This is a genomic window from Cellvibrio japonicus Ueda107 (assembly GCF_000019225.1).
In the GTDB taxonomy this organism is placed as follows: Bacteria; Pseudomonadota; Gammaproteobacteria; order Pseudomonadales; family Cellvibrionaceae; genus Cellvibrio; species Cellvibrio japonicus.
Map to the genome: position 1 here is coordinate 4,003,746 of NC_010995.1, position 57,671 is coordinate 4,061,416.

Sequence of the window (57,671 nt, forward strand, 5' to 3'; positions counted from 1 at the left end):
AACGCGAGCGGGATACAAATCAAAATCGAGGCGATAAAAAAGACCAGGTAGCGGGTATCTTTAAGCAGGGCCAGGGCATCCAGCCCGAGGATCGAACGCAGGCTGGCAGGTCCCTGGTTCGCCGCCGGTGGCGTGTGCGGTAAAAAGAAACTCAACACCCCTAAACCAAAAGAGGCGACAGCCGCCATCTGGAAGGTATAGTGCAAGGCGTTTTTCGATTCCCAGCCGAAATTGCCGATCACCACCCCCGCGACAATCCAGCCCACCGTACCCAGCACACGAATCTGCGCAAATTGGCTGGTTGGATCAGGCAGATGGCGGAATGCTACCGAGTTCACCAATGCCAGGGTCGGCATGTAGAGCAGCATATACAGCAGGATATAGGGATAAAAGCTATCAAAGTCCGCCGAACTGGCCGCAAACCACAGCAACACTCCACCGAGGATATGCAGTACAGCGAGGATTTTTTGCGCCGCAAAAAAACGGTCGGCAATCAAACCAATAATAAAAGGCGCCACTATCGCCCCTATGGCCTGGGTGTTATAGGCCATACCGGTTTGCACACCGGTCGCGCTGAATGCCTGTGCCAGGAATGTTCCCATAGTGACGAACCAGGCGCCCCAGATAAAAAATTCGAGGAACATCATGGTCGAGAGTTTGAGCCGAATTGCGAGGTTCATATTATTGTCCTGTTGTTATTGGTTTTTGCATGGGTGCCAGATGGTTTCCGCTGCTTCCATCAGGACACGCCGTAAATACATCCCTGTAGGCTCGACGTCGACATCCTGTCTCCGACGGTCCCGCTGGAAGCAGCGGAAACCATCACCAGAAATCTGGTGTAGCAAAACTACAATGTAGTCCAAACGCCATCCTGTTTTGACGAATCAAGAACGGCCTGGATAAAACGCATCCCCTCCACACCGGTCGTAATATCCGGTACCCAGTCTTGCAGGAAATGGCGCTCACCCTGCTGGCGCGCCAGCAGAATATCGGCAATATCCTTATACAAATTGGCAAAGCCTTCGAGGTAGCCCTCGGGATGCCCACCGGGAACCCGCATACCGCGCGCGACCATATCACTGCCCAGGTCGCCGCGGCGGGTAATGCGCTGGCGCGGTTTATTCAACTCGCCAAACCACAATTCGTTAGGTGACTCCTGTGCCCACTCAAGCCCGGCCTTATCGCCAAACAGGCGAATGCGCAAACCGTTTTCACAGCCGGGCGCAACCTGGCTGCTCCACAACATCCCCTTGGCTCCACCGTCAAAACGCAAGAGCGCATGGACGTTATCATCCACCGCGCGCCCCTCCACAAAACTGGCCAGGTCGGCGCTCACTGCACTGACGTTTTGCTGCGCAATAAATTGCGCAAGCTGGAACGCATGGGTGCCGATATCCCCCAGGCAACCCGCCGCGCCCGAGCGCGCCGGATCGGTGCGCCAGGCCGCCTGTTTATTGTCAGCGGCTGCCGCTTCGGTCAGCCACTCCTGCGGATATTCCACCTGCACCACACGCAACTTACCCAGCTTCCCCGCTGCCACTAACTCGCGCGCGTAACGCACCAGGGGATAAGCGGAATAATTGTGTGTCAGTGCGAAAAAACCGCCGGTGTCATTAACGATTTGCGCCAAGGCCAGCGCCTCCTCCAGCGTGCGCGTTACCGGTTTATCGCAGATAACCGCAACGCCCGCCTCCAGGCAGGCTTTGGCAACCGGGAAGTGCATATGGTTAGGCGTCACAATCACCACCGCCTGGATACCATCAGCGCGCGCTTTTTCGGCGCGCAGCATGTCATCGTAAGAGGTGTAGGCGCGCTCGGGGGCGATATGTAAATCCGCCGCCGACGCCCTGGCATTATCGGGATTCGAGGAGAGCGCACCGGCAACCAGTTCAAAGCGATCATCCATACGCGCGGCAATACGATGCACTGCACCGATAAATGCGCCGCGGCCACCACCGACCATGGCATAACGAATTTTTGCAGCACTCATGATCACAGCCCCAGAATCTTACGGTTTTTAGCGTCGTCGATACCGCTCTTGGCAAAGTCATCAAACGCGCGCTCCGTTACACGGATAATATGCTCGCGGATAAATAGCGCGCCCTCTTTGGCGCCCTCTTCAGGGTGCTTCAGGCAGCACTCCCACTCAAGCACCGCCCAACCGCTGTAATCGTAGGCCGCGAACTTGGAAAAAATTTGCTTAAAGTCCACCTGGCCATCGCCCAATGAGCGAAAACGCCCGGCGCGATCCACCCAATTCTCATAACCGCCATAGACGCCCTGTTGGGCACTGGGATTAAATTCCGCATCCTTCACATGGAACATTTTGATGCGCGCGTGATAGCGATCAATAAAGGCTACATAATCCAGTTGCTGCAATACAAAGTGCGAGGGGTCAAACAAAATGTTCGCGCGCGGGTGATGATTCACCGCCGCGAGAAAGCGCTCAAAGGTCGCGCCATCGTGCAGGTCTTCACCGGGGTGGATTTCATAGCAGACATCCACACCGGCAGCATCAAAGGCATCGAGAATCGGTAGCCAGCGCTTGGCCAATTCGGCGAAACCGCTTTCCACCAAACCCGCCGGGCGCTGTGGCCAGGGATAGAGATAGGGCCACAACAAGGCGCCGGAAAAGGTCGCATGGGCCTTGAGGCCAAGGTTTTTACTGGCCTTGGCCGCTAACAACAATTGCTCCACCGCCCAGGCTTGGCGCGCCTTGGGATTGGCACGCAGGGACTCGGGCGCAAAACCATCAAACATATCGTCATAGGCCGGGTGCACAGCTACCAACTGGCCTTGCAAATGGGTGGACAACTCTGTCACTTCCAGGCCGTGTTGCGCCAGGGTTGCCTGGAATTGCGCACAGTATTCCGGGCTGGTTGCCGCCTGCTCCAGGTCGAATACCCGCTTATCCCAGGTGGGAACCTGAACCCCCTTAAAACCCAAACCCGCCGCCCAGGCGGCAATCGAATCGAGGGTATTGAATGGCGCTTCATCGCCGAGGAATTGGGCTAAAAAAATGGCGGGCCCTTTCAGGGTTTTCATGGGGGGTTCTCCTGAACAGTTATTGTCATCACCGATGTTATTGCCGTCGGGGCAAGGTACCCCTTGTAACCGGTTTACTGGAGTTAATTTTTGTTAAACAGCCAAAGAATAGTAAAGCCTCAACGACCGCTTCTATGGGTTTAGCCCATCGCAGCCGGGATGCCAGTAAAACCGGAATGATCTAATTACCGGGATAGCTCAACAGGGAAAAGTGCAGCAGATTTACCGCGCAATGCACAGCGATGGGAAAAAAAACATTCTTACTCAGGGTATAACTCAATCCATACAGAAAACCCGCCAATCCATACACCCAGATAGCAGCCCCGGATAGGCCGGAATGAATCAGTACAAAAATAACCGTTACCAATAGCAGGGGCAGGGCCTCTTGCAACCATCGATGTTGCGTCCAGGCTTGCAATACCCGAATCATTGGCAGTTGTAACAGCAAACGTAAAAACGCTTCTTCCGCCACACACGTCAGCAACAAATTCGCCCAGGCAAAAATGGCAATCTGCTCAATCAGCTTTGGCTGCCATTGCAGCCCCAGTAAAGGCGCAGCAACACCCACAATCAATAGCGGTGAGGCCAATAGCACTAACCATCGTAGAGATACCGGCGCGCGAAAATCCACCTCACGGCGCGCCGGCCAAAGCAGGGCCAGCAAGAGTATTCCTACCAAACCCTTGGCCAGGTTGGCATACAACGAAAAAGTCACCGCGCCATCTGTATTGGTTAATTGCAACAACAGCGGATAGGAAAAATCCTCGGGTCGATGAGTCGCCGCCCAAAACGCCAAGGGTACCATTGCCAACCAGCACAGCACGCGCTGCCAGACAGGCATAGGCCTGTAGCGATAAACCGCCGCAACTAACAGCAGCATGATCAACGCCTTGGCATTTGGCGTGGGAATCCAGCTACCGGAAATTGCAACGAGGATAAGTAAGAAAACGAGGAAAAATCCGGGCATTGTTATATAAGGGTTAGCCCCCGATTCATGGTGTATAAGAAAGCGGGCCGATTTTTGCGAAGGCGTCCAATCGACCCGCTTTTATTGCTGCTACTCGTTAAAAAACTTCTTTACCCCATCAAACCAGGAATCCTTTTTCGGCGAGAACTTCCCGCCTTTCATGGTTGCCTGGAATTCCTTTAATAACTCTTTCTGCCTGGCAGTGAGGTTGACCGGGGTTTCCACGACGACACGACAGAGCAAGTCCCCAACCCCACCGCCACGCACCGGGGTTACCCCCTTGCCACGCAACTTGAAGAGCTTGCCGGTTTGGGTTTCGGGTGGCACCTTGAGTTTTACCCGGCCATCCAATGTGGGCACTTCCAATTCGCCACCGAGGGCGGCATCCACAAAATCGATAGGCACTTCGCAATAGAGGTCGGCGCCATCGCGCTGGAAGATCGGGTGTTTGCGCACATTCACCTGCACATACAAATCACCGCTTGGGCCGCCATCAGCACCGGCTTCTCCCTCGCCCGACAAGCGGATACGATCACCGGTATCCACACCCGCCGGGACTTTAACCTGCAGGGTTTTGGTTTCTTCCAGGCGCCCCTGGCCATGGCAGGACTTACAAGGGTCAGCAATGATAGTGCCACGCCCGCGACAGCTCGGACAGGTTTGCTGCACCGAGAAGAAGCCCTGTTGCATACGCACCTGGCCATGACCGCCACAGGTGGTACAGGTGACAGGTTTGCTGCCGGGTTTTGCACCTGAACCATCACAGGTTTTACAGCTCACCAGTGTCGGTACCTTGATTTGTACGCTGGTGCCTTTTACGGCTTCTTCCAGGCTTAATTCAAGGTTATAGCGCAGGTCGGAGCCGCGGCTGGGGCCGCCGCGGCCACCGCGTCCGCCACCAAAGATATCGCCGAAGACATCGCCAAAAATATCGCTGAAGCTACCAAAGCCAGCGCCACCGGTGCCTCCTCCCATGCCACCCTGACCATCCACACCGGCGTGGCCGAAGCGATCATAGGCCGCGCGCTTGTTTTCATCCGAGAGCACTTCGTAGGCTTCGTTGGCCTCTTTGAATTTTTCCTCTGCCGATGGATCATCCGGGTTGCGATCCGGGTGATATTTCATTGCCACGCGGCGGTAGGCTTTTTTCAAATCGGCGGCATCGACATCTTTTTCGACGCCGAGCACTTCGTAGTAATCACGCTTTGCCATGCTGGTACCAGTGATAAAAATTCAACTCTGCTTACATGACAAATGCGGGCAAGCCCGCATTTGTCGTTTTTACATCCCGTGCCCGGTGTTTGCGGCCAGGGTAGTCAATGATCGAAGACTTATTTGTTGTCTTCTTTCACTTCCTCGAACTCGGCATCCACGACACCATCATCCGCCGCTTTACCCGTGCCATCCGCTTGTTGCGCACCCGCACCTGCCGCTTGCTGTTCAGCGTAAAGCTTTTGTGCCAGAGAGCTGGAAGCTTCGGTGAGCTTGGTCGTGGCAGCTTCGATCCTGGCCAGATCATCGCCCTTCACCGCCTCTTCTGCTTCTTTGACCGCGGCATCAATAGCAGCCTTTTCATCAGCCGTGGCTTTATCACCGGCTTCTTTCACGGTTTTCTGGGTAGCGTGGATCAAACCTTCAAGGGTATTGCGCGCCCCCACCAGCTCGGCGAACTTGCGGTCAGCTTCGGCATTGGCCTCAGCGTCCTTCACCATTTTCTGGATTTCGTCATCGCTCAGGCCGGAAGAAGCCTTGATCACGATAGACTGCTCTTTACCCGTAGCCTTGTCTTTCGCACTCACGTTCAAAATACCGTTAGCGTCGATGTCGAAGGTCACTTCAATTTGCGGCATACCGCGCGGTGCAGGCGGAATGTCTGCCAGGTCAAAACGACCCAGTGACTTGTTCTGTGACGCCTGCTTGCGCTCACCCTGGACCACATGGATGGTTACCGCCGTTTGGTTGTCATCCGCCGTCGAGAAAACCTGCGATTTCTTGGTGGGAATCGTGGTGTTTTTCTCAATCAGCGGCGTCGCTACACCGCCCATGGTTTCGATACCCAGGGTGAGTGGGGTGACGTCCAGCAGCAACACGTCTTTCACATCGCCAGCCAATACCGCGCCCTGGATCGCCGCACCAATCGCTACAGCTTCGTCAGGGTTAACGTCTTTGCGTGGCTCTTTACCGAAATAATCGGCTACTGCTTTTTGCACCAGCGGCATACGGGTCTGGCCACCGACCAGAATCACATCGTCAATATCACTGATCGATTTGCCCGAATCCTTGATCGCCTGTTTTACCGGCTCCAGGGACTTGTTGACCAGATCTTCTACCAGCGACTCCAGTTTGGCGCGGGTAAGTTTGACCACCAGGTGCTTGGGACCTGTCGCATCGGCCGTGATGTAAGGCAGGTTCACTTCGGTTTGCTGGCTGGAAGACAATTCGATCTTGGCTTTTTCTGCCGCTTCTTTCAGGCGTTGCAATGCCAGCGGATCGTTGTGCAGATCTATACCGGTATCTTTCTTGAAGGAATCCGCCAGGAATTCGATCAAGCGCATATCGAAATCTTCACCGCCGAGGAAGGTGTCACCATTGGTGGACAAGACTTCAAACTGGTGCTCGCCATCAACATCGGCGATTTCGATAATGGAAATATCGAAGGTACCACCACCCAGGTCATACACAGCGATGGTGTGATCGCCCTTGCCTTTATCCAGGCCATAGGCCAGGGCCGCTGCGGTGGGCTCATTGATGATACGTTTTACATCGAGGCCGGCAATTTTACCGGCGTCCTTGGTGGCTTGACGCTGGGAGTCGTTGAAGTAAGCCGGTACGGTGATGACCGCTTCGGTCACTTTCTCACCGAGATAATCCTCGGCGGTTTTCTTCATTTTCTTCAGCACTTCGGCAGAAATTTGCGGTGGCGCTTTCTTCTCGCCTTTCACTTCCACCCAGGCATCGCCGTTGTCGGCCGCCACAATTTTGTAGGGCACCATGGAGATGTCTTTTTGCACCACATCGTCTTTAAATTTGCGGCCGATTAAGCGCTTAACCGCAAACAGGGTATTGTGCGGATTGGTGACAGCCTGGCGCTTGGCGGATTGGCCAACCAGGATTTCGCCATCGTTAGTGAACGCGATAATGGAGGGCGTGGTGCGATCACCTTCGGCGTTTTCGATGACCTTAGGTGCGCCGCCTTCCAAAATAGATACGCAAGAGTTGGTGGTACCCAAGTCGATACCGATAATTTTGCCCATGGCATTGCTCCTGAAATTCGCTGAATATCTTTACAAGTTGCTGCGCCTGACGCGCGGTAGTTAGTCGTTGAGCGCGCAGCGCGCGTTGTTCGACGGTTGGTTTCTATATTGGCACCGGGTTTGGGAATTCAAGGCCGATACCGAAAAAATCCTTGTATGTACACTGGTTTGCCGTCCTCACGGAGCCTTGGAGACCACCACCATCGCCGGGCGCACCAGGCGACCGTGCAGGGTATAACCGCGCTGGAAACAATTCAGTACGGTATTGGGTTCAACATCGGGATTGGGCACCGCGGAAACCGCTTGATGCAGATTGGGATCAAAGGGGGCCCCCACCGGATCGACGACCAACACTTGGTGACGGGCCAGTGCATCGACAAAGGTTTTGTGCGTGAGCTGAATACCCTCTGCCGCGGCCTTAAGTGCTTCATCGTTGGCATCGATGGATGCCAGGGCACGCTCCAGGTTGTCCACAACGGGCAGCAAATCGCTGACGATTCTTTCCAGGCCAAACTTGTGGGCTTTTTCCACATCCTGTTCCGCGCGACGGCGGATATTCTGGGCTTCGGCCTGGGTGCGCAGCGATTGGTCCTTGGCCGCTTCATAGGCAGCGGCCAGCGTAGCCAGCTGCGCCTGTAAACTTTCGATAGTCACTTCACCCTGGGCTTGTGGCTCGGCGCCTTCGGCAGCCTGCATAGCTTCCACATCGGGATCAGTGGCCTTCTGGGTATCGGTGTAGTCTTGGTGGGACACGGGTCTTCTCCTGCTGACTAGATAGTCGTACCGGCGCCATCGCCTCGGGTACAACGCCAAAAATGATGAGTCCACGAGCCTTACAGCCTGGCCCGAAAATCAGACTCCCCTATATGGGGTTGGGGCGACCGGATTCAAGCCTGCGCCAAGCACCGATTAGCACTCCCCCCCTTCTGGCAGGTTGGCATGAAACTTGGCACAAAAATCAACGCAATGGTGATTTAACCGCCAGTCCGGGTATGAGCGCCTATCGGACGCACCACAAGTGAGCATCTTGGTGATTTTTCTTGCATTTTTGGTGCAATTTAAGGGGATATCGCAAGGAATTATCTATTTTTTCGACGTCGCCAAATTAATTTGACAACGTTGTCTCAACAGTCTAATGTCTACTAACGTTGTCTATTTGTTAAACAACTTTCGCACGATAAAAAAATGGCGGAAGTGTTAGAGGGGGTTGTTGATGTCCTTGCGTATAAAAATCTGGATTCTGTCCAGCCTGATTCTTGTTGGCCTGCTGGGAATGATGTTGATAGGACTCCTGACCCTGCGTTACTCCAGCAACCTGGATAACCACGCTCGCGTAGAGCAGTTGTTGAATAGCACCTATGCCACCGTGGTAAAAATGGAGCAACTGGCTGCCACTAACGTTTTGGATGACGCGACTGCAAAACAGATAGCGACCGAGCTGTTGCGCAATAACGTCTACCACAAGTCCGAATATGTCTATGTGGCCGATGAGAAACTCAACTTTATCGCTACCCCCCTCGATCCCCAATTGCACGGCACCAGCTTCCACGAATTTAAGGATGGACAAGGCCGCAGTGTAGGCGACATCCTCCTGCGCGCCGTAGAAAAAGCCAAAGGCCAGCTAGCCAGTTATACCTGGACGCAAAGGCAGGCGGATGGCTCCATCGAAGACAAACTCTCTGTTGCCAAACTCTCCCCTCGCTGGAACTGGGTCGTGGGCACAGGTATCGGCTTTAACGAGGTAAACGCCCGCTTCTGGGATACGGCGCGCTGGCAAATGATGATCTGCCTGCTGGTGATGCTGGTCATTGTGATCCCCGTTGTGGTTTTCTCCCGTCGCCTGGAGCGCGGCCTGGGGGCGGAATTGCGCGATGTGCTGAGCCTGGTGCGCGCCGTGGCCAACGGCGACCTGACTGAGCGCCAGCAGCACTCTGTCGATGAAGAAAGTATCTTTGGGTCGGCCCTGCGCATGCGCTACGCCCTGCGCGGTATGATCGGCAGCATCTCCCAGGCCGTGGGCCAGTTGCACCGCATCAGCGACGATATAGTCCACAAGGCGGAAACCAGTAATGCCATGGCGGAAGACCAAAGCGAAAACACCATCAAGATCGCCTCGGCCGCTGAAGAATTTAACCTGCAAACCAAAGATGCCATGGTCCAGGCCAAAGCGGCCACCAGCCAGACTGATGCCGCTTCACGCACCGCCCTCCAGGGCCAGCAATTGATTTCCAGCGCGGTGAAGCGCTTCGAGGAAATTGACCAGAGCGTGGTGCAAACCCAGGGCAGTATCGATGATCTGGCACAGCGGATTAACAGTATTTCTGCCGTTATTTCGGTCATCAGCGAAGTTGCCAACCAAACCAACCTGCTCGCCCTCAACGCCGCCATTGAAGCCGCTCGCGCCGGAGACCAGGGGCGGGGCTTCGCGGTAGTCGCCGACGAGGTTCGCCAATTAGCCCTGCGCACCACCCAGGCCACCCAGGAAATCAGCGACACCATTACTGCGGTCCAGAGCTCCAGCCGGGTTGCCAAGCAAAATATGGATGACATGGTTGACCAATTGAAACAGGGCATCACCCAAACCCGCCAGGGTGGTGCTATCGTTGAAACCGTACGCCATGAAACCGAGGAGGTAGCTAAGATAGTTGCCCACATTGGCAATGCCCTGATCGAGCATGTCACCGCCTCCAGCCTGATCCTCGACTATGTCACCCACGTGGAGCGCTCCTCACTGGGCACCAAGGAAGCCGCCCATGGCACCCTGGTGGCATCCCAGCAAATACGTGCAGCCTCGGATTCGCTCAGTCATCAATTGGAAGGTTTCACCCTTTAGGCACACAGCCCCTAGCTCCGACATCACAAATACTGTATAAACAGACAGATCTTTTTCTTGTGATGCCGGAGCCATCGCCATGCTCACCCATCTGACCATCCACAATTTCACCCTGGTAGATCACCTGGAGCTGGAGCTCAAGCCGGGCATGACCGTGATTACCGGGGAGACCGGTGCGGGCAAGTCCATCCTGCTCGATGCCCTGGGGCAGACCCTGGGCGATCGCGCCGAGGCCGAACGGGTGCGCACCGGTGCCAGTAAAGCTGACATCAGCGCCAGTTTCGATATCCGCCAGATTCCCCCGGCGCGCGAATGGCTCGCCAGCCACGACCTGTTGCAGGAAGAGAATCCGCAGGAATGCCTGCTGCGGCGCGTTATAGGCGCCGACGGCAAATCCAAGGCCTATATCAACGGCCAGCCGGCCACCTTGCAGCAGTTGCGCACCCTGGGGGAAATATTGATCGACATCCACAGCCAGCACGAGCATCAATCACTGCTGGTTAAAGATACCCATCGCCGCCTGGTGGATGAATTCGCCGGACAGACAGAATTGGCCAGACAGGTACGCCAGGCCTGGCGCGAATGGCAAAGCCGTTTGGAACACTATCTCCACCTGCGCGATAACGCCGCCGAGGTCAGCGCGCGCTTCCAGTTACTCAGTTACCAGGCCAATGAACTGGAGCAACTCAACCTGCAACCGGGCGAACTGGCCAAGCTCGAAAGCGAACAGCGCAGCCTGGCCAATGCCGAGGACATACTGCGCGGCAGCCAGCAATTAGCCGCTTTTTGTGGCGATGAGGAACAGGGACTGAGCGTTAACCTGCACCGCGCCCTGCACATACTGCGCAACCTGCCGGAAAAATCCGCCGCGCTCAGCAGCGCCGAGGACTTACTGACCAGCGCACAAATCCAGGTGGAAGAGGCCCAACACGAGATTGAGCGCCATATCGACCAGTTCAACCTCGACCCCGAGCGCCTGGTCCAGGTGGAAGAGCGCTTGTCGGCTATTTACGACCTGGCGCGCAAGCATCGTATTCACGCCGAGGAACTGCCCGAATTTATCGCCAAACTCAATGCCGAGCTGGAGCAACTGGATAGCGGGGATGCCCGGCTGGATCAACTGGCACAGCAGGTGGAGCAGGCCGAGCGCAGCTATCGCCAGGTGGCGGAACAACTGTCCGCCAAGCGCAACAAGGCCGGAACCAGCCTGGCAAAACAGGTCAATGAACAGCTCAAAGCCCTGGCAATGGACAATGCCAAATTTAGTGTCAGCCTGATCCCCCTGGACAAACCCGGCGCCCCGGGACTGGAAGAGGTGGAATTCCTGATCAGTACCAACCCCGGACAGGCGCCGCGCGCACTGGCCAAGGTTGCCTCCGGTGGTGAGCTATCGCGCATCAGCCTGGCCATCCAGGTGGTTACTGCACAGACCTCGGCCATCCCGACCCTGGTATTCGACGAGGTGGATGTGGGTATCGGCGGTGCAACCGGAGAAGTGGTGGGGCGCCTGTTGCGCCAATTGGGGGACAAGGGGCAGGTTATCTGCGTCACACACCTGGCCCAGGTAGCCAGCCAGGGGCATCAACATTTACAGGTGATCAAAACCGCCAGCAAAAAAACCGCCGAATCCACCCTGGTGGAATTGGTCGGTGACGCCAAGGTGGAAGAAATTGCCCGCATGTTGGGCGGTATCAAGGTCACCGAGCAGTCCCTGGCCCATGCGCGCGAAATGCTCGGCAGCACTTGATCCCAAGCGCTGGCCTTAGCACAGGTAAAAAAAGCGGCCTTGAGCCGCTTTTTTTACCTCGCTGATCGGGCAGATCAATTGCGCTTCTTTTTCACATAAAGCACAAGGCTGTGGTCGGTGAGGTCATAGCCATATTCGGCGGCGATGCGCTTTTGCAAGGCTTCGATCTCTTCGTTATGGAACTCAATGATGCTGCCAGTATCTATATCGACCATGTGATCGTGGTGATCACCGCGCGATACTTCAAAGACCGAATGGCCACTATCAAAATTATGACGAACTACCAAACCAGCACTTTCAAATTGAGTCAGCACCCGATACACCGTTGCCAAGCCCACATCATCGCCTTGCTCCATCAGCGCCTTGTAAACATCTTCCGCACTCATGTGATGCTGTTCAGAGGACTCCAGCATCTGCAAAATTTTCACACGCGGCAGCGTTACTTTAAGTCCCGCCTTACGCAGTTCCTGGTTTTCATCAGCCATTATTTCCCCCAAAGTCTTCTCAGTGTTCCTGTGGTTCGGGTATTATCCGCGTTCATTTTCGCTAGTGGAAGCCCTCGTATGAAATTAGCAAGTCGCTCGCTCCTCGCTCTCATCCTTACCATGAGCCTGGCGGGCTGTTCGAACTTCCGCTTCCCCTGGGTGCACAAAATCAATGTCCAGCAAGGCCATATCGTTACCCAGGACATGGTCAGCCAGTTGAAAATCGGTATGACCAAACGCCAGGTGCGCTTTGTGTTAGGTAATAGCCTGCTGCCCGATACCTTCAATGATGATCGCTGGGATTACCCTTACAGCATCCGCAAGGGTTCCGATGGCGATATTACTTCCTACCTGTTTACGGTTTACTTTGAAAACGACAAGTTAGCGCGTTATGACGGCGATTACCTGCCGGGTAAAGCCCCCATGAGCGGTGAAAATTCTGACCGCTACCTTGAGGATACCAAGCGCGATATGCCTTTGCCTTCCAACGATGAAGACCTTCCGCCACCGGAAGTACCCGTAGAGTAAATACCTGCTACAACCACGAATAATGCCCGGTAATACCGGGCATTGTTGTTTTCAGGGGCACGTCGATCATATCTCAAGGTTGTTTTTGATAAATGCATACCCGGTCGCGCCCCTGATGCTTGGCTTCATAAAGGGCTTCATCGGCTGCTTGCAATAAAGTGTCGGCGGCCATAGCTCCCGATGCACCGCAAGAGGCAATACCTGCGCTGGTCGTGACCCGGAAATGACAGCCCTGGTGCTGGAAGGGAATTTCCTGGAAATGGCGGCGCACCTTATCTACCAATTTAAAGGCCTCGTCCGGGCCGCAGCGCGGCAGCACAATGAGGAATTCCTCGCCGCCGTATCGCCCCAGTGAATCCGTTTTGCGCAACCGCTGGCGCAACAAATGCGCCATGGCACGGATTACCTTGTCACCGGCACTGTGCCCATAAGAGTCATTGATGTGCTTGAAATGGTCCAAATCGAGCATAACCAGGCTGAGTGGCTCTCCGCTGCGCTGGGCGCGGCTCAGTTCCAGATCCACCAATTCCTTAATGCGTGAATGTTTCAACAGGCCCGTCAGGCTGTCGCGATCCAGGGCATCACTTAACTGGCGACAACGAGCAGCGCGTACAGAAACGGCCGATACCAGTTCGCGATCGGTTAATGGCTTGGTCAGGAAGTCATCCCCGGCCCGGCCCATGGCGAGGATACGCTTATCGACATCCAATTCAGAGGAAAGGTAGGTAATCGGAATCTTTAACCAATCGCTGTTGAGCCGAATGACCTGGGCCAGCTCCGGGCCAGTGCACCCGGGCATATTCAGGTCGAGTAACACCAGTTCCGGGTGGAACTCCTGCAACATGTCGAAAATACGCTCCGGGGTGTGCAGGACTTCGGCGCGGATACCGGCCGCATTGAGTACCAGTTTGTAGTGTTCGCTGAGCACCACATCATCATCGACAATCAAGACGCGATAAGGGCTACTGCGATTGCGATCCAGGTAGTATTCAAAGCAATCCACCAGGCGGATGATATCCAGCGGCTTAACGAAGTAGCCCACGGCACCCGCCCGCACCGCATCGAGGTAGGCCTGGAAGTCCTCGCGGGTGGACATGAAAATCACCGGGACAGGCAGGGAGAGTTGCTGCTGCAAGCGGGCAATAGCAGCCGGTGCTTCGCGTCCCTCTTCATCGAACATGATGTCGCAGATCATGAAATCCGGTGGCTGCGCAAGTATGGCCTGCTCGGCCCGTGCAAGGTTGTTGAAATGTCGCACTTCGTGGCCAAAGTGGCCCAGGGTAACGCAGATTTCTTCGGCCAATACCGGGTCGTCTTCCAATACATAAATCAGGTTGGGACTTTTGGCCTGGATACTGCGGTGTGCCATAGGGGCTGACAGGGGCCTGCCCGGATCAACCAATCCCTCAAGGGAGTTGATGGCAACAGCAAACAAGCGCAGCTTGCCCGTATCCAGTTGCCCGGCCTCGCTCCACTGCTGGGTTTGCAACTCCAGCTGCTTGGCCAACTTGCCCAGTTCCGCCAGCCCAAAGCTGCCCGCAGAACCGGCAAGTTTGTGCAGGCGCTGGTTGAGTTGCACCAGGGCCTGTTCCTGGCTGGCGGCATCCTGCAACTGGACACTGAGCACGTTAAGTTGTGCCAGGTCATCGGGTAGGCGGGCGAGATAGGCATCTTTGAGTGCCTGTAGGCGAACAGCTATTTCAGCATTTTTATTCATGAGGACGTTTTATTACCGGGGGCATTCGTCACAGCCTGATGACGAATTTGGCGCCTTGACACACATTCAGTCTCTACTAGTCTCTGAATCATAGGTGGCCGATGAGGATTTAGCCACTTCGGGCCGCGTTAGCAGGCAACCCGAACCATAACGAACAGGTATCGACCGCGCTATTAACCCTGGGCCACCGGCCACCTTATCCATGCGAATCATCGTCCAATACTGGCAAGCTTTCCTGCGCCGCCTTGATCAGCTGTTACAAATCTATACCCTGGACGAGACAGTCGGGGGGCGTTTCCGCTCGGAGCAAATCAGCGCCATTATCCGCCTGACGCCGCTGACCGTTATCGCCAACCTGATCAATGTCAGCATGATCGTCTATAGCTACCGCGATAGTGCTATCCACCCACTATTGGTGGTGTGGGGCTGTTTGTTACTGGGTTTAATCTTCCTCGGCGCCCGCCCCTGGCTCATCCTGATCCGCGGCCATTGGCGCAACCAGGTATCTGAACGCTCCCTGCGCCGGGCAGTGACCCACGCGGGCCTGCTGGGCTTCCTTTGGGGGATTGTGCCGCTGATATGCGCAATCCACAGCAATGCAGCCAATACCCTGATCATCAGCGTTGTCTGCGTGGGTATGCTCTGCGCGGGGGGATTTGCCCTGGCCACCGTCCCCAAAGCGGCGATCCTCTTTTGCTTACTGGTGGGAATAGGCAGCGAACTTTCGCTGTTATTCAATCCCCTGCTGCAGCGCTGGGACCTGGCGTTGTTGCTGCTCGTCTATTGCTCCACAGTGATCGCGGCGGTGATCACCAGTGCGCGCACCTTTGGTGCGCGTCTGATGGCTGAGGCGGAAGCGGCGCAGCAGCAGCAATTGGTCAGCCTGCTGCTGCATGACTTTGAAACCCACGCCAGCGATTGGCTGTGGGAACTGGATGCCAATGGCCAATTGCGCGATCCCTCGCCACGCCTCGCCAGCCTGTTGGGACGAAGCCTGGAGGAATTACATGAAATCCCCTTCACCACACTCTTCCAGATGCATCCCGAAGACGGGCTGGGCGGTGAAGCCCTGTCGCTATTGCGCGAACGCCTGCGCCAGGGCCAGGCTTTTCGCCATCTGGTCGTCCCGGTACAGGCTCATAACAAGGCTTGCTGGTGGCAGCTGAGTGCCAAGCCCCTGCTCGATCGCCGGGGCCATTTGATCGGTTGGCGCGGGGTTGGCTCGGATGTGACCGAGCAGCGCAATGCCCACCGCGAGATGAATCGCCTGGCCAACTTTGATGCCCTAACGGGATTGGCAAACCGCTACCAGTTCAATAACCGCTTGCAGCAGGCAAAAACCTCCCTGCGTGCAGAGGACAAGCTCTTCGCCCTGTTATTCCTCGACCTCGACAACTTCAAGACCGTCAATGATTCACTTGGCCACGGTGTGGGTGACAAGGTACTGCAGGCAGTCGCCAAACGCCTGCAAAAGGCGATACGCAAAGATGACCTGCTGGCGCGCCTGGGCGGCGATGAATTTGCCCTGATCAGTTGGGGTGAAGATGCGGTCAGCCAGGCCGGACAAATAGCCCAGCGCCTGCTCCGCTGTTTCCATGAACCCTGCCAGATCGATGGGCTTAACCTGCAAATCGGCTGCAGCATCGGCATTGTGCTGGCCCCCGAGCATGCCGACCAGCCCGAGACACTGCTGAAAAATGCCGATATGGCCCTGTACGCTGCCAAATCTGCCGGGCGCAATACCTTCCAGTTTTACGAAAGGGGCATGGGCGATTCCGCCCAGCGGCGCCTCAACCTGCTCAATGATATGCGCCGGGCGCTGGAATCTGTGCCCTGTATCAAACCGCTATGTACCTATGTGGATCCGCATTTTCGCTGGCAGGATCAACCACTCCTGCCGGAATTTGAATTGCACTACCAACCCCAGATCTCCCTGGCGGATGGCCGGATTACCGGCTTTGAGGTGCTGACCCGCTGGCATCACCCGGAGCGGGGCACTATCCCGCCCGTTGAATTTATCCCGCTGGCAGAAGAGTCCAACATGATTATTCCCCTGGGTATCTGGGTATTGGTCGAAGCCTGCCGCACCGCGTCACACTGGCCTGCCGGGTGGCGCCTGGCAGTAAATATTTCCGCCAGCCAGTTCAGCCACGGCAGCCTGGTGCCCGTGGTGAAACGCGCCTTGCAGTTAAGTGGCCTGGCGCCCACCCGACTGGAACTGGAAATCACCGAATCCCTCTTGATCCAGGATGCCCACTCCACCCGCCAGATCCTCGGTGAATTGCGCACCCTGGGTGTGCGCGTCGCCCTGGACGACTTTGGCACCGGCTATTGCTCGCTGGCCTACCTGCGCAGTTTTCCGCTCGACCAGCTCAAGATCGACCGCAGCTTTGTCACGGCCCTGCAACAGGATGCCAGCGCACGCGCTATCGTCTCGGGCATTATCCAACTTGCCAATGCCCTGGACCTGGAAACCGTTGCCGAAGGCATAGAGTCTCCACAGGAGGCAGCTATGTTGCGCGATACGGGCTGCCGCCTGGGACAGGGCTACCTCTACGCAGCACCGGTGCCCGGCCATGCGCTGGATGAGTTCTGTCGCCGCTACCAGCAGCAGCCATAGCCCACGCTCGAAAAGCCATGTACCGCCCCATATCCCACGCTAACGCTGGCTATACTCAACAAAGATTTCCATCGATCGCCATGCCAGCCAGAGGGCGGCACCTATATGCTTAAGCGAATTGCCGTCAAAGACGTAAAACTGGGTATGTTTATCTGCGAGTTCTGCGGTTCCTGGATGGAGCATCCCTTTTGGAAAACCAAATTCCTGCTCGACGATCCTCGCGACCTGCACAACATCCAATCCAGTGGCATCAAGGAACTGTGGATTGATGTTGGCCTGGGACTCGATGTCGATACGCCCGGGCAGGGAAAGTCGCGCGAAGAGGTAGAACAGGAGGCGGAAAACCTGTTGCTGCAAGCGGGGAAATCTCAGCTGCCGGAGCGGGTCGCGTTCGATGAGGAAATAAAAATTGCGGCAAAACTCTGCGCTAAAACCAAAACGGCGGTCATGGAGATGTTTAACGATGCACGCATGGGCAAAGCCATCGAAGTAGAACAGGCCCAGGCCATGGTGGAGGAAATTTCCCAATCGGTGATGCGCCATCCCCACGCCCTCATTAGCCTGGCGCGCCTGAAAAATGCCGATGAATATACCTATATGCATTCAGTTGCCGTGTGTGCATTGATGATCGCCCTCGCGCGCCAGCTCAAGCTGGAGGAGCCACTGGTACAGGAAGCGGGGCTCGCCGGTTTGCTGCACGACCTGGGGAAAATGGGCATACCGGCAAAAATCCTTAACAAGCCAGGCAAGCTCACCCTGGGAGAGTTCACGATTATCAAATCCCATCCGCAAATCGGAGCCGATATCCTGCTCAATAATCCACTGGTGAGTCCGCTGGTGCTGGATGTCATCCTGCACCACCACGAAAAAGTGGATGGCACCGGCTACCCGCACCAGCTCAAGGGCGACAACATTACCCTGTTCGCCAAAATGGGCGCGGTATGCGACGTCTACGATGCCATTACCTCCAACCGCCCGTACAAAAAAGGCTGGGCACCGGCGGAATCCATTCGCAAGATGGCCGAGTGGAGCAAGGGGCATTTCGATGAGCGGGTATTCCAGGCCTTTGTAAAAACTGTGGGAATTTATCCTACCGGCTCACTGGTGCGCCTGGAGAGCGACCGACTCGGCGTGGTGGTAGAGCAGAACGAAAAGTCCCTGTTACAGCCCAAAGTAAAAATTTTCTTCTCAGCCAAAACGCGCAGCCCGATTGTCCAGGAGACCATCGACCTGTCCCGCCTGGCAGGCAAGGATAAAATTACCGGCCGCGAGTCCCCGGACGATTGGGGCTTTAAAAACCTCGATAACCTCTGGTTGGACTACTGACGCGCATGGGCCCAGATGTCGATCAGTTGCTGGCTCAGGGTCATCGGATCAAAGGGTTTGGCAATGACACCCGAGGCGCCCAGGTTCAAATATTCCCGCACCTCCTGCGGCTGTACCTTGGCTGTCATAAACACCACCGGCACCGGTTGCAGCGAGGGAAACTGACGCAGGGCACGCAGGGTTTCAGGGCCGTCCATACCCGGCATCATCACATCCAGCAAAATCAAATCCGGGCCAAATGCCTCGGCCTTTTCCAGGGCTTCACTGCCCGATGAACAGGGCTCGACAGTAAAACCGCTGATGGAGTCCAACACCATTAACGCAATGGCCTGGATATCCGGATCATCTTCCACATACAAAATCCGCTCAAGGGGTTTGCTCATGAACCTTCTCCAACAGTGGATTGCATCCTGCCGTCCGTTAGCAGCGGAAAGCAGGCATAAAAGGTGGCACCTTCACCGGGTATAGAATCAAATCCGATATTACCTCCCATACGTTCCACCAGTTCCTTGCTGATGGCCAGCCCCAAACCGGTTCCTCCACGCTGGCGCGAAGAGGACGCATCAGCCTGGGAAAACTTTTGGAAAATGCGCGTGCGGAATTCGTCGCTAATACCCGGCCCCTGGTCGGTAACCGCGAGGCACAGTTCGCGCCCTTGCACCCTCATCCGCAGGATCACCCTGGAGCCTTCCGGCGAGAATTTCACCGCATTGGATAAAAAATTCGTCAGCACTTGCTGCAAGCGCTGGGCATCGATATTCACACTGGCATCGCCTGCAACCGCGTCAAACACCAGGCTGACACCGTAATTTTCCGCATAGCCGCGCATCGACTCGATCGATTGTTCCACAATCGGTAAAACGGCTTGCGGTTGCATGTAAAAATCCAGTTTACCTGCCGCCAGTTTTTCCATATCCAGCAAATCGTTGATCAGGTGCGCCAGGCGCAGGGCATTTTTGTGGGCGATAACCAGCATGTCGCGCGCGCGCACCGGTACCTCTCCCAGCATACCGTTGAGGATCAACCCCAGGGAACCGGAAATCGAGGTGAGTGGTGTGCGCAACTCATGGCTCACGGCTGACACAAACTCATTTTTCATCTGCTCAATGCGCTTGCGCTCGGTAATGTCCTGGATAATCGACCATATTTGTTTTTCCCTATGGGAGTTTTCGATCAACACGCCATTGAGTAATACCGGAATTTGATGCCCATCTTTATGTAGATAATGCTTTTCATAAGGTCCGTAGCGCCCGGTGATATGCAAAGATTCCAGCTGTTCCATTTCAGCGGCGGCATATTCTGTTGGCGTTATGTCCCAATAACTCAGCCCAGGAAATTCCTCGGCGGTATAGCCCAGCATGCGATAAAACTCGGGATTTCCTTCCACAAACGCACCATCCGCCAGGCGATGCAATGCAATTGCCACAGGAGACAGCTGGTAGAGACTGGAAAGCTTTTGCTCATTCAGCTGGATCGCATTGCGCGCTTCTTCGGCCTGGGTAATATCCCAGATAAAGCCATCGAGGAATTGCAATTGGCCCTGCTCATCATAAATACCCGTACCCACTTCCTGCACATAGCGCCAGCTGCCGTCGCGATGCAACAGGCGATACACCACATCGAAAGGTTCCCGGCGATTGACAGCCATTTGCACCCGATAGTAATGGCGTGCGATATCTTCAGGATGGGTAATCTGTGTCAGGCTGATGGCACCATCGCCCATAAACGATTCAGGCAAGTATCCACTGAGCCGTTCAATGGCCGGGCTGATGTAATGCATAGTCCAAAGCGGATTATTTTCGCAGCGGTAAACCGCACCGGGAAAATTGCGGATCATGCTTTGCAAGCGCTCCTCACTGGCCTGCAAACGCTCCTGGTACACCTGTAATTCGGTAATGTCGGCATGGGTGCCAAACATCCATAGCGGTTCGCCCTGGTCCGTGCGACTCAACACCCGCCCACGGGTATAGACCCAAACCCAAGTGCCATCCTTGTGGCACATGCGGAATTTACTATCGTAAAAATCCATTTCCTCCGCGAAGTGTTGCTCCAGTGACTGGCGTGCCGCAGGCAAATCGTCAGGATGAATCATGTGCTCCCAGGCCTGGATCGACATGGGCGACAACTCCGCCAGGGTAAAACCGAGGATCGAAGCCCAGCGCTCGTTCAGGATTACCTCACCGGTCTGCACATTCCATTGCCAGGTGCCCATGTTGGCACCGCGAATCACCAGATCCAGGTTTTTGCGCTCGCGCTCTAACTGGATACTTTGCTGCTTTACACGCTGATTGGACTCGTGCAATTGCAATAATTGTACGACCTGGTTTGCCAGCAACATCAACGCTTGTCGCTGGTGTGGCGTCAGCTGGCGCGGCACATAATCGATAATACACAGTGTCCCCAGTGCAATACCGGGTGTTATTTCCAAAGGCATACCTGCATAAAAACGCAGACGCGGTTCTCCCAACACGAAAGGGTGATCGGCAAAACGCGGATCGAGATGGGCATCCCGAACTTCCATCAGGGTGTCCGGCTGCAAAATTGCATGGGCACAGAATGCGAGGTCGCGCTCGGTTTCTTCGCCCCCCAGCCCGATACAGGATTTAAACCATTGTCGCTGGGCATCAATCAGGCTGATTACCGCAATCGGTGCTTCGCACACCATCATGGCCAGCTGTGCAATATTGTCGAACTTTTGCTCCCGCGGCGTATCCAGGATGGCCAGGTGATGCAACAGCATCAACCGCTCGGTTTCATTGGCGGGCTGGGGTGCACCTATCATGGGAGATTCCCTCCATTGTCGCTGCGAGTATCCGGTGCTGAGGTCCCTGTCGAGCCCGCGGGGAATAACAGTTCCCTGGCTGCCTCCAGCAGCGCCTGATTGCTCGCGGTTTTTTGCAACCAGCGCAAAGGCCTGTCCCGCCCCGCGCCGGGCAATTGCGTTTTATCGGTCGATGCTGTCACCACCAGGATCGGTAACGCCGGTAATTGTTCGCGTATTTCACGCTCATCCAGCCAGCGGATAACATCGGCGCCGTCCATATCCGGCAGTTTCAAATCCAGGATCAGCAGGTGGTAAGGATGTGCGGCCAGGTACTCCAGCGCGATAGCTCCACGGGTGGTGGAGTCGCACCAGCAATCAGCCTGGCTGAGCAGTGAGGCCCATACCTGGCATACCGAGGTGTCATCCTCCAGGATAAGCACCCGCGGGTGGGATTCAGCCCCCTGATGCTCAAGGGACTGCGCACTATCTTCACAGGGTAATTCAAAATAAAAACTCGCGCCCTGCCCTTCGGCAGAGTCAAATCCTACTTTGCCCCCCATGCGCTCAATCAATTCCTTGCAGATTGCCAACCCCAATCCGGTGCCACCTTTTTGTCGGCTATCGGATGAGTCTGCCTGGGAGAATTTGTGGAAAATACGCGCGCGAAACGCCTCCGGAATGCCGCGTCCATGATCGGTGACCGTAACGCGCACAGAGCCCATGCGCCGACGGATATTGACCCAGACTTGCCCATTCGGCGGTGAAAACTTGGCGGCATTGGACAGGTAATTGGCTAACACCTGCTCCAGGCGCAAACTATCCACCGACACCATGGCATCATCGCTGTCAGGATCCAACACATAATGCACATGGAATTGCGCGGCGTAACTGGCGTTGGTTTCCAGGCTCTGACGCACAATGGGCAACAGCGACTGCATGTGGATTTCAAATTGCATTTTGCCCGCAACCAGCTTTTCCATATCGAGTAAATCGTTGACCAAATGGATCAAGCGCAGGGCATTATTGTGTGCAATCTGCAACATACGTGTTGCCGCCTCGGGTAGCGTACCTGCGCCACCGGCGGTCAGGATTCCCAGGGCGCCGCTGATCGCGGTCAGGGGCGTGCGCAGCTCATGGCTGACCGTGGAAATAAATTCCGCTTTCATCTTATCGACACGCTTGGATTCGGAAATGTCCTGCGCAATCCCCAGGTAACCAAAAATATTGCCCTCAAGGTCACGCAGGGCCGAGATCGCCAGTAATACCGGGATGCGACTGCCATCATAGCGAATATAGGTCCACTCGCTTTCGTCATCCCAACCGGCCCGCGCACGTGCAACCAGTACCTCAAAACCCGCCTGGATATCCTGCCCCAGCTCGCGTTTAAGCTGCTGCGCACGCGCGGCCATTTCATCGGGGTCATGAATAATTTCCGGTGTTCTTTTGTCGATCATTTCTACCGCGTTATAGCCCAACAAAACTTCGGCACCGCGGTTAAACGTTTTGATCATGCCATTGACATCGGTAGCAATAATAGAAACCGTTGCCGCATCAAAAATGGCCTGGTTCAGTGCATTGGTCTGGGCCAATTCCAACTCAGTTTGCTTGAGTGGCGTAATGTCGGAGACATAGCCATTCCATAACACACTGCCATCGGGCAAACGCTCAGGTACGGACTGCACATGGGTCCAGATTAATCCCCGCTCGGGGTGATTCACCCGCACCGTGGCAACCCAGGGCGTCAGGTGAAGGGCAGACCAGCTGATACTTTCCCGAATCCAGTCCAGGTCCTCTGGATACAATACGTCAAGCATGCACGCGGCATCTTCACCCACATCCTGGGGATGGACGCCGTAAACAGCGTAAATACCGGGGCTGGCATAGGGGAAAAAGGTGCTTCCATCGGGGCGGAGTTGATATTGGTACAGGAATCCGGGCACACGCTGGCTGAGCTTCTGGAAGCGATCGAGAATGGTTTTTTTCTCCCGCTCCTGGTGCCAGCGCTCCACCACGGAGCTGACCCAACGCCCCAGCAAACGCACAAAATCCTTGTCCAGGCGATCGTACTCATGCTGGCGACTTTTGCGCGAGCTGAAACACAAGGTACCGTAGAGCTGGCCCTGCACCCACAGCGGCGCCCCGATATAGGACTCATCAGCGGAGTGGCGATAGGCGGGATGATCGGCCAAAACACTGCCGGGGATATCGTCTTCTGCCACCACATCCCGGGCGCTGATGACCAAGCCTGCATAGGTTTGTCCAAGTGGTAATTCTTTATCTGCCGGTAACCATTCATCGCGCATGGAAAAACAGATACGCACCTGGTACCGCCCGGCATTTACCTCACTGACAACCCCCGTGCCCACCCCCAGATAGCGCACAGCCAGGGACAGGGCCTGCGTTAATAATTCATCGCTTTCTGTCGCTGGCAGCGAGGCAATTTCGTTCAGTGCATGCAAAGCTGCCTGTTGGCGAATCGCAATCAGCTCCATATTTTTCCGCTGGGTAATATCGCTATAGACGCCCAGCATTAAACTCGCGCTGCCGTTTGCACTCCACTCCACTACCTTGCCGCGCGACAGTATCCATTTGTAACTGCCATCCGCTACACGCAGGCGGTATTCACTTTCATACATGGGCGTCTCGCCCTTGATGTGACGCAACATTTCACTGTAACTGGCGCGTTTGTCCGCCGGGTGCACACGCCCGAGCCATTCATCCAACTCGAAAGAGCCGGTTTCATCAGGAGGCAGGCCGCACAGCCTGCGCCATTCAGGCGAAAAGCTGGCGCGCTCATGCACTATGTCCCACTCCCAAAAACCGGAGTCACTGGAGCGCAATGCCAACGCCAGGTGCTGGCGCGATTGCTCACTGGCGGCAATCTCTTTTTGCAACTCTGCGCTGTGCTCAGCCATGAGTTGCCGCATCCGCTGCCGGTTTAATTGAATAAAGGTAATCAATAAGAGTTCTGCTGCCAGCAATGCCAACAACCACTTGGCCAAAATACGCCGACCATCGGCGAGATAATCGCTATAGGGCTGGGAAATATCTGTCCAGACCGCGGCGGCAATAACAGGCCCCGAGCCCTGTTCCCCCTGTAACAGGGGCCACCAGGACAACAGGAACATGCGCCCATCGCTAGCGGACAGGACACGCAGGTTGTACTGGATAGGTATGAGGCTCTGGTTCCACCACTCTATTACCATGGGTCGGCTATAGCTCTCCAGCCGCCAGTCATTCAGGGTGATATGGCTAAGGCTGTTCAATTTGCGCTGGGTCTCTGCCCACAGTAGTGGTTCAGTTGCTGATTTGCGCAGGAAGATCGCCATATTGAGCGAGTCGTCGCGGTAAAAATCCGGCAGGCTATCGAGGGTGACTTCCAATACGGCAATAACACTGCCTTGATGCTCCGTATCGGCAAAAATCGGCACCAGCGCACTGTAACCACTGCCCTCTCGGCTGAGGTCCATGCCCCACACAGGCATTCCGGTAGCAAACACCTGCGTTAACTGCGGGCGCAGCCCCGCCAGGCTATCGCCATAACGCTGCGGGCGCTGCATACGCAAAAAGCCCACCGCAGCGGGATTGAAAAACACGTTGAGCTGGATAACGCCATGCCCGCGCACGTTTTCCCAATAAGACGCCAGGTACCGCTCCAACCGCTGGCGCTGTTGTGCGGTGCGCTCAGCGGTACCCTGGGATAAGTCTTGTAAATAAATACCATGGGCTTCACGCACACGGTCGATAAACACCTGATCGCGCAAGATTACCTGCGCCAGCAACATGGATTGATGGGTTAAATCGCGACTGAGATTGGCCAGTTGCTGGCCCTGGTCGCGCTGCTGCCAATCCTGCCAGTCGTGCCAGTCATGCTGGTGCGAGCGCCAATCCATCATCAGTAGCCACAGGAAGCCCAATGCCAGGACAAGCGCTGCCAACCAGGACAGCCAGGAATACCAGCGTTTGACATTGACCGACATGCAGATTCTCGCAGGCAAGGGAAACCGGACAGGCAAAGACAAGAAACCCCGTCCACTGGGGCCGGGGCTTCTTGTCGTCGATTATCGCTAAATCCAGTGTAGTGCAAAAAACGGCAGCACGCCGGGACGGCGGATAGCGGGGTTAACCCTCGGCGGACTCCGACTTTTCCGCGCGTTTGCGGCGGGCATCCTTGGGGTCGGAGGTGAGCGGGCGATAGATTTCTACCCGATCGCCTTCGTGCAGGATGTATTTATCAGCAGGGTCCAACCCCTTGGTGCCCAGGGATTGGCCGAAAATCCCCATTTTGGCCGTTGCGACATCCAGGCCGGGAAAATGCTCGGTAATTTTCGAGCGGAGAACCGCATCCATGGCAGTAGTGCCAGGCTCCACCAACAAGGCAATAATTTTTTGCTTGTGCGGCAGGGCGTAAGCCACCTCCACGGTAATCAAATCAAAATCAGCCATTACGCATTACCTGTGTATCCAAAAACTCAACCATATACGTGCTTTGCACGCGCACAAAGTGCATCTACCTGCTGGTTGCCGATGGATTCAAATACCTTGCCCAAGGCCATACCCAACAGGCGATTTTGCAACTCGAATTCCAGCTCGAAACTCACCTTGCAGGCCAGCTCCCCCAACGGCGTAAAACGCCACACACCGCGCAGGTATTTAAACGGGCCGTCAACCAGGTTCATCACCATCGCATGTGGCGGCTGCAACTGGTTGCGGGTGACAAAACTCTGCTGGACACCGGCCTTATGCAGGGTGAGGCGCGCCTCGACCCAATCGTCACCGCGGGTGAGGATGGTCGCACCACTGCAGCCATCCATAAATTGCGGATAGGCTTCAATATCGTTCACCAGATCGTACATTTGCTGCGCCGAGAAATTGACCAGCGCAGATCTTTCAACTCGATGGGCCAATACAGACTCCACACAGGGCTTACGCCATACCAAAACAGGGTAGCGATTGTACCTGTCTGGCTCCCTGGCCGAAACCTCGACAACCGGAAGGGCTGGCCACAGGGTAGGGTTTTGCCGATATAATGCGGCCCCTTTATCCCTATCGATTCCCCACGGCTACGCAGGTTTGTTTGATCCATGGCCAAGAAAAACCAGAAAAGCGGCAGCAATACCATCGCCCTGAACAAAAAAGCCAAGTTCGATTACGAGCTGCACGAGCGCTTCGAAGCGGGGCTTGCCCTTACCGGTTGGGAAGTAAAAAGCCTGCGCGCCGGCAAAGGCAATATCACCGACTGCTATGTGATCTTCAAAAACAACGAAGCCTGGTTGCAGGCCTGTCAAATCCAGCCGCTGCTCAGTGCCTCTACCCATTTTGTCACCGACCCGTTCCGCAATCGCAAGCTGCTGCTCAACCGGCGCGAGATAAATCGCCTGCAGGAAGCAGTGGAACAGAAGGGCTATACCGTGGTGCCTATCGCACTCTACTGGAAGGCCCACATGGTGAAATGCGAAATTGCTATCGCCAAGGGCAAACAGCTGCACGACAAACGCCAGACCGAAAAAGAGCGCGATTGGGAGCGGGAAAAGCAGCGCCTGTTCCAGCGCGACCAGCGCTGATTAACGCCAGCGCACCGCGGGCGACTGCAAGACCAATGCAGCCAGCTGGTTCTGGCGATTGCAGCGCATCTTGGTAAATACGGCTTTCAATTGCGCCCGCACCGTGTGGGCAGAGCGACCATCGCGCAGGGCAATCATCTGCGGGTCCAGGCCCAAGGCTATATCCCCGGCAACCCGCGCCTCACTTTCCGTCAGTGCAAACAGCTGCATCAGGCAGTTGTGGTCTACCGCCATCACCTGTTCCGGATCGTAGATATGCACCGCCACATAGGCGGTTCCCGCCCATAAGGCCGCGTCGTTAAAGGCCGGATAAATAGGGCTAAGGAAACAGCTAAAGCTAACGCGCCTGTCACGGCGGATATGCACCAGTTGCTCGCGCGCAACCAGCGATTGGCCGGCGCACAATACCCTGTCAAAGGCAGCCTGGAAACGCTGTTGTACCGCCGGCTCGCGGAATTTGAGTTGGCCCTTGTGGCAGCCCATATCCGGCTGCCGCAACAGCGGCTCACAACGCGGCGAGACATAGACCAGTTTTCCCTGTTGGTCGAGCAGCAGGAATGGCATAGGCCGGGCTTCACTGGCCATCACACTGGCATTGGCACGCCCCTGCATATCGGCATGGATCTGTTCAAGGCGCAGCGCTTGGCGCACATGGGGCAGAAACTGGTTGACCTGCTCTACCTCGGCCCGGGTGTAGTGCCCCTGCCCCCGGGTGCGCTGCACCAGCAATTGCACCTTGCTGGCGCCCTGGCTAAACACCGTACCGCAAATGCCGTGGTGGATATCCTGGTCGCGCGCCCAGTCATTAAAAAACTCGGTGCGGTAGAACTCCGGTTGGCGGCAACGGAAATCCAGGTAGGACGAATACAACTGGCCTTTGGGCTTTTCTGCCAGTTCCAGGCGCCAGGGACAGGTATTCACGTAGTAATCGACATAGCGCTGGTGTTCGCTGTCATCGATATTCAATTTGATACTGGAAATCACGCGGTCGGCACGCGCATTGGTCAGCAACATGCGCGCCGAGCGCGAGCCTGTGGCCTCGACCATCCGGGCCAAAAAACCGGCCCAATCCACCCCCTGCCCCGGCTCGCTATAAAGGCTATCCAGCAGCGCGACCTGGTGTTTGGCAAAGCCGGGAAATACACGGGAATCTTGCATAGACAATTAACCGGAAAACAGACCGCACTGCTGATCTAACCAGAAGGCAGGAAACCCCATTACCCCCATGCCCACTATGGCGTCCAAATATCGATTGGGATCATAATTGAGCCCCCGGAATCCCACAACTCGGGGTCCCTATAAATACCGTTACACAGGAATGATTGCCCCATGTCGTCTAGCCCCCATCCCACTGCTGACCTGATTGTCTTGATTCACGGCTGGAGCTGTCGCGCCAGCGATTGGGACGCAACCCTCTCCGCCCTCGCATCCTCCGCTGCACTGCCTAAATGCCTGGCCATCGAACTGCCCGGACACGGCCAACACGAACATCTGCCCTGGTCCGATTGGTCCATTGCCGGCCTGGCCCGGTTTGTTGTCGACCAATTGCCAGAAAGCGCCACTATCCAGCTGGTTGGCCATTCCATGGGCGGCTGCGTTGCCCTGGAGGCGGCCGCGCAATTGGGCGAGCGCGCCCGCCAGGTGATCCTGGTCGATACCTTCAGCCTGCCCTATGGCGATATGGACACCGCCACAATCGACAGTATTGAAACCCCGTTCCGCGAGGATTTTGTCGCGGCCATGGCGTACCTGGTGGACAACACCACCCCCAGCACCCTGGACAGCCACACCCGCGACTGGATTAAAACCCGCATGTCCGGTGCCGCACCGGAGAAAATGCTCCCCATTTGGCACAACCTGCTGCGCTGGTCGCCCGACAGTGCCTTCAGCCGGATCCAATGCCCTATCCACGCCATCAACGGCGAGCACATCGCCCCCGCTGCCCAGGATCGCTGCGCCCCGTTTGTGAAGGCCCGGGTCCTGGCCGGCTGCCACCACTTCCTGCAATTTGAGCAGCCCGAACGCTTCCGGCAGGCATTACTGGCGTTGCTCAATGAGGGGCAAACACCCCCAGGCTGGCAGTAGCGCATCCCCGATAGGGGCCTAACGCTGACATGCACATTCATTTCACCCCGACCTTAGTCACTGCATAGACGTTATCAATGAATGCCCTATTAGATGTTATTGGCGATATTTACGAGGCGTCTTTCGTCCCCCAGCACTGGAATAAGGTTGCCAGCGAACTGTGCCGATTGTTTAACGCACATTCCAGCGGCATTTTTATGGAGGATTATGAATACGAGCACCGCGATATTATCGGTTCTTGCGGTTTTCCACGGACCGTCACCCTGGCCTATCGCCTCGGCCTTTCAAAATACGACTACACCTTCCAGCTACAGGCCGCCAGCGCACCCGGTCAGGCACAACAGCTTGTCGATGCGCGGGAATTTAAAACAACCCATCCGTTTTACTATCGCCTGCTGTTAAAACCCAATGATGTCGGCTTTTTAAGTACGATGGGAATTTACAGAAATGAAGAATGGCATGTCGGGATAGCCCTGCATCGCTCCTTTAATGCCGAGCCGTTTTCTGCTGAAGAGTTACAAACACTGCAATTGCTTTATCCGCACTTTAAACGGGCACTGCGAATTTATAAGGAGTTTTACAAACTGCGCAGCCAGCAGCAATCCCTGCAAGCCGCCCTTGGGCATATCACCCTCGGTTTAATTATCCTTAACCCGAATGGCAGCGTGGACTATTGCAACCCTATCGCCGAGACCCTGCTCACACACCACCAGGGGCTGAAAATCACCGCCAGGAACACATTGCAGGCCCACGTTTACGCGGAGAATAAACAACTGCACAGCCTGATTGACCAGTTAACCCTCGCCAGCAAGCAAAAACAGGTTCACCACAACCAGGCGATTGCCCTGCATCACCCGGACCAGGAGCATGTCATCCATATTATGCTGACCATACTGGATGACTCGCACAACCAAAACCCGCAGGGAAAGATTGCACTGTATATATCCGTTCCCAATTCGTCCTTTAACCTGTCTGCGGAAACCCTGCATAAGTTGTATGGCATAACACCAGCAGAATCCAACGTTGCCATTGCCCTGGCTAATGGCCTGTCACCATCACAAATCAGCGAATCCAATGGCGTTTCCATTGAAACGGTGCGCAGCCAATTAAAAAGTATTTACATCAAGATGGGCGTTAAAAAACAACAGGATGTTATTCGTATCCTGTTATCCGGCATTTTGAATATCAAATAAACCGCCACAAAAACAGCCGCATCATTGTGGCTGATTTCCCAGCACCCGTTCATCCCCAATATGGGTGATGGCAAGCCTATCCAATAACCCTAACCTAGCTCATTCAATATCAATGGCACTGGAATCCTGTTTTTTGGGCGGATATCCCTCTAAACGGTGTCATCTGAGCTTTCGTTAACCCAACATAAGGTGTGTCTATGGCTATAAATAAATATCTTCAGCAGGGGCTGCTGTCCTCCATCATCCTCAGCCTTGTGGCCTGTGGCGGTAGCGGCAGTAGTGGTAGCAATAAATCCTCCACGCCCACCAGTACACCGGCGTCGGTTGCTGCGTCCAGCATTGCCGAGTCGTCATCCAGCGAGACTGAAACCAGTTCATCAGCAGACACGTCTTCATCCGAACCCGCCAGCTCTACCCCATCATCTGATGATGCCTCAAGCTCAGTTGGCACTAGCAGTTCCAGTAGTTCCAGTAGTTCCAGTAGTTCCAGTAGTTCCAGTAGTGTCACTCCCACCCCGACACTCACCGGTGTATTTGTGGATAGCGTGGTTGCGGGTATCGACTATCGCACAGCAACCAAAACAGGCACTACCACTGCACTGGGCGAATATGAATATCTGGAGGGCGAAACGGTTGTCTTTTTTATCGGTGATCTGGAATTGCCCGCAGTTCCGGCCAAAGGTGTTGTAACACCGGCCGATATAGCAGCAGCGCACTCTAGCGACAGCACCATCGCAGCAATCACCAAAACCAATATCCTGCAATTGCTACAGACGCTGGATAAAGACGGCGACCCAACCAACGGCATTCAAATTACCGATACCGCCAGTAGCCTCTTTGCTGGCGCCAATGTGCCCGATATTACTACCGTCGAATTTGATACTGCCGTCGCCAGCCTTCTGCCCCAAGGCACCACACTGGTCAGTGAGGCCGATGCCCTTGCGCACTTCGAGAGCACATTGCAAGCACAACTGCTCGGCAGTTGGATGTATAGCGAAGGCGAAGGCAAGCGTAATGTACTGACCTTCATTGATGGCAATACCTATCTCATCATCCATGAACATGATGATGAGGAATCACAGCGTGCTGGCTCGGTCGAATACGGCTCCTACGCGTGGGATCTGGCCACGGGTGAACTTCGCGTTCAACTCATCGGCCAATCAGATGAGAATGGCGGCCTCTATAGTGAAAACAGTGAAACCGCAGGTGTAGTCACCCACACAATAGCAGTCGATGGCACCAGGCTGACACTCGGCACCCCCAGTGATGGCCAAGCGGTATTCACACGCGTAAGGGATAACACCAACCCCTTTATTGGTGGCTGGGGCATGATCAATATAGATGGCGACCTGCATATCCTGACCTTTTTATCTGCAACGGAATATGCGATTGCGCACACCAATAACGAGAGCAACTACATTAATGAGCCGGCTCAACCGCTCTCTGGCGAATTCGGAAGTTATACCCTCACCAATAACCAGTTCCTGGTCACCGGCATCACCGTAGATACTGATGGTGAGGGTGGTTTGTACAATCGCGAAAATGAAAATGACCAACAGAATGAAACGATGGAAATCACCCCTTGGGGAGACCTCTTGTTTGGCGATGATAATGAAGGTAGTTTCTCCTTCGCTCGTTTGGGCAGTTTTGCCGCCAACCTGCAGGATTACGATAGCGATCATCCCCTCGGCACCATTTCAATCACCCGTTACCCAGGTGGATTTAGCGAGAGCTATATTGCGGGCAACAGTTTTTCTACTGAAGTCCCTCTGGCAGATGGCAGCAGCACGATTTTCACCTTCGTGTTTGGCGATGATTTCAACGATGACGATATAGCGAGCGGAACTCTCGTCGCAACAGGAGAAGATGAGGAAGAGCCAACGATTGATATCAATTGGACAATTAACTCAACCGGTACAGTAATAGTGACGTTCACTAACGACAATGAGTCATTCACCATGGCCATTGCCAAGTTGGTGGGTAACAACAGTGATACAGAATCCAAAATCCTGTTATCACTGGAGTCTGAAGAGGAAAGCTCGCTCTGGGAGTCTTCATTCAAAATGATCCCACCACTGTAATGTAATCCTCTCCTAAAATACGTTAATGGTTTTTGTTTAAGCCAGCGCCCATAAAGCGCTGGCTTTTTCATGCACGTCTTTCCGGGTTTTTATCCCCTATTTGGGCGATGGCAAGCCCGGGTGTTTTTTTTAGACTGGCGGCTGATCAATTACGTTGAGGCTTTTATGTATCAGCATATCCAGAAAGTATTGTTGTCCCTGTGCCTGACCCTCAGCCTGGCAGCGTTAAGCGCCTGCGGTGGTGGGGGCGGCGGCGGGGACAGTAAGCCAGTTACACCGGTCAGTAGTATTGCGCCCGGCTCAGAAGCCGCCAGCTCGGTGACACTGTCTTCCGTTGGGGATAATCCATCATCGGCTGGGATCAGCAGCATTGCGCCCAGTTCAGGGGCCGCCAGTTCGATCACACCGTCCTCTGCCGGGGCAAATCCGTCATCGGCCAGTTCCATGTCGAGTTCGTCAGTCTCGTCCCTGTCTGTTTCATCGCCTGTTTCATCCGCTGCCTCTTCCCCCGGTGTTTCCGGCACCTGGACTATCGATGCCATCGAAGATGGCACTGAATGTGGGGAGGAGGAAACCTATAGTTACACCACCACTTATGTTGTGGTGCAAACCGGCAGCGCCCTGAGTGTGATGGAGGGTGAAGAGACTTACCAGGGCACCCTGGATGGCAGCACCCTGAACTGGTCCGGCATCATCCAGGAAGATGGCGGCATCACTAATTTGAACGTGACAGCGACGATCAATGGCGATGCAATCACCGGTTCCAGCAGTTGGACTTACGTTTTAGCGGGCAGCGACGGTGAAGATGACTTCACCTGTAGCGGCACCACCCAGTTCAGCGGTACGCGCACCCAGCCGGTGGCGGGCAGTGCATCTTCGGCCAGTAGTGTGCAGACCAGTGTAGCCCCTGTGTTATCCAGTGCGGCGTCCCTGTCATCCTCGGTGTCCAGCGAAGCCAGTACCAGCAGCCTTGCCCCGGTTGCTACCAGTTCGGCAAGCGCCAGCAGTATTGCCTCATCGGTTGCCTCATCGATTACCACCAGTGCAGCGAATTCGAGTGTGTCGGTTTCATCCCCGGCGTCCAGTGCCGGCCTGGTGGAAGTCGGTAAGCGTTCAACCTTTACATTCCCCATTACCCTGGGCACTAACAGTGGTATTCCCACACAAACCCTGACCTCGTTCCTGGATATCAGCCAACAGGTGCACCTCGCCTGGGTTGGAGCCAGCGAGGATGCAGGGCAAAGGCTGCACTACGGCAAGGTGGATGCGTCCGGGACCCTGGACTCAACACCTGCAACCCACCCTCACTTTGACCTGATCTGGTCGGTGAATATGGCGGTCAGTGAAGCCGGCAGCCCGCATATGGTATTCCAGGGACGCCGCGATACCAGCATCAGCTCATCCAACAGCGGCAATCTGGGCATTTATTATGTCGGCCCGGATTTCAGCGCCACCAAGGTGTCCAGTAATCCGGAAACTGAAACCCTGAAAACGGCCGGCCTGTACGATGCCTATGTGAATGGCCGCCCCGACATCTTCCTGGATGCCGGTGACAACCCGCATATCATTTACGATGTGGCCTCCAACTCGGCAACGTCTTATAAACGATATGCCGCGCTTGCATCGGCATCCTCCGGCTGGCAACCGGCACAGCTATTTAACGCCGGCGAACTGCTGAAAAAAACCGTATCGCCAGACCACGAATACCAGGTCACCCACTATGCCAGCACCAGCGGGCCGTTTATCCGCATGGACATCAGTGATTACCATATCCATGCCTTTACGGATAACAGCTACAGCTCCTTAACAGGCTATGGCGGCTACACCAATGTGACCGATGTGCAAGCCGTCAGCGACGGTGAAGGCAATACCTACGCGATCTGGTTGAGGGACAAAACAGAAACCGATACCGAAGAGGGCGATTACGCCTTCTACATGGCAAGGCTAAGTGCCGAGGGTACATTTGACGAGTTATTGCGCCTGCCGGTAGTGACGGAAAGTATCACAGGCAATTTTGCCCCGGTGACGATAGACCCGCTGACAGGCCATGTATACCTCATGTATTTTGAGGGCTTTTTGGGCAGCCTGAGCAAAACCCATTTAATGGTATACGCCCCTGAACACGGGGCGGTGCAGCACTTTGTCCTGCCCACCGGCTTAGGTGTGCCCTACGGCAAGGGCTCGCTCTGGGCCTACGACAACACACTCAGCTATGTAGCCTATTCAAACTCCACCAAGCTGGTTTATGTCACCCTGTGGGAAAACATCGACCTCCAATGGGATTTGCCCGATTCCCAGGCGACGGCAATTACGCCGCTACACTAGGGTTCCAGGCAATGCGTCAGCAAGTACAAACCCGCCAGTTGGCGGGTTTGGTGTTTTGGAATGGAGGGAAACTACTTGTTTTCCTTCAACATCACCTTGCGGAAATGCTCGCCCTGCATGGTGGGTTCGTAATCCCAGCTTTTGATCATTTGCGGTGACCAGTCCGGATCAAATACCCAGGCCACCCAACTAATACCTTTTTTGGCAAAGTAATCGGTGATACGCGGGCCATAGCTGCCATCGTCGATGACCGGGATATGCGCCCCTTTGTCACTCGCCAGTTGGTAGCCGATTTCGGTGGCGAACACCGGGTACTTGTCGGCCATAAAACCAAAGTCGCGCTCCCAGTTAGCCTGGTAGGGTGCACCCACTTTTTGGGGATAGGGATGGCTGACATAGGCCACGTTGTTACGCTCGATAGGATTGGCCGCTGCTTCGCGCAGATCGTAGGCCCAGTTAAAACCGGCAACGAGTGAAATCGCGTTGGGGTTGTGGGCCTGGATAATCGTAATCGCCTCTTCGTTGATCGCTTTCCACTCCGCCCAACTCACAATCCCCAAACGGCCACTGAATACGGTGGGCTCATTGAAAATCTCATAAAAGGCAACCGAGTTGATACCGTTGTAGCGCTCCGATACCCGGCGCCAGAAGTCAAAGGTCTCCCCCTTAGAGGTGTGATACATGCTGTTCTGGAACATTTCGGATTTGAGGTTACCCATGGAGTGCCAATCGATGATGGTGTACATACCCAACTCGTTGTTCCAGGTAATCGCCTGGTCGAGCAGTTCCAGGTAGCCTTTCACGCCACGCTCCCGCCAGGCGCTGGGATGCACCGGAATCCGCACCACATTGGTTCCCCAGGAGCGGATCACGTCAAAGTGTTTTTTATTGAAATGCTGGTCTTTGGCCAATTTGTTCGGGTCCGAGATGCTGACACCGCGAAATATCTGGACGTTGCCCTGCTCATCGACAAAGCGATTGCCATCGACACGGATCAGCGGCAACTGGCGCGAGAGCTGGCGCTTGTCAAACGCGGGGACGTCGCCGGCGTTCCACCAGCCACTGGTATTTTGCCAGGCGTTATCCGCCAGTGCCGAACTGGCCATCAGGGGTGCCAGGACGAGTGCGGCGATGCGCACGAGTCGCTGTATGGTTCCCATCATCATTCTGAGTATCTCCTGTGAGTTATTGTAGGGGAGGCACTATGTAACCGATAACAGCCGCTGAATCCACGGGGTTTGCGCTAATTTACCCGGTCGGGTATTGGAGCTGGCACCTAGCGTTCAATTTTGTAGATGATATCGACACTCTGGGTCTCGCCCGATTCCGCTTCCAGGCGCAGGCGCTCGCTGAGGCGATACTCCACACCCAGGCTGGTCAGCTGATCAAAAAGGCCAACCATATAACGTACCATCAGGCGCGGCGTCACCTGCTTGCCGATCAGCAATTCACTCTGGTCGATACCCTTATCGGAGTTGATGGCCAGTTCATCGACCCGGAAGAAATTGGCAATCCCCTGGGTGATACCCGCCGAGTCATCCCCCAGGCCGCTGAGGGCACCGAGCAGCAAGCTGGCATCCGCACCCGAGCTGTCACGCAATGGCTTGCCGGTAAGGAGCATCATCATGGCTTCACTTTCCGAGCGCGAGGGAGAGGAGTAGACCTTGGCACTGGGGCGCTGCAGGGTGCCGCCGATTTCCAGTCCCACCTCAATGTCCTCGTCATCCTCAATCACCCGCGAGGCGCGGATATCCAGGCCGGGGTTATCGTAGGGCCCCTGGAAGATCAGGCGACCACGGTCAATGGTAAGGTTCTGGCCATAGGCCTTATAGGTTCCCTTGCGCACAGCGACAAAGCCATCGGTCATCAACTGCCGATGGGCATCCTTAAACAAGCGCATATCACCGCCCAACTGGCTATCCAGGCCAAAGCCCTTAAAGCGCACATCATCGCCCAGGGTCAGGCGGATATTGGTGTAAAAAGCCATAGCGTCTGCGTGTGTCTGGGGCAGGCGATCATCAACCACCACAACGTCGCTGGAGACCTTGGTTGTACTGGGCGGCAAGGTCTTGATGTTGGCGCGCGCCCAGGGGATAGCCGCCGTCCCGGAGACACGCACGGCCTCGGCATTGGCTTCCAATTGCACATCCGGGGTGAGGTTGGCGCGCAGCTGCGGCAGGTTGATAACCCGGAAATCGCTACCGCGCAGGCTGGCACGCGCCTGCCAGTCCGCCGAACCCAACTGGCTCAACTGACCTTCCAGACTGACTGCGCCCTGCTCAGAATGCATCTGGCCCACCAGGCTCATCCGCTCGCTGCGATCAGCGGTGAGGTGCAACTGTATCTGTTGCAGGTCCAGCCCCAACCTGGGGATATTGGCGGTCCCGTCGCGCAGGCTAACATCGCCCGATACCTGCGGACTGGCGAGCGGCCCGGCAGCAGTAATATCAACCCGGAAGTCGCCGGTGGCGTTATTGATTGGCGTCATCAGGGTTTCCAGCGGCGCCAGGTTATGGAAAGCGGCTTTCACGCGGGCACTGTTGATTTGACTGGTAAGCAGGTTGATCCGGGTTTCTGCATCCAGGCTGCCATAGCCATCCCACTGCATACGCATATCACCAGCCAGTTGCCCCTTATCGAGGCTGGCCCGGAAATAGACTTCGCGCCAGGGATAGATTTCCGTTTCACCGCCGGGAAACTGGTAGCGCAATTCAGCATTGCGGGTGCTGACTCCCATACTGGCCTTTAATTGGTCCAGTGCCAGGCTGGGCCCACTGACTTGCAGGCTGCCATCCATCACCCCGGCAAAGTAAACCTCGGGCTTAAACAGGGCATAGAACTGACGCAGGGGCACGGCATCCAGCAGTGCCTTAAGCGCCAAGCCGGCATCCGGCTTCCATTCGCCATGAATACACAAACGCGGTGGCGGCAACTTTTCCACAGGGCTGGCTTGCAGTGCCATGGCTGATATCCAATCGCTGCTATCAACCGGCGACTGGTTGGGGTTATACGATTCACCCAGGTATTGCGCCGCCGTTGGATCGCGCTCGACAGCGCTCGTCAGGTTGGTGCGGGTGGTAAAGCATTGGGCTCCGACCGATACCCGCTCCCCCCCCAGATGTATGGGCTTGCTACTAACCAGCCACCAGCGCGGCACCTGCTTGATTTTCATGGAGGTTTCCTCCAGTCGGCCAACCCAGTTTTGCCCGTCGTAGCGACCATTCAGGCCTATATCCAGGCTGCCATAGGTCGCGCTTTTTACGCTGGCCTTGAGGTTGTGCTGCTCAGCAGAGCCCTCACCTGCCAGGCTCAGGCTGCTCAGGTACTCATCGCCGATATAGATTTTGCTCCCGGCGAGGCTGAGGTTATAGCGCGCGCGGCGCAAGGCAGCTTCGTCCAGGGCCTGGTTGCGACTCTCTGCCAGCAGGCTCGCCAGCGGCCTTGCCTGGGAGGATGGCACCGACGCCTCCTCCAACAAACCAGCAGCGGTTGACCCGGCGGCCACTGTCGGCTGCATGCTCAACTTAAGCTGCTCTACCTGGTAATCCCCCCAGCGAACCTGGCTGGCGTCCAGGGCCATACTGAGTTGCGGCAACCCCAGGCTGCCTTGTAACTGCCCCTGGCTCTGCACACTGCCCGACAGGCGGGTATCCAGTTGGTTGAGCAGGGGCGCGCGCAGATCCCACTGGAGATAGACCTGGTCACTCAGGCCGCCTTTCAACTCCACCAGATTGGCCCCCAACACCAGCTTTAAGCCATTGCTGCGCCAGCGGCGGGGATTGGCATCGACTTGCCCGCCCGCTTCCAGGTTGAGGTCGCGCAGGCTGCCATTGGCCTGGAGTTGATCTATCGTCAATTGCCAGTCCTTGCTGCCGTAATCCAGGTATCCATGGCTGGCAAACGCCAGCTTGAGGTTACTGGGCCAGTCCTCCACCAGGGTAGCGATATTGAGGTAACGGGCATCGGTATCCAGTTTCCACTCCAGGCGCGGCAGCCAGGCCAATTCACCGGACAGGGAGAGATATTGGGCATTGACGGGGACGGTATTGGGATCCGCTGCGCCAGCGCTGGCGCTAACCTGGGCAGACGGGGTGGCGCTACCCTGTGTGCCCTCGCTGGTTGGGGAAGAAGCTTGCTTTGCCAACGCCGTTGAACTGGAACCCGCCTGGTTTAGCAGTAACTGCTCGCGCAGATGCAGGTGTTCGATACGCACCTGGCGGGTATCGCCCTGGAGCTTGAGATCCAGGTCAACACCCGGCAATTCCGGCAGTTGCATATTGCCCTTGAGGTTTGCGCTATAGCCCAGCCAGTTGCCCTCTGCTTCCAGGCGCGCGCTGGTCACTGGTGGCTGGCGCTCAGGTATCCACCAGGGAGCAGGCAGGGTCTGTTGTGCCCAGTCGGCTTGCAGCTGGATTTGCGGTTCCAGCACCAGCTGGCGCTGCCCATCCACCAGGGCCAGGCGCGCACTGGCATTCAGTACGACCGGTTGCCGGCTGGTCGCATCCAGTTGCAACCGGTTCAGGTCGCCGCGCAACTGTCCGCGCCCCAGGTAGGGAAACGCCGCACCACTGGCCGGGTCTGCATCGCGTGCACCTACCCGCCACTCCAGTTCTGCCTGGGTGTCGTAGGGGAAAGTCAGGTCAGTCATCCCGCTCAGGCGCACGCCATACCCCCGGTGCTCCAGGGCCAGGTCGCGGTAGCGCAAATGGAATGTGCCCAGGCTGAGGGAACCGCTGAGCGACTCCCATTCCAGGGCCGTATCGCCCTGGCGGAACTGGATCTGGCGCACATCCAGGCCGCCGAGCTGGATGCGCAGGCCAATTCCCAGATAAGGCCAATGGCTAAACGGCGGCTTGGGTTCGGGATCGGGTTGCGCGGGAGGTAGCTGGATGAGCACCCGCTGGGCGCGCAACGATTGCACCGCCAGGGCGCCGTAGAGTAAATCCACGGGGCGCCAGCGAAAACTGGCCTGCTCGATACGGATGTACAACTCGCCCTGGCGATACCCCAGATAGCGGATATCCAGCCCGGTGCGCAGGTTGCCCTGCACATCACCCAGTTCCAGCGGTACCAGGCGCGCCACCCATTGCAGCACCCAGCGGCTGCCCGTCTGGGTTTCCACCAGGGCACTCAGGCTGGCGAGCAGGATCAATACCGTTGCCAGCAGGCCTAATAGCCAATTGCGCAATCGCCTCAGGAACATGCTTATAAATCCGGTCCCATACTGATGTGTATCCGCCACCCTTCATCGCCATCCAATGCCCTGGCAAAATCCAGGCGCACCGGGCCTATGGGCGAAATCCAGCGCACCCCCAACCCGACGCCGCGCTGGAACTCAACATTTTCCAGGGTATCTGCCGCATTACCCAGGTCGTAAAATGCAGCCAATACCCAATCCTTTTCCGGCAGGCGGTAATCGTATTCGACACTCGTCGTCAGCAGGTGTTTACCGCCGATGACCTCTTCCTCGCCATTGACAATCCCGGTAGGGCCAAGCGACTCATAAGCGTAACCGCGCACACTCTGGTCACCACCGGCAAAAAAGCGCACCGACGCGGGCAGTTCGTCGAAATCCACGGTCGAGGTAGTCCCCAGCTCCGAGCGCCATAAAAGCCGCCCGGGCCCCAGGGCGGTAATCCATTTGGCGCGCCCGTAGAACTGCACAAAACTGAAATCGGAACCTAAAGACTGGGGCGACCCCGAGAGTTTCCCCAGCAGTGACCAGCCGCTTAATGGATAGGGATTGCCATCGGTGCGGGTACGAGTGAAGGATACCGAAGGCACAATCAGATCAGTGCTGACGGTGCGCCCCTGGATCAGCGATGACTCCTGCTCATAATCCAGCGCATAGGTTTGCAACCAGCGATTGCGCTGTAAAAAGCTGTAGCTGGTACCGTAGACATGCTTGGTGGTGTTCTTGGTATCGCTATTTTCATCCAGGTAGCGGGTGTAGATGCGCAGGAACTCCTGCGCCGGTTTCTGCATGGGGATGGTATAGGCCACTTCCGCCGTGGTTTTAATTTCCGAGGTATTGAGGTCGGCGCTCAGGCGATGGCCGCGCTGGTTGATATAGCGATCCTCATAGCCCAGCAGCAGGCGCGGCCCGGTATCGGTCGCCACACCGGCACCCACGGAGTATTCGCGGCGTTTGCGCTCTTCCAGCACGATATCAATCGCTACCTCGCCATTTTCCAGCTCCTGCAAATTGGGCGATGCGGTGGTCACGGCGAAATAATTACTGGCATTTAGCTGGGTGCGCAAATCCAGCAATTTATCGCTGTCGTAGGGGTCGCCTTCGGAAAAGGTAAGGTAGCGGCGCAGAAATGCTTCCGACAGTATCTTGTGTTGCAGGTTGATGGCGCCGATCTTGTAGCGCGGCCCGGTGTGGTAGACAAGGGCAATACGCGCCGATCGTTCGGCACGGTTGACCTCTACGCGCGACAGGGCAAATTCGCCGTCAAAATAACCATGGGCAGCCGCATAAGTACCAAAGCGGGCTTTGAGTTTTTCGTAATTATCGTGGTTAAGGCGATTGCCTATCTTGATACCGGGATTTTCAAACAGCGGCTGGAAAACCGGATCGGCCTCTCCCGGCCCCAACACCTCGATGCGCAGCTCTGTCACCCGTACAGGCTCGCCGGGCGTCAGCTTGATTTCCAACCCCCAACAGTTATCGCCGCGCGTCAGTTTGGCTTCGTATTGCAGCTCGTAATATCCCAGTGCCTGAGACGCCGACCGGATTTCCGCCTCGCTGGAGCCGAGCAAGGCATTCAGGCGCCAGGGCTGGGTAGTGCAGCTTTCTTCAGCGATACTCAGGTAATGGCGAATGTTTTCGCGCAGGCTTTTAATACCGCCACTGATTTCTATTTCAGGTGTTGCAGCCAAGGCTTGCCCGACAGCACAAAGGGGCAACCACCACCACACCCGAAAACGGTTTAATACAGTCAACATTCCATTCCCATTGCGCCAGAAGGCGGGTACTTTAACCTGACAAACCATGGGCGAGAAAGAACCCGCTATGCCGCCCGCAAACTGCCGTGGCTATAATGCCCGACTTTTGTCTGCCGCCCCCAGGGGAGCCCCACGCGTTATGCTCAGTTATCGACACGCCTTTCATGCCGGCAATTACGCCGACGTCCTTAAACATGCTGTGCTGATCCACAGCCTTGATTACCTGCAACAAAAAGAAAAACCCCTGCGCATTATTGATACCCATGCCGGCGCCGGCCTCTACAAACTCAACGGAATCCAGGCCCGGAAAACCGGTGAGTTCACTGCCGGTGTCGGCAAAATCTGGGAGCTGGCCAAAGCCGGCGAACCGCTACCTGCCGCTATTGCGCATTACCTGGAAAGGATAGGCCAGACTAACCCTTCAGGACAGCTGACTCGCTACCCCGGTTCCCCATGCCTGGTGCATCAGCAGTTGCGCCCCCAGGATCGGCTCTTCCTGCACGAGCTGCACCCCACCGATGTCCAAATCCTCAAGGAGCATCTGGGGCAGGACAATCGCGTCAAAATTGCCGATGAAGATGGCCTGGCCGGAATGCTGGCACTCCTGCCACCGCCCGAGCGGCGCGGGCTGGTACTGATTGACCCCTCCTACGAAGTCAAAAGTGATTACCAACGGGTGGCCAAGCAGATCATCCAGGCCCACAAACGCTTTGCAACCGGAACCTATGCACTCTGGTATCCGGTCGTGGCGCGCGCGCGCATTGATGAACTGGAGAAATCCCTGAAAAAATCCGGTATCCGCAATATCCAATTGTACGAATTGGCTGTGCGTGCCGATGGCCACGAGCAGGGCATGACGGCCAGTGGCATGATCCTGATCAATCCCCCCTGGACACTCTGGCAGGCCATGGAGGAAGCCCTGCCCTGGCTGGTCGACCACCTGGGTGATGCCGCTACCGGAGCCGGCTATCGCCTTGAACAATTGGTCGAGGAATAAACCATGACAGGAGCCGACCTATGAAAATCTCCACCAAGGCAGCCCTCTACTCGGCATTTATCTTTCCCGGTGCCGGGCTCTGGTACCTCAAGCATCATAGTCGCGCCCTGGTGTTTGGTATCCCCGCCCTGCTTGCCGTGATCTACCTGTTTGTCGGCGCCTGGCGTATTGCCCAGCGCATTGCAGAGGACCTGTCGCGCGACATCCTGGCCACTGGCCAGTTCAACCTGAACCTGGGTGAGATACTGCTCCAGGTTCGCCAGGCCACGGCAGCCGACCCCAGCCTGGAACAGGCCCAGTGGTTCTTTGTGGCCGCCTGGCTGATCAGTATCTTCAGCAGCTATGCCGTAGGCCGCCTGCAAGAGCAGCAGGGTACATCTCCCGACACTCCCCCCGCCCCCAAGGAGTAACACCATGCACCCCAGCCTGATCGCCATAGGCCTGTTGTTTTGCAGCAATATCTTTATGACCTTCGCCTGGTACGCCCACCTCAAGGAGCTGAACCAGAAACCCTGGATCATCGCTGCGCTGGTCAGCTGGGGAATTGCCCTGTTTGAATACTTGCTACAAGTACCTGCCAACCGCATCGGCTATACCGTGATGAGCGTGGGGCAGCTCAAAATCCTGCAGGAGGTGATCACCCTGTCGGTCTTCGTCCCCTTTGCCATCTTTTACATGAAAGAACCGCTCAAACTCGACTATCTCTGGGCGGGGCTGTGCCTGCTGGGCGCGGTCTTTTTTATGTTTCGCGATAAATTACACAGTTAATTCGGGCATATTGAAACAGTTCGGCTATAACTAAAGGTGACCCGGGGTCGCCAAAAGCAGCGCCCAGACTCGGTCACGTTTTACTATCAACCCGGTCACAGCGCATGAACCAACCACCAGATTCCCTGCCCACACCCAATGGTGCCGGGTCAATACACCAGGATTTCGCCCGGCAAAAAGCCCGGCGCCTGTTGCAGATTTTGCGTGTCACCCAGATTGCCCTATTGACCGTTACCCTGATTTTCATCGCCCTGGGCCTCTACCGCGATATGGTGGTCATAGTCGCAACGGGCCTGCTGCTATTCAGCGTGGACTGGGCCGTAGCCCATAAGAAAATCGACCTGGGTACCTGGATCCTGTTTATCAGCCTCAGCCTGATGCTGTTCTACCTGGCCTGGACCGGCAATGGCATCCGCGGCAGCGTCCCGCTCGGTTTTAGCGGTATCCTGCTGTTTGCAGCCCTGCTTGGCAGTCGGCGTCAATTGCTCATCCTGATGAGCCTCGCGATTTGCATCTGCCTCCTGATCGGCTACCTCAACCAGGCCGGTATACACGTTAACCAGGTCCTGCCGACCACCCTTGCCACAGGCGCTATCGCCGCCGTGGTATTGGGTGTGATCGGCTTCAGTGCGCTGATGCTGGCCGAGGATTACCGCCAGGCCCTGACCGAACTGGAGCGGGAGAACCAACTGGTTAAAAGTGCCAAGGACCACATCGAACACCTGGCCCTGCACGATCCCCTGACCAACCTGCCCAACCGCAGCATGGCCCAAGCTGGCTTCCGTGAGATCTACGCGCGCACCAAGCGCCAGCAACAGCTGTTCGGCATCATTTTTATCGACCTGGATAACCTTAAACCCATCAATGACTCCCTCGGCCACCAGGCGGGCGACCACATCCTCAAGGAAGTCGCCCAGCGCCTGATCAGCTATACCCGGGATGAAACCCTCGTCTGCCGTTACGGCGGCGATGAATTCCTGGTCTTCCTGCCCAATATCCAATCGGCAGACGACGCCTCCGATGCCAGTGTCGACATACTGCAATTGATCTCCCAAACCTACCTGTATCGCAATATCGATATCTTTTGCACCTGCTCCATCGGCATTGCCCTGGCACCGCAAGACGGCGATAACCTCGACGAGCTGATCAAAAAAGCCGATATCGCCATGTATCACTCCAAGGATTCGGGCCGCAACAGCTTCCGCTTTTTCAATTCCTCCATCAGCCACAACATGCTGGAGCACATCAGCCTGATCTCCGGTATGCGGCGCGGCCTGCAGGAACAGCAGTTTTCCTTGCACTATCAACCCAAAATTGATTTGCAGAGCCATCGCATTTGCGGCTTTGAGGCGCTCTTGCGCTGGAACCATCCCGAACAGGGATATATTTCCCCGGCTACGTTTATTCCGCTGGCAGAATCTTCCGGGCTCATTATCCAACTGGGCGAATGGGTCATTAATGAAGCCTGCCGACAAGCGCGCGCCTGGATCGATGAAGGTATGCCGGACTTCAGCATTGCCATCAATATCTCGTCCATCCAGTTCAAGCGCGGCAATATAGATACCCTGGTTTTCAACGCACTCACCCGCAACCAATTGCCGCCGCAATACCTCGAACTGGAACTCACTGAATCCCTGTTGATTGAAGACAGTGAACGTCTCGCCAACACCCTCGCCAATTTGCGTAGCGAAGGTGTGCATTTCTCCATTGATGATTTCGGTACCGGCTACTCCAACCTGGGCTATTTGAAAAAATTTGAAGTGGAAGCGCTCAAGATTGACCAATCCTTCGTGCGCAAAATGGATAACCACAGCGGCGATGCCGCCATTGTCCGCGCCATTATCCAGATGGCCAGCAGCCTGGGGCTAAAAACCATTGCCGAAGGGGTGGAAGATGCCAGCACCGCTGCCCTCCTGCGCGGCCTCGGTTGTACTTACGCCCAGGGCTATTACTGGGCAAGGCCCATGCCCGTCGCCGATGCCAAACACTTCTGGCTTACCTGGATAAAAGACAAATCCTGATCCGGCACAAACCAAGCCTTGTTATACGGAACAGGGCTGGTTAGAACCCCTTCTCATTCACACCAGGTCCCTAAAAAAACGCCTTGCATAAAATTCTGCAAGGCGTTTTTATTGTCGCGTTAAGCCCCTCAGCGATTTATGCACCCGGGCTTACCAACCGTTTAAGCCGATACCATTTTAATAATCGAGAATAACGATGCTTAGAGATTCAACCCAAGGCTTTGGCCTTATCAGTATTGTATTGCACTGGATCAGCGCCCTGCTCACGCTGTTTCTATTTGGCCTCGGAGCTTATCTCACCGCCTATGGCTACTACCAAAGCAATTACCTGCAAATTGCACACCTGCATTACGCCCTGGGTATATTGCTGTTAATGATTGTGCCGCTACGCCTGCTATGGCGCCTCACCAGTAAAAATCCGACCAGCCTGGCTCCCACTATCGGAATGCGTATCGGCATAGCGCTCAGCAAACTGGGGCTTTATGTCATGCTATTGGCCATTTTAGTCAGCGGCTACCTGATCTGTACTGCCGAAGGTCAAAGCATCCAGGTGTTTGGCTGGTTCCAGGTTCCCTCGCTGGTGCTACTTGAAAACGAACAACTGAATATCGCCAGCCTGGGCCACAAATACCTGGCCTGGGCACTCATCGCCCTGGTGGCCATCCACGCCGGCGCCGCCCTGGTACACCACGTCTGGCGCAAGGACAAAACACTGGTGAGAATGCTCAAACCCCAAAAGCCATCCTGATGATTCCCACCCGGTAACATCCGGGCACCCGCGGCCCGGGTCAGTTCACTTGTTTTACCGCAATCACTTTCAAGCGCCGCACTTTTCCCTGAGGCACAGGCCAGTCGATACTGGACCCAATGCGCAAACCGATCAGCGCACTGCCCACCGGTGACAAGATTGAAATCTTCAACTGGTCGACATTAGCCTGTGCCGGAAACACCAGCTGAATCGTCTTCTGTTCACCGGAATCCAGATCCTCAAATGTCACCTCGGAATCCATCGCCACCACATCCGCAGGCAATTGCGCATCGGCAACGAGGGTAGCGCGCCCTATTTCAATATCAAGCGCCTCCGCAGCCGGGGAGTCATTATCCTCAATCAACTGAACCAGGCGCTGATAATCACTGTTACTGATCACCAATGAGGTCTCTGTAGTAGCAACCATCTTTAATTTCTCCAAAAAATAGAACGACATGACGCTGCAAACAACAGCATCCCAACGAAACTTAACAAAAGATCTGGCAGGTTTTTTGGATGATCCGGCGATTAAGCAAAAACCAAGCTGCCTAATCGCCCTATGCGTGAAAAACGCAAAGAGCAAGGCTCTCCTGCGCGAAGATAGAAAATTGAGGGGTGATGAAGAGGGAAATGGTGTTCATTTACAAACAATAGCACTTGGTGGATAGAATTTGCAAGTAACCTCTATTAAATCCCTTCCTATATCAGCCAAATAAAAAATTGCCAAAAAATTAAAGTTACTTATTTACTGTAACTCATATATTGACTCAAGTATGGGATTACAAGAATTGTAGAGATAAATAAAACATCTACCCCCCATGAAGCCCAGCTCTGCCACTCAGCCATCAATGAATCCAGTTCAAAATCCTCAACATCCTTAAATCCTGATTTTCTTTGAAGATTACTCCATTGCAATTCAAAAAATGACCGAGGAATGGCAAGAAAAATAGCACATACAACAAATAAAAAAATATGGGCAACCATCACATTACCTGTATTACCCAGTGGAGATTTTTCCCATAACCAAAAATTACAGATATAAGCTGCAACCTGAAATTTAGCAGCTAAATAGGCACTTACATAGACTTGGAGCTTCACAGCAAACACATCAAACTTCAATTCACTCAGAGCATTTGGAGCAACACTTTTAAGTGCCTTTGCAATCCTGATAGTACCAGAAAAAACACTCATAAAAAAAGTCAATGAAATAAGAGTAAAAAGCAAAAGCAAGAAATTCAAAAGAAAGTAATAGACACCAAGAGAACTAAGCTTGACATCACCTGACGGAAGCTTTTCCAAAAACCAGTATGTAAAGCCTACTCTTTCTATATTACTGACATCACTAATATAGGTTGAAGTAAGTATGAACGCCACAGCAAGCAAGAACAAAACCAACAGTGGTACTTTCCAATGAATAGAGGATATTTCTATTGGTTTACAACCAAGTATCTCCTCTAACTCCCTTATATGATAGAAACCACCAATTACTGATGATATAACCATCGTCCCTCCAGCCACATACGCAGGAACAAAAACAATATAAATCCATAAATTATGTACATCAGTAAAAAAATAAACTCTACTAGGATCATCTCCCAAATGAGTCCCTAATAGATAGGACCATATACCAGGAATAACAAGGCATAGAATCCAAGAGATTAAGACTGCATAAACAGCGATATAAAACCGACCTTTGGATGTAAGAACAAAGAGCTTTGTTCTAGGTAGATTTGGAGCCAAATCGACAAAAACAGCTCGCCATAACACAATAGGAATACGAACCCAGAGTCTCTCAGAAAAACGCTCAGCAATACCAACTAATAAATTAACCAGTGAAGGTTTTCTATTACTTTTGTGAATCATATTTTTCCCTTTTAATGGTTTAGTCAACGACTGAATCACCGTTCACTCAAATTATTCATCCACTTACGGCTGATAACCCGCCGGATTACCGGAATAAATTTGAGTCCGTCTTCCAGGAACATGAATGCATAGAGATAGACGAACGATAGCTGGCTGAGGAAAACGGCAGCCATGTAGATAGGCAGGCCAAATACCCACATGACGATGGTGTCCGTAATCAGTGTGAAACGATTGTCTCCTCCGGCGCGCAGTACACCGATAATGCGCATCATGTTAATAATTTTTACCCATACCAATAAACAGAACACGGCGAGGGTGTTGAGTAAAAGCTGGGTCGCAGCTGCGTCCAGTTGATCGAAGATGCTGGCAATCCAGGGCCGCAAAAACCACAGGGATAGGCTAAAAACGACCAACAACACTATCGTCAAGCGATCAAAAAATTGATGCAGCCTCCAGGCATTGTCGTTATTGCCTGCACCTAATTCCCTTCCCACTAAAACCGCAGAGGCATTGGCAAGCCCCACAAATAATGCGAAGAATGCACTTTCGATGGGAACGATAACGCCCATCACGGCTAATGCCTGGGTTCCGGCAAAGCCGGTTACAAAGTGATAGGTGGAGTTGCCAATAGCCCAGATAGCATAGTTGGCAACCAGCGGCAGGGAGAATCCAAGATAGCGTGCCACTTGCTGGCGATCAAAACCTTCGCGCAATTGCGCAAGGCTCAGTGCGTAATTGTGTTTTTTGCCGTATACCCATCCCAGCAGCACCATCAATTGCAAGGCACGCGCAATCACCGTTGCCCAGGCAGCACCGGCAACCCCCATGGCGGGAAAACCCCAGTTGCCACTGATCAGTGCGTAATTGAGCAGGATATTCACAATGGCAGCGACAACGCCGGCCAAGAGTGGCAATGCTGTCTGGCCCTGGGTGCGCAACGCAGCTTCGTAGATAACAATCCACTGCGTAATAATTAATACCGGTGCGGTGATAACCAGATACTGCGCGGCCAGGTCGACCACCTCCGGGTCCGGATTTATCCATCCCACCCAGGTATGGGCCGCGACACCAAACACCAGCATCAACGGGATCATGATGGCACTACCCACGACCAGGGTGACTGCCAGGGTGCGCTGGCAGCGATGGTAATCCCGTGCGCCGAGATATTGCGCCAGCAAAATACTGCAGCCTGTTGCCAGGCCACTCATCAACACTAACAACAAAAAGTGCATTTTTGCAGCAAGCCCAACCGCTGCAATCGCAGCAGAGCCCAGCACACCGACCATGATCACATCGGCCATTCCCAACAGGGATTGCAGGATCATCTGGGCAGCTACCGGAATGGCTAATACCAGAATGCTTTTCCAGAGCTGGCCTCGCCGGGAGAAATCCACACCTTTATGTTCTACCCAGCTCACTGGTATAACTCCATCCGGATTGCGAAAAACAGCTTAGCGTTCGGTTTGCGGGTTCGATTCCGCTGCTACCCAATGATCGACCAATACACTGCCAATCATATCGCCCTGCACATTCACCGAGGTGCGTATGGTATCGAGCAAGCGGTCAATGGGCAGGAGGATGGCAATGGCCTCAGCCGGCAACCCTACCGCTTGCAATACCATAACCATGGTGACCATCCCGGCGCTGGGAATTCCCGGCGCGCCCAGGGAGGCAACCATCGCCATTAGCATCACCACCAATTGCTGTCCCAGGCTCAGGTCGACACCGACCAAATTGGCAACAAAGAGCGCCGCCGCCGCTTCATAAAGTGCCGTACCGTCCATATTGATGGTTGCACCGAGCGGCACGACAAAACGCGATACGCGCTGGCTTACCCCCATTTGATCGGTACATTGCAAGGTGATCGGCAAGGTCGCCGAGCTGGAGCTGGTCGCAAAGGCGGTGATAAGTGCCGGGCGCGCACCGCGCCAAAACCAGAGCGGGGATTTGCGCGTAAACAGGTAAAGGATAAGAGGTAATACCACGACACCATGGATCAGTGTGGTTGCAAAAATCAATACAATAAATCCACCCAGGCTGCCCAGTAATTCGCTGTCTTGTGTGGCAACCAATCGCGTTAACAACGCCACTATACCCAGAGGGGCCAGCCACATAATCCAACCCACAATGCGCATCAGTAACGACAATAATTCCTCTAGTAAACGAACCACTGTCTGGCAGTTTTCACCGCCCATCACCAGGGCTACACCCAGGATAATGGCAAAGGTTACCACTGCCAGGATATTGCCCTGCGCCAGTGCCGCAAAAGGATTCTGGAACAGGCTGCGCAAAAATTGCGACGCAAAATCACCGGGAGAAAAACTCTGGACTGCAAAGGCTTCGGTGTACTGGGAAAACATAGCCAGGGTAATTCCCTGCCCCGGCTTAACCAGGTTGGTCATCACCAATGCCAGCACTATGGCCAGCGCCATGGTGCATACGAAAAATACCAGGGTTAGTTGCCACACACGGCGCGCTTGATGGTGGCGCTGCAAACTGGAAATGCCCACTACAATCGATGCAAAGATCAGGGGCACCAGCACCATCTTGAGCAAATCGATAAACAGGTTGCCCGCCAGGTTGGAAAAATACAGCACTGTGACACGAACTTCATGCTCCTGTTGCAAGCCCTGCAAACCATAGCCTATGGCCAACCCAAGTAAGGCTGCCAGGAAAATCTGTACATTCAAGCTGGGCCAGGAAAAACCTTTTGCCATGTTTAATACCCCAAGCGCTGGTGGTGTTGCTGCAAATCGCGATAGTCGAATTGCAAATTGTTGATGTTGCGCTCGATGTGGGTTATTTCGATTTCAGCATCGGCAATTTTCCTGCGCAGCTTTTCCAGGGCACGCAAATGGTCTCGCCGCTCATTGGCGGTGCTGGCCGGATCAATAATATCCAGCTCGTGCTGTGCAATTTCCTGTTGGTAGCCGGCGATATCGCTTTGATAGCTGCGCAGACTATCCTGCTGGTCTTCAATGTTACGGGTAATGGCATAAAGTGCCTGTCCATCGCGATACGCGCGTAAAAAGGCGGGTTCCAGATCCGCCGGACAAATACCTTCGTACTTGCCACCGTTTATACCCAATTGATAAGCCGTTGGACGCACGCAGTACTGACGCGCACCCTCGCGATACCCTTGCTGGTAGCGATCCAGGTCCGGGACAACATTGATTCGAGCACAAGCCTTGCGATGTGCACTGATCGTCGACGCATTACGCCCCTGGGTCGCGTCTTCGTAACCAACCAGACGCCAGTCAGCTGCCAGGCACTCCTGTTCGCTCATGGAGGCACAGCCGTTTAACCCCAATAGGATTGCTGCCAGGGTGAACACACCCCAAATATGTGTTTCTGTTTTTTGTCCCATCAACCTTGCCACCATGATTGCTGCCCACGTTACTTATAAGCGGTCGCTGTAAACGTCGTCATAAAACACCCATTAAATACCAAAGCGGCGGCTTCCTCAAAGGTGGTGCGCCTATTCACTCATCTGCTGATTGTCCCAATACCCGGAAACGCCGCTCCAAACGATTGCCATCCTGGTCCAGCAACAACAGTGTGTGTTGCCCAGGCTCCAGGCTCACCGCCTGATCGTGGAAGACGTTTGTTTCACCAAGGTATTGATCATCGAGATGCCAATACAGGCTGGCAGCAGGATCGCGATGGATAGCCTTGAGCACAACCCGGCTGCGCCTGCCATCCAGGTCAACGGGAATGTACACACGACTGGTGTCATTGGGGTAGATCAGTGCAATCGGGCTATCCACCTCCTGCGCCTGGGCGCCTTGCCGGCAGTCAGCGCGCCAGGGTGGAAGCGGTTTGTAGTTGGCGTGATAACGCCGCCAGTAAAACTCCTGAACTGGCGGCAATACAAACCAGTCCCGGGTTTGCATACGACTCACTTGCTCGCAACCATCATGAACCCGGAACTGGCCCTGTTCATCCAGATGGATACGTCGGTGATAGGGAGTGATACGTTCGAAGTGGCTATTGCGGGGAACCTCCACCGTGTTGGCATTACACTGCCCTCCCGCCAGGAAACCATCATCCCGGCAAACGCTAATCGCCTTGAGCGCCGCTTCAGGTTTGGCAAACCAGGAGATTTTAGGCAGCGTATCGAACAGGTCAAACAGCACAGGAGCCGCGCTGGTTTGTCCGCTCAGGAAATTAGCCGCCTCACCATCGGCATTACCCGCCCAGACGCCAATGGTATAGCGACCATTACTGCCGATTGCCCAGGCATCGCGCAGGCCATAACTGGTGCCCGTCTTCCAGGCGATGGTTTGACTACCGGCGAAATCACGCCAGTAGTTATCCCGTCCTGGACGCGCCACTTCGATCAGTGCCTGCAGGGTGAGCCAGGCCGCGCCCTGCCCCATCACATCCCGGCCCTTGCCCGTCGCAGGCTGGTCGACCAACAGCGCAGGTTCCCCCTGCCAGGCTCCGGTGCCAGCGCGCGCGCTGGCTGCCATGCGCGCGTAGATCGATGTTAATTCCCACAGGGTTCCCTCCGCACCGCCGAGGATCAGCGTCAGGCCATAGGCATCCGCCGGGCGAAACAGGGTCGTCATCCCCATGCGTTGCAATTGCTGCTGGAGGCGACCGACCCCATAGGTACGCAGCAGCCGCACGGCGGGAATATTCAGTGAATGGGCCAGGGCCTGGTGGGCAGGTACAGCGCCGCGATAATCGCGATCATAGTTCTGCGGTGTATAGCCACCAAAATGGGTCGGGATATCGGCTACCAGGCTATCCGGGCTGATCTCACCCTCGCTCAACATCAGACCGTACAGCAAAGGTTTCAGCAGGCTACCGGTGGAGCGGGGGCGCTGGACAATATCCACCGCCGGGGCAAATTCCGGGTGTTGCCGCCAGGGCTGGTTGCCCACATAGGCCAGGGTGCGCGCTTGTCGGTGATCGATAATAACCAGTGCAAGGTTGTGCACACCTTCATTGGCCAGGCGTTCACCATGGCGCTGTGCAATCGCCTGGGCGCGACCTTGCAGGGCCGAGTCCAGGGTTGTATGAAACAGCGATTGCTCCGGGTAGCGAGCGCTGAGTGTCGATAGCAAATGCGGCGCCGATTGCGGCAAAGGCTGGGGACGATCCGGTAAAGGTTCCAGCAGGGCTAATTGCAAATCCAGCTCACTGAGCAGCCCCCTACCCTGCAGTCGCTGCAACAGCTTGTTACGCTTGGCGTGCAGGCGGTCGCGCTGGCGACCGGGATGGATCAGTGCAGGACTGTTGGGCAGTACCGCGAGCAAAGCCGCTTCGGCCCAGGAGAGGCTTTCCGGTGGGCGCCCGAAATAGCGCCAGGCTGCTGCGCGCAGGCCCACAATATTGCCACCAAAAGGGGCATGGCTGGCGTAGGCAAGCAGAATTTCCTGTTTGCTTAAACGCCACTCCAGCTGCAGGGCAAGCCATGCCTCCGCTAACTTGTTGCCCAGATGACGCTGGCGCTTGCCCTGCGCATCCTGGCGCAGCAAACGCGCTAACTGCATAGTCAGGGTACTGCCACCGCTCATTACCCGCCCGGCGCGCAGGTTCAGGTAGGCAGCGCGCCCTACGGCGAGGGGATCTATGCCCGGGTGATAAAAGAAGTGACGGTCTTCAAAGAGAAGCAGTGCTTGCCGGTACTTGTCAGGCAGGGTCTCCACCGGTGCAAAGCGCCATTGCTGGTCACTGGCAATGCTGGCTCCCAGCAAGCGGCCATCATCAGCGACTAACAGCCTAGCCTGGGGTTTGTGGTAAAGACTGGTGGGGAGCGGCCATAGGCTCAGCCCCATCAACAGGATGAACAACCCTGCCAAACCGGCTCCCAGCCACCTATAACGCCGCCAACGGGCAATCCTCCCGGTGGGCACGGACATGGATCAGCCCCGGTGGTCAACCAGCTGTAAGCTCTGGCGATAGTAATCGGCACTGGCTTTGTGATCGCCCAACTTGTCCATCAGCGCCGCCAGCTCCATCGCCGTTTCGACCTTGGCACTGAGTTTAAAACTGCGCTGGAAATAATCGCGCGCCGCGTCCCACTGCTCCAGGCGCACCATCAGGCGTCCCAGGGTCAGCAGTAAGTGGGGATCATCGCCGTGCTGTTTGAGCCAGCCTTCAGCCATGCGCAATTGCGCGCGGATTTCTTTTAACTGCAGGCGGCCATACAGATTGACCAACGGTGGATACCACTCGCTATTCAACATTTTACGCACCAGCGACTCAGCCTCCTGGTCGTGGTAGTTGTCTACCAGCGCCTGGCTATAGGCAAGTACAACTTCCGGTGTTTTTTGCTGCGCACGCGCGAGGTCTTTCCACTGCTGTTGCAAGAAGGGCAAACGCTCGGCGATCAATTTTTGCTGCGCCGCTTTGCCAGCATCGCCCAGCTGCTCCACGGCCAGGCGAGTCTCCAGCTCTTGCAATTCAGGTGCGGAGAGCACTTTAGCCTTGCGCATGGCCGGAAACATTTCCTGCAGGGCACGCCAGTTATTTTGGGCAAGATAAATCTGGTGCAGCAAATCCAGTACCGCCGGCAAACGCGGTTGCTCTAACTCTATGGGCTTGATAATCGCCAGAGCCTGCTCGTAGCGACCGGCTTGTATCTGCAGGCGTGCACGGGTTAGTACCACGGGCAATTCGCTATTGGGATGTTGCCTGGCCAACTCCAGCAAGCGCTCAGCCTCTTCCTCATCCCCCATCTCAAAACTGGAGCGGGCAGCCGCCAGGTAATTGGGCAGCGGGAATTCAATTTTTTCGAAAGTGCGCACCAGTTTTTTACGCGCCTCCACCCAGTCGCCGGTCAGGTAATCCACCATGCCGCTGGCCGCGCGTTTTTGCGCGCGTTCAACACTGCCAAATAAAAAGATTTCACGAAAGCGGCGCGTCACATGGATACTGCCCTGGATCAATTGGCGGATCAGCCAGATAACCCCATAGAGCAGCACCCCCAGCATGGCGGCCATCCACAGGGTCATTTCAATGGTTTTGGTACCAAAGGCAATCAACAGATAACCATCGCCCTGCGCCAACAGAAAAATCAGTGCCGCAATAATCAGCACAAAAAACACGATACCGAGCAAGCGACGTTTCATTAGCGGCCTCCACGACGGGCGGCCGCTTGTTTCTCACGTCGCTCCATATAATCCGCCAGGGCGGTTACGCTGTTATGGAAATCCGTCAGTTCCGGGGCAACTACTTCGTTTTGCAGGGACTGCAATTCACTGAGTACGGCATTGGCCTCCGCATTCAGGGCGTAATACTGGTTGATCCAGTTTTGCGCTTTTACCAGGCTTTCCTGATAAATCTGCGCCTCGTTGTGCAACAGCGAAACCTGTGCCTGCTCTAACATCAGGCGCAAATTCTGCTGTAAATAGGCTTGCTGGCCCGGCGGCAATATGGCGTTAACCGTTTTACCGTGGTCGCGCACACGAATGTAATTACCCAGCTTATGCAGCGCACTGTAAAAATAGCGACTGAGTTTTTGGCGGAAGGTTTCATCGAGTGGGACTTCCGGTTCTTCCACTTCGTCGAGGGAACTACCCAAGGGCTCAATAAAAGGAATGGCGTCAATGCGGTTAGCCAGTGCCGCCAGGCGCAGGAAAATCCCTTCGCGATCCACGACACCCGCCAATTTTAAGACGGCGATTTCCTCAGCGAGTACCTTGCGCACCGCGATGAGCTCAGGCTGGTCGACATCGCGCAAAATATTATCGGCAGAAATGGCCAGTGCCAGGGCATTCTGGCTGTCTTTTTCCAACAGGATACGCTGGTTGGCCAAGCGCAATAAGAACTGCGCTTCCGCCAATTTCCACTGATCGTAACTGGTGCTGGTCAACGCTAATACCCGCGCCGAATTTTTGCTGAGCTCTTCGGCTAATAAATTCAGGCTGGTTTGGATGTTATCTTGCTGGTCAATTAATTCTTTTTCAAAATCTTCCTGCAACGCCCTCAATTGCTGCTGGTCATCGCGCGCGCGCTGATCCAATTGCTGTTGCAATTTATCCAAGGTCAGATGTTGCCCCTGGCGATCCTGGTAAAACCAGAAACTGATCGCAGCCAGGGCGAAGGAAAGCAGCAGCACCCACAGAGCGATAAAGTAAACACCCAATGAACTGCGTGGACGAGGCTCATAGTGGCGCGCTTGCACGGAAGCGACAGGCGCTTCCGGCGCGGGGATGGAAGGGGATACGTCAGGTGTAGTCTGTTCAGTCACGGCAACCAATCTCATTCCGGGGTCACACAAGACCCCATGCATTAACAATCGTTCAGTGATACAGCGGCAGCACGGGCGGCAACCAGGGCCTGGGTCATGGCTGCATCCGTAGCATTTTCGGCCAGCAAACAACGGTGAAAACCGGCGGTTTGTGCCTGGTCTCTAATACGCTCACTCGGTACCAACAACCAGGCCCGCTGCAAGCGCCCGCGCAAGGGGGATAATAAAGGCAGCTCCAATAGCTGCAACAAATGCTGCAAACTCTCACCACTGTGCAAAGCCATTACCTGCTGTCGCGCCTGCCAACAAGTGATGTCCGCCAATAATTGATGGAGCCCCGTTGCAGCATGGGACGGCAGGCATCGCTCATACAGCTCACAATAGTCCACCTGGGCACCGCGTGCACGCAATACATCGCCCATATGGCCACGCCCCCCCAAACCGCGGAAGATGATAACTTTTTCTCCCGCGACCTGTTGCAGGCTTGCTGCTTCCAACAGGGCTTCACTGGTCATACTACCAGACTCAGCCTGGGCCAAATCCGTGACGGGGATACCATGCACCGCCAACTCACGCGCAGTAGTAGCGCCCACGGCAAAGTATTCAATACCGATAGGCAATTGCGGCCAGTAGCGATCGAGCCAATCCATGGCCTGATGGACGGCGTTCTGGCTTACAAAAATAGCTTTCTGGTAAAGGTCAAAATCCATCACCCGGTTCTGGATGGCGCGCTGCCGGGTTTCATCTTTTAGTGGCATGATTTCCAGCAAGGTCAGCAATCGTGTAGCGAAACCCTGGGCCTGCAATTGCTTGGCCCAGGGCTCTGCCTGTGCCTGTGGACGAGTGATAATGATTTGCCAGGGCAATTCACTCATTCCTCATCTGCCTCGCCATATACCTGCGCTAAAATGCTGTCCGCTCCCGCCGCCAGTAAACGCTCGGCCAGCTGGATCCCCATCTGCTCACCTTCAGCCACAGGCCCGCGAATTTCATCAAACAACATCTGGCTACCATCAGGCGCACCGACCAACCCGCGCAACCAAAGCTCACCCCCCTGCTGCAAGGCATAACAGGCGATAGGGACCTGGCAGCCGCCTTGCAGGCGCCGGTTCATAGCGCGCTCGGCCAGCACCTGTTCCGCTGTTGGCTGGTGGTGCAAAGGCTGCAACAGTGCCAGCGTGGCCTGGTCCTGCATACGGCATTCAATACCGACAGCGCCCTGGCCACCGGCGGGCAGTGAAACCTCCGGGGCAATCAAACTGCGGATACGTGCCTGCAGCTCCAGGCGAATCAGCCCCGCAGCGGCAAGAATAATTGCATCATACTCACCATCATCCAGTTTCTGCAGGCGCGTTTGCACATTGCCACGCAGGAATTTCACCTGCAAATCCGGACGCCTTGCCAACAACTGGCACTGGCGGCGCAAGCTGGAAGTACCCACGACAGCGCCTGCCGGCAGGTCATCAAGGGATGCAAAGCGATTGGAGACAAAGGCATCGCGCGCATCTTCACGCGGGCAGATAACCGCCAAGCCCAAGCCGTCAGGGAACTCCATGGGGACATCTTTCATGGAGTGGACAGCAATA

Annotated in this window: 44 protein-coding genes (2 of these 44 cut by a window edge); 16 read left to right on the top strand and 28 right to left on the bottom strand. The window is 55.3% G+C overall.

Annotation, left to right across the window (positions count from 1 at the left end):
* From CJA_RS16110 to grpE, 7 genes are all read right to left on the bottom strand, one after another.
* A protein-coding gene (locus CJA_RS16110) for a nucleoside permease (RefSeq protein ID WP_012488918.1) crosses the window boundary here: on the bottom strand, positions 1–680 show its 5' portion. Its footprint begins 535 nt before the window's first position; the window shows 680 of its 1,215 coding nt (coding positions 1–680); it begins with the start codon at positions 678–680; the stop codon falls past the left edge of the window.
* 167 nt (positions 681–847) lie between these two features.
* Positions 848–1,990 carry a Gfo/Idh/MocA family protein gene (locus CJA_RS16115; RefSeq protein ID WP_012488919.1) on the bottom strand — a complete coding sequence of 381 codons (1,143 nt, stop codon included), beginning with the start codon at positions 1,988–1,990 and terminating at the stop codon, positions 848–850.
* Positions 1,991–1,992: 2 nt separating this feature from the next.
* Positions 1,993–3,045, bottom strand: a complete 1,053-nt coding sequence (locus CJA_RS16120) for a sugar phosphate isomerase/epimerase family protein (protein ID WP_012488920.1) — start codon at positions 3,043–3,045, stop codon at positions 1,993–1,995.
* Positions 3,046–3,226: 181 nt separating this feature from the next.
* The gene (locus tag CJA_RS16125; protein ID WP_012488921.1) at positions 3,227–3,925 is read right to left on the bottom strand and encodes a CPBP family intramembrane glutamic endopeptidase; all 699 of its coding nucleotides are present in this window, start codon (positions 3,923–3,925) and stop codon (positions 3,227–3,229) included.
* 177 nt (positions 3,926–4,102) lie between these two features.
* The gene (dnaJ, locus tag CJA_RS16130) at positions 4,103–5,224 is read right to left on the bottom strand and encodes a molecular chaperone DnaJ (RefSeq protein ID WP_012488922.1); all 1,122 of its coding nucleotides are present in this window, start codon (positions 5,222–5,224) and stop codon (positions 4,103–4,105) included.
* 119 nt (positions 5,225–5,343) lie between these two features.
* The gene (dnaK, locus tag CJA_RS16135; protein WP_012488923.1) at positions 5,344–7,266 is read right to left on the bottom strand and encodes a molecular chaperone DnaK; all 1,923 of its coding nucleotides are present in this window, start codon (positions 7,264–7,266) and stop codon (positions 5,344–5,346) included.
* 177 nt (positions 7,267–7,443) lie between these two features.
* Positions 7,444–8,019, bottom strand: a complete 576-nt coding sequence (gene grpE, locus CJA_RS16140) for a nucleotide exchange factor GrpE (RefSeq protein WP_012488924.1) — start codon at positions 8,017–8,019, stop codon at positions 7,444–7,446.
* Positions 8,020–8,479: 460 nt separating this feature from the next.
* Here grpE and CJA_RS16145 point away from each other — a divergent pair, with 460 nt between their 5' ends.
* On the top strand, positions 8,480–10,099 hold the full coding sequence (locus CJA_RS16145; RefSeq protein WP_012488926.1) for a methyl-accepting chemotaxis protein: 1,620 nt from the start codon (positions 8,480–8,482) through the stop codon (positions 10,097–10,099).
* A 79-nt stretch (positions 10,100–10,178) separates the two neighbouring features.
* The gene (gene recN, locus CJA_RS16150) at positions 10,179–11,846 is read left to right on the top strand and encodes a DNA repair protein RecN (protein ID WP_012488927.1); all 1,668 of its coding nucleotides are present in this window, start codon (positions 10,179–10,181) and stop codon (positions 11,844–11,846) included.
* A 74-nt stretch (positions 11,847–11,920) separates the two neighbouring features.
* Here recN and fur read toward each other — a convergent pair whose 3' ends face one another.
* On the bottom strand, positions 11,921–12,331 hold the full coding sequence (gene fur / locus CJA_RS16155; RefSeq protein WP_012488928.1) for a ferric iron uptake transcriptional regulator: 411 nt from the start codon (positions 12,329–12,331) through the stop codon (positions 11,921–11,923).
* Positions 12,332–12,409: 78 nt separating this feature from the next.
* Between fur and CJA_RS16160 the strand changes: the two genes are divergently transcribed.
* Complete coding sequence (locus CJA_RS16160; RefSeq protein WP_041551662.1) at positions 12,410–12,859, top strand: outer membrane protein assembly factor BamE; 450 nt, start codon at positions 12,410–12,412, stop codon at positions 12,857–12,859.
* A 73-nt stretch (positions 12,860–12,932) separates the two neighbouring features.
* Here CJA_RS16160 and CJA_RS16165 read toward each other — a convergent pair whose 3' ends face one another.
* The gene (locus CJA_RS16165; RefSeq protein ID WP_012488930.1) at positions 12,933–14,576 is read right to left on the bottom strand and encodes a diguanylate cyclase; all 1,644 of its coding nucleotides are present in this window, start codon (positions 14,574–14,576) and stop codon (positions 12,933–12,935) included.
* A gap of 202 nt (positions 14,577–14,778) precedes the next feature.
* Here CJA_RS16165 and CJA_RS16170 point away from each other — a divergent pair, with 202 nt between their 5' ends.
* Positions 14,779–17,196 (top strand): putative bifunctional diguanylate cyclase/phosphodiesterase, encoded by a 2,418-nt coding sequence (locus CJA_RS16170; RefSeq protein WP_012488931.1) that lies wholly within the window; start codon positions 14,779–14,781, stop codon positions 17,194–17,196.
* A gap of 105 nt (positions 17,197–17,301) precedes the next feature.
* A complete protein-coding gene (locus CJA_RS16175) occupies positions 17,302–18,522 on the top strand; it encodes an HD-GYP domain-containing protein (RefSeq protein WP_012488932.1) in 1,221 nt (406 codons plus the stop codon).
* On the opposite strand, the gene CJA_RS16180 is transcribed toward CJA_RS16175, so the two are convergent.
* From CJA_RS16180 to CJA_RS16200, 5 genes are all read right to left on the bottom strand, one after another.
* Positions 18,516–18,905 carry a response regulator gene (locus CJA_RS16180; protein WP_012488933.1) on the bottom strand — a complete coding sequence of 130 codons (390 nt, stop codon included), beginning with the start codon at positions 18,903–18,905 and terminating at the stop codon, positions 18,516–18,518. The two genes, CJA_RS16175 and CJA_RS16180, sit on opposite strands and share 7 nt — an antisense overlap.
* A complete protein-coding gene (locus CJA_RS16185; protein WP_041551664.1) occupies positions 18,902–21,304 on the bottom strand; it encodes a PAS domain-containing protein in 2,403 nt (800 codons plus the stop codon). Before CJA_RS16185 ends, CJA_RS16180 begins: the two co-directional genes overlap by 4 nt.
* The gene (locus tag CJA_RS18840; RefSeq protein ID WP_012488935.1) at positions 21,301–25,266 is read right to left on the bottom strand and encodes an ATP-binding protein; all 3,966 of its coding nucleotides are present in this window, start codon (positions 25,264–25,266) and stop codon (positions 21,301–21,303) included. The genes CJA_RS16185 and CJA_RS18840 overlap by 4 nt, the downstream gene beginning before the upstream one ends.
* 142 nt (positions 25,267–25,408) lie before the next feature.
* Entirely contained in the window at positions 25,409–25,732 is a 324-nt protein-coding gene (locus CJA_RS16195; protein ID WP_012488936.1) for an RnfH family protein, read from the bottom strand.
* Between the two features lie 26 nt (positions 25,733–25,758).
* The gene (locus tag CJA_RS16200; RefSeq protein ID WP_012488937.1) at positions 25,759–26,193 is read right to left on the bottom strand and encodes a type II toxin-antitoxin system RatA family toxin; all 435 of its coding nucleotides are present in this window, start codon (positions 26,191–26,193) and stop codon (positions 25,759–25,761) included.
* Positions 26,194–26,370: 177 nt separating this feature from the next.
* Here CJA_RS16200 and smpB point away from each other — a divergent pair, with 177 nt between their 5' ends.
* Positions 26,371–26,850, top strand: a complete 480-nt coding sequence (gene smpB / locus CJA_RS16205; protein WP_012488938.1) for an SsrA-binding protein SmpB — start codon at positions 26,371–26,373, stop codon at positions 26,848–26,850.
* Here smpB and CJA_RS16210 read toward each other — a convergent pair whose 3' ends face one another.
* Positions 26,851–28,008, bottom strand: coding sequence for a helix-turn-helix transcriptional regulator (locus CJA_RS16210; RefSeq protein ID WP_049765485.1), 1,158 nt, complete (start codon positions 28,006–28,008; stop codon positions 26,851–26,853).
* A gap of 171 nt (positions 28,009–28,179) precedes the next feature.
* Here CJA_RS16210 and CJA_RS16215 point away from each other — a divergent pair, with 171 nt between their 5' ends.
* From CJA_RS16215 to CJA_RS16235, 4 genes are all read left to right on the top strand, one after another.
* A complete protein-coding gene (locus CJA_RS16215) occupies positions 28,180–28,935 on the top strand; it encodes an alpha/beta fold hydrolase (RefSeq protein ID WP_012488941.1) in 756 nt (251 codons plus the stop codon).
* 77 nt (positions 28,936–29,012) lie between these two features.
* Positions 29,013–30,128, top strand: a complete 1,116-nt coding sequence (locus tag CJA_RS16220; RefSeq protein WP_012488942.1) for a helix-turn-helix transcriptional regulator — start codon at positions 29,013–29,015, stop codon at positions 30,126–30,128.
* Positions 30,129–30,325: 197 nt separating this feature from the next.
* Positions 30,326–32,209 carry a hypothetical protein gene (locus CJA_RS18845; RefSeq protein WP_012488943.1) on the top strand — a complete coding sequence of 628 codons (1,884 nt, stop codon included), beginning with the start codon at positions 30,326–30,328 and terminating at the stop codon, positions 32,207–32,209.
* Positions 32,210–32,374: 165 nt separating this feature from the next.
* Positions 32,375–34,534, top strand: coding sequence for a hypothetical protein (locus CJA_RS16235; RefSeq protein WP_148208907.1), 2,160 nt, complete (start codon positions 32,375–32,377; stop codon positions 34,532–34,534).
* 71 nt (positions 34,535–34,605) lie between these two features.
* On the opposite strand, the gene CJA_RS16240 is transcribed toward CJA_RS16235, so the two are convergent.
* The 3 genes from CJA_RS16240 to CJA_RS16250 form a co-directional block, all read right to left on the bottom strand.
* Positions 34,606–35,700 carry a glycoside hydrolase family 5 protein gene (locus tag CJA_RS16240; protein WP_012488945.1) on the bottom strand — a complete coding sequence of 365 codons (1,095 nt, stop codon included), beginning with the start codon at positions 35,698–35,700 and terminating at the stop codon, positions 34,606–34,608.
* A 110-nt stretch (positions 35,701–35,810) separates the two neighbouring features.
* Entirely contained in the window at positions 35,811–39,737 is a 3,927-nt protein-coding gene (locus CJA_RS16245; RefSeq protein ID WP_041551667.1) for a translocation/assembly module TamB domain-containing protein, read from the bottom strand.
* 2 nt (positions 39,738–39,739) lie between these two features.
* The gene (locus CJA_RS16250) at positions 39,740–41,485 is read right to left on the bottom strand and encodes an autotransporter assembly complex protein TamA (RefSeq protein WP_012488947.1); all 1,746 of its coding nucleotides are present in this window, start codon (positions 41,483–41,485) and stop codon (positions 39,740–39,742) included.
* A 139-nt stretch (positions 41,486–41,624) separates the two neighbouring features.
* On the opposite strand from CJA_RS16250, the gene CJA_RS16255 reads away from it, so the two are divergent.
* From CJA_RS16255 to CJA_RS16275, 5 genes are all read left to right on the top strand, one after another.
* Positions 41,625–42,482: a 23S rRNA (adenine(2030)-N(6))-methyltransferase RlmJ gene (locus CJA_RS16255; protein ID WP_012488948.1), complete on the top strand. Its 858-nt coding sequence runs from the start codon at positions 41,625–41,627 to the stop codon at positions 42,480–42,482.
* Between the two features lie 20 nt (positions 42,483–42,502).
* Positions 42,503–42,892: a hypothetical protein gene (locus tag CJA_RS16260; RefSeq protein ID WP_012488949.1), complete on the top strand. Its 390-nt coding sequence runs from the start codon at positions 42,503–42,505 to the stop codon at positions 42,890–42,892.
* A 4-nt stretch (positions 42,893–42,896) separates the two neighbouring features.
* On the top strand, positions 42,897–43,250 hold the full coding sequence (locus CJA_RS16265) for a DMT family protein (RefSeq protein WP_012488950.1): 354 nt from the start codon (positions 42,897–42,899) through the stop codon (positions 43,248–43,250).
* Between the two features lie 104 nt (positions 43,251–43,354).
* Positions 43,355–45,271, top strand: a complete 1,917-nt coding sequence (locus CJA_RS16270; RefSeq protein WP_012488951.1) for a putative bifunctional diguanylate cyclase/phosphodiesterase — start codon at positions 43,355–43,357, stop codon at positions 45,269–45,271.
* 196 nt (positions 45,272–45,467) lie between these two features.
* Positions 45,468–46,019 (top strand): cytochrome b, encoded by a 552-nt coding sequence (locus CJA_RS16275; protein ID WP_012488952.1) that lies wholly within the window; start codon positions 45,468–45,470, stop codon positions 46,017–46,019.
* Between the two features lie 40 nt (positions 46,020–46,059).
* Here CJA_RS16275 and rnk read toward each other — a convergent pair whose 3' ends face one another.
* A complete protein-coding gene (rnk, locus tag CJA_RS16280) occupies positions 46,060–46,446 on the bottom strand; it encodes a nucleoside diphosphate kinase regulator (RefSeq protein ID WP_041551669.1) in 387 nt (128 codons plus the stop codon).
* Between the two features lie 28 nt (positions 46,447–46,474).
* Here rnk and CJA_RS19405 point away from each other — a divergent pair, with 28 nt between their 5' ends.
* Positions 46,475–46,687: a hypothetical protein gene (locus tag CJA_RS19405; protein ID WP_148208908.1), complete on the top strand. Its 213-nt coding sequence runs from the start codon at positions 46,475–46,477 to the stop codon at positions 46,685–46,687.
* A 73-nt stretch (positions 46,688–46,760) separates the two neighbouring features.
* Here the strand turns inward: CJA_RS19405 and CJA_RS16285 are convergent, their stop codons facing one another.
* From CJA_RS16285 to hemC, 9 genes are all read right to left on the bottom strand, one after another.
* A complete protein-coding gene (locus CJA_RS16285) occupies positions 46,761–47,882 on the bottom strand; it encodes a hypothetical protein (protein ID WP_012488954.1) in 1,122 nt (373 codons plus the stop codon).
* Between the two features lie 35 nt (positions 47,883–47,917).
* The gene (locus tag CJA_RS16290; RefSeq protein WP_012488955.1) at positions 47,918–49,300 is read right to left on the bottom strand and encodes an MATE family efflux transporter; all 1,383 of its coding nucleotides are present in this window, start codon (positions 49,298–49,300) and stop codon (positions 47,918–47,920) included.
* Between the two features lie 33 nt (positions 49,301–49,333).
* On the bottom strand, positions 49,334–50,599 hold the full coding sequence (locus CJA_RS16295) for a dicarboxylate/amino acid:cation symporter (RefSeq protein ID WP_012488956.1): 1,266 nt from the start codon (positions 50,597–50,599) through the stop codon (positions 49,334–49,336).
* 2 nt (positions 50,600–50,601) lie between these two features.
* A complete protein-coding gene (locus tag CJA_RS18850; protein WP_049765487.1) occupies positions 50,602–51,249 on the bottom strand; it encodes a DUF2799 domain-containing protein in 648 nt (215 codons plus the stop codon).
* 115 nt (positions 51,250–51,364) lie between these two features.
* Complete coding sequence (gene pbpC / locus CJA_RS16305) at positions 51,365–53,752, bottom strand: penicillin-binding protein 1C (protein ID WP_012488958.1); 2,388 nt, start codon at positions 53,750–53,752, stop codon at positions 51,365–51,367.
* Positions 53,753–53,755: 3 nt separating this feature from the next.
* Positions 53,756–54,964, bottom strand: coding sequence for a heme biosynthesis protein HemY (locus tag CJA_RS16310; RefSeq protein ID WP_012488959.1), 1,209 nt, complete (start codon positions 54,962–54,964; stop codon positions 53,756–53,758).
* Entirely contained in the window at positions 54,964–56,085 is a 1,122-nt protein-coding gene (locus tag CJA_RS16315) for a uroporphyrinogen-III C-methyltransferase (RefSeq protein ID WP_238526783.1), read from the bottom strand. The genes CJA_RS16310 and CJA_RS16315 overlap by 1 nt, the downstream gene beginning before the upstream one ends.
* A 41-nt stretch (positions 56,086–56,126) precedes the next feature.
* Positions 56,127–56,960, bottom strand: coding sequence for a uroporphyrinogen-III synthase (locus tag CJA_RS16320; RefSeq protein ID WP_012488961.1), 834 nt, complete (start codon positions 56,958–56,960; stop codon positions 56,127–56,129).
* Positions 56,957–57,671: the 3' portion of a hydroxymethylbilane synthase gene (gene hemC, locus CJA_RS16325; RefSeq protein WP_012488962.1), read on the bottom strand. It continues 233 nt past the right edge of the window; only the last 715 of its 948 coding nucleotides appear in the window; its start codon lies beyond the right edge, outside the window; the stop codon is at positions 56,957–56,959. The genes CJA_RS16320 and hemC overlap by 4 nt, the downstream gene beginning before the upstream one ends.

Bases quoted from the DNA above. Each gene is read 5' to 3' on its own strand.
- CJA_RS16115 (WP_012488919.1), bottom strand. From the start codon at position 1,990: ATGAGTGCTGCAAAAATTCGTTATGCCATGGTCGGTGGTGGCCGCGGC.
- CJA_RS16120 (WP_012488920.1), bottom strand. From the start codon at position 3,045: ATGAAAACCCTGAAAGGGCCCGCCATTTTTTTAGCCCAATTCCTCGGC.
- CJA_RS16125 (WP_012488921.1), bottom strand. From the start codon at position 3,925: ATGCTGCTGTTAGTTGCGGCGGTTTATCGCTACAGGCCTATGCCTGTC.
- dnaJ (WP_012488922.1), bottom strand. From the start codon at position 5,224: ATGGCAAAGCGTGATTACTACGAAGTGCTCGGCGTCGAAAAAGATGTC.
- dnaK (WP_012488923.1), bottom strand. From the start codon at position 7,266: ATGGGCAAAATTATCGGTATCGACTTGGGTACCACCAACTCTTGCGTA.
- CJA_RS16145 (WP_012488926.1), top strand. From the start codon at position 8,480: ATGTCCTTGCGTATAAAAATCTGGATTCTGTCCAGCCTGATTCTTGTT.
- recN (WP_012488927.1), top strand. From the start codon at position 10,179: ATGCTCACCCATCTGACCATCCACAATTTCACCCTGGTAGATCACCTG.
- fur (WP_012488928.1), bottom strand. From the start codon at position 12,331: ATGGCTGATGAAAACCAGGAACTGCGTAAGGCGGGACTTAAAGTAACG.
- CJA_RS16160 (WP_041551662.1), top strand. From the start codon at position 12,410: ATGAAATTAGCAAGTCGCTCGCTCCTCGCTCTCATCCTTACCATGAGC.
- CJA_RS16165 (WP_012488930.1), bottom strand. From the start codon at position 14,576: ATGAATAAAAATGCTGAAATAGCTGTTCGCCTACAGGCACTCAAAGAT.
- CJA_RS16170 (WP_012488931.1), top strand. From the start codon at position 14,779: ATGCGAATCATCGTCCAATACTGGCAAGCTTTCCTGCGCCGCCTTGAT.
- CJA_RS16175 (WP_012488932.1), top strand. From the start codon at position 17,302: ATGCTTAAGCGAATTGCCGTCAAAGACGTAAAACTGGGTATGTTTATC.
- CJA_RS16180 (WP_012488933.1), bottom strand. From the start codon at position 18,905: ATGAGCAAACCCCTTGAGCGGATTTTGTATGTGGAAGATGATCCGGAT.
- CJA_RS16185 (WP_041551664.1), bottom strand. From the start codon at position 21,304: ATGATAGGTGCACCCCAGCCCGCCAATGAAACCGAGCGGTTGATGCTG.
- CJA_RS18840 (WP_012488935.1), bottom strand. From the start codon at position 25,266: ATGTCGGTCAATGTCAAACGCTGGTATTCCTGGCTGTCCTGGTTGGCA.
- CJA_RS16195 (WP_012488936.1), bottom strand. From the start codon at position 25,732: ATGGCTGATTTTGATTTGATTACCGTGGAGGTGGCTTACGCCCTGCCG.
- smpB (WP_012488938.1), top strand. From the start codon at position 26,371: ATGGCCAAGAAAAACCAGAAAAGCGGCAGCAATACCATCGCCCTGAAC.
- CJA_RS16210 (WP_049765485.1), bottom strand. From the start codon at position 28,008: ATGCAAGATTCCCGTGTATTTCCCGGCTTTGCCAAACACCAGGTCGCG.
- CJA_RS16215 (WP_012488941.1), top strand. From the start codon at position 28,180: ATGTCGTCTAGCCCCCATCCCACTGCTGACCTGATTGTCTTGATTCAC.
- CJA_RS16220 (WP_012488942.1), top strand. From the start codon at position 29,013: ATGAATGCCCTATTAGATGTTATTGGCGATATTTACGAGGCGTCTTTC.
- CJA_RS18845 (WP_012488943.1), top strand. From the start codon at position 30,326: ATGGCTATAAATAAATATCTTCAGCAGGGGCTGCTGTCCTCCATCATC.
- CJA_RS16235 (WP_148208907.1), top strand. From the start codon at position 32,375: ATGTATCAGCATATCCAGAAAGTATTGTTGTCCCTGTGCCTGACCCTC.
- CJA_RS16240 (WP_012488945.1), bottom strand. From the start codon at position 35,700: ATGATGATGGGAACCATACAGCGACTCGTGCGCATCGCCGCACTCGTC.
- CJA_RS16245 (WP_041551667.1), bottom strand. From the start codon at position 39,737: ATGTTCCTGAGGCGATTGCGCAATTGGCTATTAGGCCTGCTGGCAACG.
- CJA_RS16250 (WP_012488947.1), bottom strand. From the start codon at position 41,485: ATGTTGACTGTATTAAACCGTTTTCGGGTGTGGTGGTGGTTGCCCCTT.
- CJA_RS16255 (WP_012488948.1), top strand. From the start codon at position 41,625: ATGCTCAGTTATCGACACGCCTTTCATGCCGGCAATTACGCCGACGTC.
- CJA_RS16260 (WP_012488949.1), top strand. From the start codon at position 42,503: ATGAAAATCTCCACCAAGGCAGCCCTCTACTCGGCATTTATCTTTCCC.
- CJA_RS16265 (WP_012488950.1), top strand. From the start codon at position 42,897: ATGCACCCCAGCCTGATCGCCATAGGCCTGTTGTTTTGCAGCAATATC.
- CJA_RS16270 (WP_012488951.1), top strand. From the start codon at position 43,355: ATGAACCAACCACCAGATTCCCTGCCCACACCCAATGGTGCCGGGTCA.
- CJA_RS16275 (WP_012488952.1), top strand. From the start codon at position 45,468: ATGCTTAGAGATTCAACCCAAGGCTTTGGCCTTATCAGTATTGTATTG.
- rnk (WP_041551669.1), bottom strand. From the start codon at position 46,446: ATGGTTGCTACTACAGAGACCTCATTGGTGATCAGTAACAGTGATTAT.
- CJA_RS19405 (WP_148208908.1), top strand. From the start codon at position 46,475: ATGACGCTGCAAACAACAGCATCCCAACGAAACTTAACAAAAGATCTG.
- CJA_RS16285 (WP_012488954.1), bottom strand. From the start codon at position 47,882: ATGATTCACAAAAGTAATAGAAAACCTTCACTGGTTAATTTATTAGTT.
- CJA_RS16295 (WP_012488956.1), bottom strand. From the start codon at position 50,599: ATGGCAAAAGGTTTTTCCTGGCCCAGCTTGAATGTACAGATTTTCCTG.
- CJA_RS18850 (WP_049765487.1), bottom strand. From the start codon at position 51,249: ATGGGACAAAAAACAGAAACACATATTTGGGGTGTGTTCACCCTGGCA.
- pbpC (WP_012488958.1), bottom strand. From the start codon at position 53,752: ATGTCCGTGCCCACCGGGAGGATTGCCCGTTGGCGGCGTTATAGGTGG.
- CJA_RS16310 (WP_012488959.1), bottom strand. From the start codon at position 54,964: ATGAAACGTCGCTTGCTCGGTATCGTGTTTTTTGTGCTGATTATTGCG.
- CJA_RS16320 (WP_012488961.1), bottom strand. From the start codon at position 56,960: ATGAGTGAATTGCCCTGGCAAATCATTATCACTCGTCCACAGGCACAG.